The 53,994-nt window shown below is 61.5% G+C and carries 51 protein-coding genes and 3 tRNA genes; 22 read left to right on the top strand and 32 right to left on the bottom strand.

Annotation, left to right across the window (positions count from 1 at the left end):
* Positions 1 to 277: 277 nt before the first annotated feature.
* Positions 278 to 568 (bottom strand): peptidylprolyl isomerase, encoded by a 291-nt coding sequence (locus tag B3C1_RS16740; RefSeq protein ID WP_008486274.1) that lies wholly within the window; start codon positions 566 to 568, stop codon positions 278 to 280.
* Between the two features lie 243 nt (positions 569 to 811).
* Between B3C1_RS16740 and B3C1_RS16735 the strand changes: the two genes are divergently transcribed.
* Together B3C1_RS16735 and B3C1_RS20815 are read left to right on the top strand one after the other, a co-directional pair.
* Positions 812 to 2,731 (top strand): membrane-bound PQQ-dependent dehydrogenase, glucose/quinate/shikimate family, encoded by a 1,920-nt coding sequence (locus B3C1_RS16735; RefSeq protein ID WP_336391133.1) that lies wholly within the window; start codon positions 812 to 814, stop codon positions 2,729 to 2,731.
* The gene (locus B3C1_RS20815; RefSeq protein WP_336391132.1) at positions 2,728 to 3,144 is read left to right on the top strand and encodes a hypothetical protein; all 417 of its coding nucleotides are present in this window, start codon (positions 2,728 to 2,730) and stop codon (positions 3,142 to 3,144) included. Before B3C1_RS16735 ends, B3C1_RS20815 begins: the two co-directional genes overlap by 4 nt.
* Before the next feature lie 30 nt (positions 3,145 to 3,174).
* On the opposite strand, the gene B3C1_RS16730 is transcribed toward B3C1_RS20815, so the two are convergent.
* Positions 3,175 to 4,848, bottom strand: a complete 1,674-nt coding sequence (locus B3C1_RS16730) for an FMN-binding glutamate synthase family protein (RefSeq protein ID WP_008486273.1) — start codon at positions 4,846 to 4,848, stop codon at positions 3,175 to 3,177.
* A 280-nt stretch (positions 4,849 to 5,128) separates the two neighbouring features.
* On the opposite strand from B3C1_RS16730, the gene B3C1_RS20775 reads away from it, so the two are divergent.
* A complete protein-coding gene (locus tag B3C1_RS20775) occupies positions 5,129 to 5,254 on the top strand; it encodes a hypothetical protein (protein WP_272944689.1) in 126 nt (41 codons plus the stop codon).
* Between the two features lie 18 nt (positions 5,255 to 5,272).
* Here the strand turns inward: B3C1_RS20775 and B3C1_RS16725 are convergent, their stop codons facing one another.
* Genes B3C1_RS16725 through B3C1_RS16715 form a run of 3 tightly spaced genes read right to left on the bottom strand, consistent with a single transcriptional unit; the run spans position 5,273 to position 6,733 of the window.
* Positions 5,273 to 5,587 carry a DUF6122 family protein gene (locus B3C1_RS16725; protein ID WP_008486272.1) on the bottom strand — a complete coding sequence of 105 codons (315 nt, stop codon included), beginning with the start codon at positions 5,585 to 5,587 and terminating at the stop codon, positions 5,273 to 5,275.
* 2 nt (positions 5,588 to 5,589) lie between these two features.
* On the bottom strand, positions 5,590 to 6,069 hold the full coding sequence (locus B3C1_RS16720; RefSeq protein ID WP_008486271.1) for a DUF2919 family protein: 480 nt from the start codon (positions 6,067 to 6,069) through the stop codon (positions 5,590 to 5,592).
* Positions 6,062 to 6,733, bottom strand: a complete 672-nt coding sequence (locus tag B3C1_RS16715; protein WP_008486270.1) for a GntR family transcriptional regulator — start codon at positions 6,731 to 6,733, stop codon at positions 6,062 to 6,064. Before B3C1_RS16715 ends, B3C1_RS16720 begins: the two co-directional genes overlap by 8 nt.
* 178 nt (positions 6,734 to 6,911) lie before the next feature.
* Here B3C1_RS16715 and B3C1_RS16710 point away from each other — a divergent pair, with 178 nt between their 5' ends.
* Positions 6,912 to 7,976, top strand: a complete 1,065-nt coding sequence (locus tag B3C1_RS16710; RefSeq protein WP_008486268.1) for a M35 family metalloendopeptidase — start codon at positions 6,912 to 6,914, stop codon at positions 7,974 to 7,976.
* Positions 7,977 to 7,991: 15 nt separating this feature from the next.
* On the opposite strand, the gene B3C1_RS16705 is transcribed toward B3C1_RS16710, so the two are convergent.
* Genes B3C1_RS16705 through B3C1_RS16695 form a run of 3 tightly spaced genes read right to left on the bottom strand, consistent with a single transcriptional unit; the run spans position 7,992 to position 9,507 of the window.
* Positions 7,992 to 8,492, bottom strand: coding sequence for a hypothetical protein (locus tag B3C1_RS16705; RefSeq protein ID WP_008486266.1), 501 nt, complete (start codon positions 8,490 to 8,492; stop codon positions 7,992 to 7,994).
* Entirely contained in the window at positions 8,489 to 9,016 is a 528-nt protein-coding gene (locus tag B3C1_RS16700; RefSeq protein WP_008486265.1) for a hypothetical protein, read from the bottom strand. The genes B3C1_RS16705 and B3C1_RS16700 overlap by 4 nt, the downstream gene beginning before the upstream one ends.
* A complete protein-coding gene (locus B3C1_RS16695; protein ID WP_008486264.1) occupies positions 9,013 to 9,507 on the bottom strand; it encodes a cupin domain-containing protein in 495 nt (164 codons plus the stop codon). Before B3C1_RS16695 ends, B3C1_RS16700 begins: the two co-directional genes overlap by 4 nt.
* 151 nt (positions 9,508 to 9,658) lie before the next feature.
* On the opposite strand from B3C1_RS16695, the gene B3C1_RS16690 reads away from it, so the two are divergent.
* Positions 9,659 to 10,765, top strand: coding sequence for an aromatic amino acid transport family protein (locus B3C1_RS16690; protein WP_008486263.1), 1,107 nt, complete (start codon positions 9,659 to 9,661; stop codon positions 10,763 to 10,765).
* Between the two features lie 39 nt (positions 10,766 to 10,804).
* On the opposite strand, the gene B3C1_RS16685 is transcribed toward B3C1_RS16690, so the two are convergent.
* The 5 genes from B3C1_RS16685 to B3C1_RS16665 form a co-directional block, all read right to left on the bottom strand.
* Positions 10,805 to 11,344: a GNAT family N-acetyltransferase gene (locus B3C1_RS16685; protein ID WP_008486262.1), complete on the bottom strand. Its 540-nt coding sequence runs from the start codon at positions 11,342 to 11,344 to the stop codon at positions 10,805 to 10,807.
* A 150-nt stretch (positions 11,345 to 11,494) separates the two neighbouring features.
* Positions 11,495 to 11,911 (bottom strand): hypothetical protein, encoded by a 417-nt coding sequence (locus tag B3C1_RS16680; RefSeq protein ID WP_008486261.1) that lies wholly within the window; start codon positions 11,909 to 11,911, stop codon positions 11,495 to 11,497.
* Positions 11,901 to 14,246, bottom strand: a complete 2,346-nt coding sequence (gene ligA, locus B3C1_RS16675) for an NAD-dependent DNA ligase LigA (protein ID WP_008486259.1) — start codon at positions 14,244 to 14,246, stop codon at positions 11,901 to 11,903. The genes B3C1_RS16680 and ligA overlap by 11 nt, the downstream gene beginning before the upstream one ends.
* 46 nt (positions 14,247 to 14,292) lie before the next feature.
* Positions 14,293 to 15,132 carry a cell division protein ZipA gene (gene zipA, locus B3C1_RS16670; protein WP_008486258.1) on the bottom strand — a complete coding sequence of 280 codons (840 nt, stop codon included), beginning with the start codon at positions 15,130 to 15,132 and terminating at the stop codon, positions 14,293 to 14,295.
* Between the two features lie 22 nt (positions 15,133 to 15,154).
* Positions 15,155 to 18,577 (bottom strand): chromosome segregation protein SMC, encoded by a 3,423-nt coding sequence (locus B3C1_RS16665; RefSeq protein ID WP_008486257.1) that lies wholly within the window; start codon positions 18,575 to 18,577, stop codon positions 15,155 to 15,157.
* A 127-nt stretch (positions 18,578 to 18,704) separates the two neighbouring features.
* Here B3C1_RS16665 and cysZ point away from each other — a divergent pair, with 127 nt between their 5' ends.
* Positions 18,705 to 19,472 carry a sulfate transporter CysZ gene (gene cysZ, locus B3C1_RS16660; protein ID WP_051012945.1) on the top strand — a complete coding sequence of 256 codons (768 nt, stop codon included), beginning with the start codon at positions 18,705 to 18,707 and terminating at the stop codon, positions 19,470 to 19,472.
* Positions 19,473 to 19,561: 89 nt separating this feature from the next.
* On the opposite strand, the gene B3C1_RS16655 is transcribed toward cysZ, so the two are convergent.
* The 4 genes from B3C1_RS16655 to B3C1_RS20310 all read right to left on the bottom strand — a co-directional run bounded on the left by B3C1_RS16655 (position 19,562) and on the right by B3C1_RS20310 (position 26,296).
* Positions 19,562 to 22,714, bottom strand: a complete 3,153-nt coding sequence (locus tag B3C1_RS16655) for an efflux RND transporter permease subunit (protein ID WP_008486254.1) — start codon at positions 22,712 to 22,714, stop codon at positions 19,562 to 19,564.
* The gene (locus B3C1_RS16650; protein WP_008486253.1) at positions 22,711 to 23,898 is read right to left on the bottom strand and encodes an efflux RND transporter periplasmic adaptor subunit; all 1,188 of its coding nucleotides are present in this window, start codon (positions 23,896 to 23,898) and stop codon (positions 22,711 to 22,713) included. Before B3C1_RS16650 ends, B3C1_RS16655 begins: the two co-directional genes overlap by 4 nt.
* A gap of 206 nt (positions 23,899 to 24,104) precedes the next feature.
* A complete protein-coding gene (locus B3C1_RS16645; protein ID WP_008486252.1) occupies positions 24,105 to 25,217 on the bottom strand; it encodes a beta-ketoacyl-ACP synthase III in 1,113 nt (370 codons plus the stop codon).
* Positions 25,214 to 26,296 (bottom strand): RDD family protein, encoded by a 1,083-nt coding sequence (locus B3C1_RS20310; RefSeq protein WP_008486251.1) that lies wholly within the window; start codon positions 26,294 to 26,296, stop codon positions 25,214 to 25,216. The genes B3C1_RS16645 and B3C1_RS20310 overlap by 4 nt, the downstream gene beginning before the upstream one ends.
* 92 nt (positions 26,297 to 26,388) lie before the next feature.
* On the opposite strand from B3C1_RS20310, the gene cysK reads away from it, so the two are divergent.
* Positions 26,389 to 27,357: a cysteine synthase A gene (gene cysK / locus B3C1_RS16635; protein ID WP_008486250.1), complete on the top strand. Its 969-nt coding sequence runs from the start codon at positions 26,389 to 26,391 to the stop codon at positions 27,355 to 27,357.
* A gap of 80 nt (positions 27,358 to 27,437) precedes the next feature.
* Here the strand turns inward: cysK and B3C1_RS16630 are convergent, their stop codons facing one another.
* The 5 genes from B3C1_RS16630 to queE all read right to left on the bottom strand — a co-directional run bounded on the left by B3C1_RS16630 (position 27,438) and on the right by queE (position 30,807).
* A complete protein-coding gene (locus tag B3C1_RS16630; protein ID WP_008486249.1) occupies positions 27,438 to 27,758 on the bottom strand; it encodes a hypothetical protein in 321 nt (106 codons plus the stop codon).
* Between the two features lie 64 nt (positions 27,759 to 27,822).
* Positions 27,823 to 28,509 (bottom strand): helix-turn-helix transcriptional regulator, encoded by a 687-nt coding sequence (locus tag B3C1_RS16625; RefSeq protein ID WP_008486248.1) that lies wholly within the window; start codon positions 28,507 to 28,509, stop codon positions 27,823 to 27,825.
* A 62-nt stretch (positions 28,510 to 28,571) separates the two neighbouring features.
* Positions 28,572 to 29,111 carry a GNAT family N-acetyltransferase gene (locus B3C1_RS16620; protein WP_237751012.1) on the bottom strand — a complete coding sequence of 180 codons (540 nt, stop codon included), beginning with the start codon at positions 29,109 to 29,111 and terminating at the stop codon, positions 28,572 to 28,574.
* 55 nt (positions 29,112 to 29,166) lie between these two features.
* Positions 29,167 to 30,114 carry a magnesium/cobalt transporter CorA gene (gene corA, locus B3C1_RS16615; protein WP_008486245.1) on the bottom strand — a complete coding sequence of 316 codons (948 nt, stop codon included), beginning with the start codon at positions 30,112 to 30,114 and terminating at the stop codon, positions 29,167 to 29,169.
* A 30-nt stretch (positions 30,115 to 30,144) separates the two neighbouring features.
* Positions 30,145 to 30,807: a 7-carboxy-7-deazaguanine synthase QueE gene (queE, locus tag B3C1_RS16610; RefSeq protein ID WP_008486243.1), complete on the bottom strand. Its 663-nt coding sequence runs from the start codon at positions 30,805 to 30,807 to the stop codon at positions 30,145 to 30,147.
* 71 nt (positions 30,808 to 30,878) lie between these two features.
* Here queE and queC point away from each other — a divergent pair, with 71 nt between their 5' ends.
* Positions 30,879 to 31,547, top strand: a complete 669-nt coding sequence (gene queC / locus B3C1_RS16605; RefSeq protein ID WP_008486242.1) for a 7-cyano-7-deazaguanine synthase QueC — start codon at positions 30,879 to 30,881, stop codon at positions 31,545 to 31,547.
* Entirely contained in the window at positions 31,544 to 31,906 is a 363-nt protein-coding gene (queD, locus tag B3C1_RS16600; RefSeq protein WP_008486241.1) for a 6-carboxytetrahydropterin synthase QueD, read from the top strand. The genes queC and queD overlap by 4 nt, the downstream gene beginning before the upstream one ends.
* A gap of 36 nt (positions 31,907 to 31,942) precedes the next feature.
* On the opposite strand, the gene B3C1_RS16595 is transcribed toward queD, so the two are convergent.
* The 4 genes from B3C1_RS16595 to B3C1_RS16580 form a co-directional block, all read right to left on the bottom strand.
* On the bottom strand, positions 31,943 to 32,413 hold the full coding sequence (locus tag B3C1_RS16595; RefSeq protein ID WP_156804603.1) for a hypothetical protein: 471 nt from the start codon (positions 32,411 to 32,413) through the stop codon (positions 31,943 to 31,945).
* 38 nt (positions 32,414 to 32,451) lie between these two features.
* Positions 32,452 to 32,991, bottom strand: coding sequence for a hypothetical protein (locus B3C1_RS16590; protein ID WP_008486239.1), 540 nt, complete (start codon positions 32,989 to 32,991; stop codon positions 32,452 to 32,454).
* Between the two features lie 151 nt (positions 32,992 to 33,142).
* Positions 33,143 to 33,445, bottom strand: a complete 303-nt coding sequence (locus tag B3C1_RS16585) for a YciI-like protein (protein WP_008486238.1) — start codon at positions 33,443 to 33,445, stop codon at positions 33,143 to 33,145.
* A 9-nt stretch (positions 33,446 to 33,454) separates the two neighbouring features.
* On the bottom strand, positions 33,455 to 33,808 hold the full coding sequence (locus B3C1_RS16580) for a DUF3703 domain-containing protein (protein ID WP_008486237.1): 354 nt from the start codon (positions 33,806 to 33,808) through the stop codon (positions 33,455 to 33,457).
* A gap of 73 nt (positions 33,809 to 33,881) precedes the next feature.
* Between B3C1_RS16580 and B3C1_RS16575 the strand changes: the two genes are divergently transcribed.
* Entirely contained in the window at positions 33,882 to 34,577 is a 696-nt protein-coding gene (locus B3C1_RS16575) for an alpha/beta fold hydrolase (protein ID WP_008486235.1), read from the top strand.
* 4 nt (positions 34,578 to 34,581) lie between these two features.
* Here the strand turns inward: B3C1_RS16575 and B3C1_RS16570 are convergent, their stop codons facing one another.
* Both B3C1_RS16570 and B3C1_RS19500 read right to left on the bottom strand, forming a co-directional pair.
* Positions 34,582 to 35,523, bottom strand: a complete 942-nt coding sequence (locus B3C1_RS16570; RefSeq protein WP_008486234.1) for a HupE/UreJ family protein — start codon at positions 35,521 to 35,523, stop codon at positions 34,582 to 34,584.
* Positions 35,520 to 36,182, bottom strand: coding sequence for a hypothetical protein (locus B3C1_RS19500; protein WP_008486233.1), 663 nt, complete (start codon positions 36,180 to 36,182; stop codon positions 35,520 to 35,522). Before B3C1_RS19500 ends, B3C1_RS16570 begins: the two co-directional genes overlap by 4 nt.
* A 280-nt stretch (positions 36,183 to 36,462) precedes the next feature.
* Between B3C1_RS19500 and B3C1_RS16560 the strand changes: the two genes are divergently transcribed.
* The 6 genes from B3C1_RS16560 to B3C1_RS16535 all read left to right on the top strand — a co-directional run bounded on the left by B3C1_RS16560 (position 36,463) and on the right by B3C1_RS16535 (position 42,753).
* The gene (locus B3C1_RS16560; RefSeq protein WP_008486231.1) at positions 36,463 to 36,702 is read left to right on the top strand and encodes a FeoA family protein; all 240 of its coding nucleotides are present in this window, start codon (positions 36,463 to 36,465) and stop codon (positions 36,700 to 36,702) included.
* Positions 36,702 to 38,540 (top strand): ferrous iron transporter B, encoded by a 1,839-nt coding sequence (gene feoB / locus B3C1_RS16555; protein WP_008486230.1) that lies wholly within the window; start codon positions 36,702 to 36,704, stop codon positions 38,538 to 38,540. Before B3C1_RS16560 ends, feoB begins: the two co-directional genes overlap by 1 nt.
* Entirely contained in the window at positions 38,537 to 38,833 is a 297-nt protein-coding gene (locus tag B3C1_RS16550) for a DUF6587 family protein (RefSeq protein ID WP_008486229.1), read from the top strand. Before feoB ends, B3C1_RS16550 begins: the two co-directional genes overlap by 4 nt.
* A gap of 261 nt (positions 38,834 to 39,094) precedes the next feature.
* A complete protein-coding gene (locus B3C1_RS20665) occupies positions 39,095 to 40,243 on the top strand; it encodes a T6SS immunity protein Tli4 family protein (RefSeq protein ID WP_237751011.1) in 1,149 nt (382 codons plus the stop codon).
* Positions 40,244 to 40,432: 189 nt separating this feature from the next.
* On the top strand, positions 40,433 to 41,197 hold the full coding sequence (locus B3C1_RS16540) for a S1/P1 nuclease (protein WP_008486227.1): 765 nt from the start codon (positions 40,433 to 40,435) through the stop codon (positions 41,195 to 41,197).
* Positions 41,198 to 41,307: 110 nt separating this feature from the next.
* Positions 41,308 to 42,753 (top strand): hypothetical protein, encoded by a 1,446-nt coding sequence (locus B3C1_RS16535; protein WP_008486226.1) that lies wholly within the window; start codon positions 41,308 to 41,310, stop codon positions 42,751 to 42,753.
* A 24-nt stretch (positions 42,754 to 42,777) separates the two neighbouring features.
* Here B3C1_RS16535 and B3C1_RS16530 read toward each other — a convergent pair whose 3' ends face one another.
* Positions 42,778 to 44,169, bottom strand: coding sequence for an aspartate ammonia-lyase (locus tag B3C1_RS16530; protein ID WP_035482559.1), 1,392 nt, complete (start codon positions 44,167 to 44,169; stop codon positions 42,778 to 42,780).
* Between the two features lie 148 nt (positions 44,170 to 44,317).
* Here B3C1_RS16530 and B3C1_RS16525 point away from each other — a divergent pair, with 148 nt between their 5' ends.
* Positions 44,318 to 45,211 carry a LysR substrate-binding domain-containing protein gene (locus B3C1_RS16525; RefSeq protein ID WP_008486224.1) on the top strand — a complete coding sequence of 298 codons (894 nt, stop codon included), beginning with the start codon at positions 44,318 to 44,320 and terminating at the stop codon, positions 45,209 to 45,211.
* On the opposite strand, the gene B3C1_RS16520 is transcribed toward B3C1_RS16525, so the two are convergent.
* Positions 45,208 to 45,801 carry a hypothetical protein gene (locus B3C1_RS16520; protein WP_008486222.1) on the bottom strand — a complete coding sequence of 198 codons (594 nt, stop codon included), beginning with the start codon at positions 45,799 to 45,801 and terminating at the stop codon, positions 45,208 to 45,210. The genes B3C1_RS16525 and B3C1_RS16520 overlap by 4 nt on opposite strands.
* Before the next feature lie 219 nt (positions 45,802 to 46,020).
* Here B3C1_RS16520 and B3C1_RS16515 point away from each other — a divergent pair, with 219 nt between their 5' ends.
* The gene (locus B3C1_RS16515) at positions 46,021 to 47,304 is read left to right on the top strand and encodes a sensor histidine kinase (protein WP_008486221.1); all 1,284 of its coding nucleotides are present in this window, start codon (positions 46,021 to 46,023) and stop codon (positions 47,302 to 47,304) included.
* Positions 47,285 to 48,595, top strand: a complete 1,311-nt coding sequence (locus B3C1_RS16510; RefSeq protein ID WP_008486220.1) for a sigma-54-dependent transcriptional regulator — start codon at positions 47,285 to 47,287, stop codon at positions 48,593 to 48,595. Before B3C1_RS16515 ends, B3C1_RS16510 begins: the two co-directional genes overlap by 20 nt.
* Before the next feature lie 198 nt (positions 48,596 to 48,793).
* Here B3C1_RS16510 and uvrB read toward each other — a convergent pair whose 3' ends face one another.
* Together uvrB and B3C1_RS16500 are read right to left on the bottom strand one after the other, a co-directional pair.
* The gene (gene uvrB / locus B3C1_RS16505) at positions 48,794 to 50,806 is read right to left on the bottom strand and encodes an excinuclease ABC subunit UvrB (RefSeq protein WP_008486219.1); all 2,013 of its coding nucleotides are present in this window, start codon (positions 50,804 to 50,806) and stop codon (positions 48,794 to 48,796) included.
* Complete coding sequence (locus B3C1_RS16500; protein WP_008486217.1) at positions 50,803 to 52,128, bottom strand: MATE family efflux transporter; 1,326 nt, start codon at positions 52,126 to 52,128, stop codon at positions 50,803 to 50,805. Before B3C1_RS16500 ends, uvrB begins: the two co-directional genes overlap by 4 nt.
* Before the next feature lie 700 nt (positions 52,129 to 52,828).
* Between B3C1_RS16500 and B3C1_RS16495 the strand changes: the two genes are divergently transcribed.
* From B3C1_RS16495 to B3C1_RS16485, 3 genes are all read left to right on the top strand, one after another.
* Positions 52,829 to 52,904: transfer RNA gene (locus B3C1_RS16495), tRNA-Asn, on the top strand.
* A 160-nt stretch (positions 52,905 to 53,064) separates the two neighbouring features.
* Positions 53,065 to 53,140 (top strand) — tRNA-Asn (locus B3C1_RS16490).
* A 142-nt stretch (positions 53,141 to 53,282) separates the two neighbouring features.
* Positions 53,283 to 53,358, top strand: a tRNA-Asn gene (locus B3C1_RS16485).
* Positions 53,359 to 53,994 lie beyond the last annotated feature (636 nt).

Here is a 53,994-nt window from a genome sequence, read left to right as displayed (position 1 = left end):
ACCTTAGGGTGGCTTTTTCTTTATCTAGTTCTGGCTCTGGCTCTGGCTCTGGATGGCATGAGGTGCTGCACCTCCCGCCCATACCAGAACCGGGGATAACGGGTCCAACCCGCCATCACCCACCATATTGAAAAGCCACCTTAGGGTGGCTTTTTCTTTATCTAACTCTGGCTCTGGCCAGTGTTAGCCTCATCTGCCCTCTCCTACCCGCTCAGCACCGATACAGGCCGCTTTGTGGGCAGCGCGGGCAATAAAAAGGCCGCATCGGCGGCCTGGGTCACTTTAAATCGGTGGAACGGTACACCGTCTTGATAAGGTGCCAGCCAAACTTGGTTTTGACCGGGCCATGAACCTCGAACAGCGGCTTTTTAAAGACCACATCGTCAAAGGCTTTGACCATGTCCCCTTTTCGAAACTCTCCCAGATCGCCACCCCGGCGTTTGGAAGGGCAAAGGGAGTGCTGCTTGGCCAGCTTGTTGAAATCCGCCCCTTTTTTCAGCTGCGCCAGCAGCTTTTCGGCTTCGGCCTGGGTCTTGACGAGAATGTGGTAAGCGCTGGCGGTGGCCATGGGCAACTCCTTAAAAACGGCCCGCTATTGTCCTTCCCTAGGGCGGGCCAGGCAAGGGCCGGCGCGCGCCAAAGACTGCCCGTTGCTGTGACGATGCTTAAAACCAGATAAATTTCATAAAGATAAGCAGGGAAAATTACCCTTGTTAAGCCTTCGTGGCCTTTCATTATCGCCGCTACGTCCTACCCTAGATGAAGACCCCCAGTCCCTGCCCTGGGTCCCATAACCAAAAGGACTGACCCTATGATAGTGCTGACTTTGATCTTCCTGTTGCTGGGCCTGGCCCTGGTAGCCGGCGGTGCCTGGCTGCTGAGCCTGGGCGGCAGCCCCTATTACCTGCTGGCCGGCGCCGTGATGCTGGTGGTGGCCATACTGGTGCGAAAAAGGCGCACCCGCGCCCGCCAACTTTATGCGCTGTTCCTGACCGGTACCTTTATCTGGGCGCTGTGGGAGTCCGGATTCGACTGGTGGCCCCTGGCAACCCGTCTTGGCCTGTTCCTGATCCTGGCCATTCCCCTGTTGCTGGCCCAACGCCAGGCCAGAAGCGGAGTCGGCCTGTTGTTGTCGGTCTGGGGGCTGGTGGCCCTTGGCACCCTGGCCAGCATGCTGGTGGACAATCATCAGCAAAAAGGTAGCCTCAGTGCCCAGGTGAAAGTAGCCAACCCCAACCTGGGGGACGACATGGGTAACGATTGGCCCGCCTACGGCCGCACCAACCTGGGCCAACGTTACTCTCCTCTTGACCAGATCACCCCAGCCAACGTGGCCCGGTTAGAGCTGGCCTGGCAGTACCAAACCGGGGATCGTAAAGGGCCCGGCGACATAGGCGAAACCACCTATGAGGCTACTCCCATCAAGATTGGCGATAGCCTCTTTCTCTGCACCCCCCATAACTGGTTGGTGGCCCTGGGGGCAGATAAAGGTGAAAAGCGCTGGGTATTCAATGCCAAAGTGGGCCCCGAGCAGCAGCGCCAGCACCAGACCTGCCGGGGGGTGTCCTACCTGCCCCCTGCCTCTGGCGAACCGATCCAAGCCCTGGTGCAGCAAGCCCCCAGCGAGTCCCTGGCAGCGGTGGCCTGCGACGCCCAACTGTTCCTGCCCACCTCGGACGCCCGCCTTATCGCCCTTGACCCCGCCACCGGCGCCCGTTGCAGCAACTTTGCCAATGACGGCGAGCTGGATCTGACCCACAACATGCCCTTCAAACAGCCGGGCTATTACTACTCGACCTCGCCACCCCTGGTGGCCAAAGGCCTGGTGATAGTGGCTGGCTCGGTCAACGACAACTATGCCGTGGACTCCCCTTCCGGGGTCATCCGCGCCTATGACGCCCGCAGCGGCGCCCTGGTATGGAACTGGGACTCGGGCAACCCCGACAAGACGGTGCCTCTGGCCCCAGGGGAAACCTACACCACCAGCTCTCCCAACAGCTGGTCGGTGGCCAGCGCCGACGAGCGCCTGGGGCTGGCCTATTTCCCCATGGGCAACCGCACCCCGGACCAACTGGGCATGTACCGCACCCCGGCCGAGGAAAAGTACGCCACCTCGGTGGTGGCCTTGAACCTGGACGACGGCCAGGTCGCCTGGGTACGGCAGTTTATCCACCATGATCTTTGGGACATGGACACCCCGGCGCAGCCGGTGCTGGTGGATTTAAATACTACCAATGGCATGGTGCCGGCCCTGGTGGTGCCCACCAAACAAGGGGACGTCTATGTGCTTAACCGCCGCAACGGCGAGCCGCTGCACGCTATCACAGAGCAGCCGGCTCCCCAGGGCACCCAGATCCCCGGGGATTTTACCGCCCCCACCCAGCCCAGCTCGGCCTTGAACTTCAAACCCGCCAAGCTACGTGAAGCAGACATGTGGGGCGCCAGCCCCCTGGACCAACTGTGGTGCCGCATTCAATACCGCAGCCTCAACTACCAAGGCCAGTACACCGCGCCTTCCACCCAAGGCACCCTGGTCTACCCCGGTAACTTCGGAGTCTTCAACTGGGGCAGCGTGGCGGTGGACCCCAGGCGCCAGGTGATGTTCGGCATGCCGTTGTACCTGGCCTTTGTGTCCAAGCTGGTGCCCAAAGACGGTGCCAGCCTTGGCCCCACCAACCAGGGGGAACACGGCCTTAACGCCAATGCCGGCGCCCCTATGCAGTGGACATGAAGCCGTTTCTGTCTCCCCTTGGGGTGCCCTGCCAACAGCCCCCCTGGGGTTATGTGGCCGGGGCCGACTTGGTCAGCGGCAAGGTGGCCTGGAAGCACAAGAACGGCACCATCCATGACATGACCCCCTTTGGCTTGCCCATCAAGATGGGGGTACCCGGCATTGGCGGCCCCATCATCACCGCCGGTGGCGTGGTGTTTATGGCAGCGGCGGTGGACGACTACCTGCGGGCCTACGATCTCACCAGCGGCAAGGAGCTGTGGCAGGCCAGGCTCCCTGCCGGCGGCCAGGCCACCCCCATGACCTACCTCAACAGCGAAGGCCAGCAGATGGTGGTATTGGTGGCCGGAGGCCATGGCTCCATCGGCACCACCCTGGGGGATTATGTGGTGGCCTATAAGCTCAAGCGCTGACGAAAAGACCCGGCATCTGCCGGGCCTTTTTTAGCTGATAACCACAGCTTCCGGGACGCTGTCCCTGGCACTTCTGGCCAGGCTGTCCAGCTCGCCGTCGGCCGGTGCGAAGCTGTCGGCGCGGGCAATTTTCCAGACCCGGGCATAAAAGTCCCCTTCCAGGCGCTCTTTGAGCAGTTCGCCGGGCTTGAGGAAGACATGCTGCTGGGAAAAAAGCCGCACTTCGGTGCTGGAGGTGCGGCGCACCAGGTGCTTGGCTTCCAGCTGGCTGGGGTGCTCCAGGCCGGCGGCGGCCAGCATTTCTGCCAGGGTGTGGAGGGTATTGCGGTGGAAGTTATGAACCCGCTGGGCCTTGTCCGGCACCACCAGGGCCCGCTGGCGCAGTTTGTCTTGGGTGGCCACCCCGGTGGGGCACTTGTTGGTATGGCAGGACTGCGACTGGATACAGCCCACCGCGAACATAAAACCCCGGGCCGAGTTGGCCCAGTCGGCGCCTATGGCCAGCACGCTGGCAATGTCGAAAGCCGACACTATCTTGCCGCTGGCGCCAATCTTGATTTTGTCCCTGAGGTTCAGCCCCACCAGGATGTTGTGAACAAAGAGCAGGCCCTCGCGCAGGGGCACGCCGATATGGTTGGAGAACTCCAGCGGCGCCGCCCCTGTGCCCCCTTCCTTGCCGTCTACCACGATAAAGTCGGGCAGGATGCCGGTTTCCAGCATGGCCTTAGCAATGCCCATAAACTCCCAGGGGTGGCCAAGACACAGCTTGAATCCCACCGGCTTGCCGCCGGACAGCTCCCGAAGCCTTGCGATAAAGGCCATCAGCTCCAGGGGGGTAGAGAAGGCGCTGTGGCTGGACGGGGAGATGCAGTCCTCTCCCTGGGGCACGCCCCGGGTTTCGGCGATTTCGGCGCTCACCTTATGGCCCGGCAGTATGCCGCCGTGGCCGGGCTTGGCCCCCTGGCTGAGCTTGATTTCAATCATCTTGACCTGGGGTTCGGCGGCCCTGGCCTTGAACTTGTCGCCGTCAAAGCTGCCGTCGGCGGCGCGGCAGCCGAAATAGCCGGAGCCTATCTCCCAGATAAGGTCGCCGCCGTATTCCCTGTGGTAAGGGCTGATGCTGCCCTCACCGGTGTCGTGGGCGAAGTTGCCCAGTTTGGCACCTTTGTTCAGGGCCCGGATGGCGTTGGCGGACAGGGCCCCAAAACTCATGGCCGAGATATTGAAGATGGACGCCGAGTAGGGGTGGCGGCACTGAGGGCCACCGACAGTGACCCGGAACTGGTCAGGGTCCTGCAGGGGCTTGGGGCAGATGGAGTGGTTGATAAATTCAAAGCCAGGCTCGTAGACGTCAATCAGGGTGCCAAAGGGCTTGGAGGAGTTCTCGTTCTTGGCCCTGGCGTACACCAAGGAGCGCTGGGCCCGGGAAAAGGGCAACTTGTCGTCGTCCCCTTCCAACAGGTACTGGCGCAGCTCGGGGCGGATGAACTCCACCAGATAGCGGATATTGCCCAGTATGGGGTAGTTGCGGCGCACCGAATGGCGGTCTTGCAAAAGGTCATAAACCCCCAGCAGGGACAGCAGGCCGGTGACCGCCACCAAGGCCCAGAGCCAGGGATCGGCGTCGACAAAAGGCAGGCATAGCAAGGTGATAAGAAGGCAGCCGACAAAAAAGGCGTAGCGGCTTAACAGGGATAATTTCATGGGGCCATCCGTAGTTCAGGTGGGGAGCCTTGGCTCCTATTGCCCTACAGCATAAGAAATTTTCCCGCCAGGTGAACCCCAACCACTGTAACGGAGCGTCCAAGGCCCCGGCCCCGTTGCCACCCTGCCCCAGCTTTGTCAGTATAAAAACCAGACAAATGACAAGGATGTTCCATGAAATCAATGGTTTTACCGGCCGTTATGGTCCTTGGCGCCAGCGCCACCAGGCAGAACAGCTGAGCGATGCTCGGGGACGACGGCCAAGGCAGTGAGCCGGGACATGGCGCTGACCTGGCCGATAGTGGCGGTGGACGACGCCGTGCTGGCCGATGCCTACTTCCAGAAGCTGGGCATGCACGGGGTGCCCTATTCCTGCTACTGGGCCCCGACGGCCAGCCCGGGCTGATTGAGGAGCTCAGTGGCCTTATCCAATAAGCTTGAGGCAATCGAGGCCATCCAAGGCCATATGCACCAGCAGCCCAACCCCTACCCAGCGGCTCTTGGGAATAAGCGCCAGCACCAGGTACAGGCCAATGGCCCAGCCTTGGTGCAGGGGGTGAAAACCGATGGAGCAGCGCAGCGGATCAAAAACCGGGGTGGCCAGCAGGTGGTCCAGGTCCACCGCCATGGTGGCCCACATCACCAGGGTGGCCAGGCGCCAGCGGGCCCGCCAAAAGCCCAGGGCCAAAAGCAGCGGCACCAGAAAGTGCAGCACCATATGAAGCTGGCTCGACAGCATGGTTAATCCTTTTCGAAGCGGGGCCTGTCACGCCAGAGCAGCGGCAGGAATTTGGAACTGAACAGGTACACCAGGGCCCAGCTGCTGACGGTCAGCTGCACCGCCAGCCAGGGATCGTAGCGGCCATGGTGGCCGACGATGGACGCCACCACCAACCCCAGATCGGCGGCCACCGTCACCTTGAGCAGCCAGCCCTGCTGGCGCCAGCACCACCAGAGCCGGTCGCTGCTGTCCAGCTGACGGTGGCCGTTAAGCCACAGACACAGCACGGCCGGTATTGCCGGCAGCAGCCAGGGCCAGGCGGTGTCAAAACGGGGCATCAGGGCATTGAGAAAATCGGCGCCGCTGGCGCCCCCCATCAGGGATCCCACCCAGATCAGCGGATAACGCAGCAGCCACCACAACACCAGCCACAGGGGCTTGGGGAGCTTAAACAGGCCTTTGGCATCCAGTTGGCTGGGGCTCCACCCCAGCTCAGACATGGCGGCCAGCCAATATCATGTTGATAACGTCCTGCTTGGCGTCCCGGATATGGACCTTGAGCCGCTCCACCGCCTCGTCGATACGCTGGTCGCGGCAGCAGGCCAGCAGCGCTTCGTGTTCCCCTTCGGCCCTTTGTACGCCGCCGTCCAGCAGCAGGTGCAAGCGCACGTAGCGGTCGGCGTGGGTATTGAGGGTTTCCACCAGCTCAAGGGTGCGGGGCCGTTGGGCACCGGCATAGAGGCTCAGATGGAACTGGCGGTTAAGGCCGGCCCAGTCCTGAATGGAGCCCTGCTTGAGGGCGGCGTCCATCTGCAGCAAATAGCCCTGGGACTGGTGCAAGTCCAGGGCGGTGAGATGGGGGATGGAGCGGGCCAGCAGGTCCGGCTCCAGCAGCAGGCGAATATCAAACAGCTCCTCGGCCTGCTCCACCGACAAGGGGGTGACCCTGGCGCCTTTATGGGCCTCAAAATCGATAAGCCCTTCCGCCTCCAGCTGCATCATCGCCTCTCGCACCGGAATACGGCTGACATTGAGGCTCTCGGCCAATAGGTTCTGGCGTAGCGGCTCCCCGGCTTTGAGTTCACCGGACAGGATGCGGTCGCGCAGGCTGTCGAGCACATAGGAGGTGCGGGTCTTGTGGACCACAGGAGGCTTTTGGGTCATGGCAGAGCGGCTAGGGTTGCAGGTCGAGCCAGTATATCGGCTTAACGGGGTCGACACTACGGCCCAGAACCATTACACGAAGACGATATTTAGCCATTTGTTTGCATTTTGTTGATTTTGTGTTTTACATGGAAGGGCGCCCAAGAAAGGGGGCAATAACAATCCATTGGAGGACAACATGATAAGAAAGACCCTGCTGGCCGCCGCCCTGCTGGCCGCCAGCCAGGCCGCCCTGGCCGCTGATCTGGACATCTCTTTGAAAGTCGCCGACGACTACGTGGCCGCCAACAAAGATGTGGGCCTGAGCCTGACCCTCACCAACAACAGCAAACACAGCCTCAAGGTACTCAAGTGGTACACCGCCGCCGACGGCCTGGAAGACGACATCTTCACCGTTACCCGTGACGATGAGGAAGTGGAATACCTGGGCCGCCACTACAAGCGCCCCGCCCCCAGCGCCAAGGACTACCTGGTGCTCAAAAGCGGTGAAAGCCTGACCCAAACCCTGGACCTGTCCGCCTACTACGACATGAGCGAGGCCGGCAGCTATCAGGTCAGCTACAAGGTGGACGCCATGGACCTGCTCAAGTCCCCTGGCCTTGCCAAGACCCTGGTGGCCCGTGCCGACAGCCTGCGCTCTGAGGCCGTCAGCCTCTGGGTGGATGGGGTGGACTTCAAGGGCCTGAGCGCCAAGCGCCCTGTGGTAGGGGATATCGGTATCAGCAGCGTCAGCTACCAGGGCAGCTGCTCGAACAGCGAGAAATCCAGCATCAACAGCGCCGTCAGTGCCGCCCAGAGCATTGGCAGCGGCGCCCTGTCCTACCTGCAGGGGCAAAGCAGCCCCAGCAGCTCGACCCGCTACAAGACCTGGTTCGGTACCTACAACAGCAGCCGCTACAGCACGGTGACCAGCAACTTCTCGAAGATAGTCAATGCCTTGAACAGCAAACCCCTGGTGTTCGACTGTTCCTGCAACCAGTCCTACTTCGCCTACGTTTACCCCAACCAGCCCTACACCGTGTACCTGTGTAACGCCTTCTGGAGCGCGCCCACCAACGGCACCGACTCCAAGGCCGGCACCATAGTGCATGAGCTGAGCCACTTTAACGTGGTAGCAGGCACCGACGACATCGTCTATGGCCAGTCCGGGGCCAAGTCCCTGGCCCTGTCCAACCCCAGCCAGGCCATCCAAAACGCCGACTCCCACGAATACTTCGCGGAAAACACCCCGGCCCTGCCCTGATAAAAAAAGGCGCCCTCAGGGCGCCTTTTTCAGGCTTCGGCGAAAGTCCATTCGCTTTTTGGTGTCCACAAAGTAGTAGACCCCCATCACCAGGGCCAGCACCAATGGCGGCGTGGGTGACGGCAACACCAGGGTGCCAAAGCCGTGTTGGAACAGGCCGAACAGCAACATGAACAGGGTCACCATCACGAAAAAGCCCAGGGCGCACAACAGGCCGTTGTTAAGGGCCAGCTTGGCTCCCTGGGGGCGGCTGTCCGGGCCCGGCTCGGTGAGGTGGGTACCGTCCACCGCCACCCCAAGGCCGGCCTCACCGACGCTCACCTCAATCAGCCCCTGACGCAGCTCCGGCTTTGCCAGGGCGCACAGGCGGTGCTCCTTGAGGCTGCGAAACAGTACCGATCTGTCCCTTTCCTCGCCGTCCACCAACAGCCGCACCTCGGTCAGCATCAAACGGGGTAATACCTGCACTTCCAGCTGCTGTTGTTGCCAGCTGCCTTGCCATTGCTGCACTTTCATGGATTCTTCTTGGGGCTCCAGGGAGTAATAAGGCGGATCTTACTGCGTTTTTGCGGTATCGCCAGCCCCTGGGGCAAGGCCGGGAAGTAATCGTAGATCTGCTGGGGAAATTCCACCCCGGCACCGTCGATGAAATGCCAGTCGGCCGACGCCTTGGGGCGCACGGCGATGAGGTAGCCGTCTTCGCTGATGACCTGGCTGGCACTTTCATAGCGGCTGTGGGTCAGGGCAAAGGCCACCCAGTCGTCCCCGGCCGGGTAGAAGTCCTTGGGGGTTTCTATCTGGTATTGGCTGCGCTTGAGGCCGCTTTGGGCCAGCTCCAAGAAGGCCTGCTCGGCATGCTCCAAGGCCGCTTCCTGGCCCCCTTGGGCGGCAATGGCCTTGGGATGGGTCAGGGCCACCAGGGTCTGGTAGTCGCCGCTCAGAGTAGCGCTGCGCAGCCGCTCCAAGGTGGCGGGCAGTTCGTCGAATTGGGCCAGGGCCGGTGCGCTCAGCAAGACCAGGGTAAGCAGGTAGGCTCTCATTCTCCGTCCCAGTAGTTAAGCCCCTGGTGCTGGCGGCCAAAAATGGCAAAAGAGCGTTCCTTGCTGTCCCCTCCGGGAGCCGTACCGGCAATGACCCCATACTTGCCCGAGTCCGGGTAGAGCATCACGTCCGGCTCCTTCATGGTGGACACCGCCAGGTACACCAGCTCCTTACTGCCGGTGTTGACGATTTGATGGGCCAGCTCGGCCCCGGCCGGGCAGGCCACAAAGTCGCCGGCCTGCAAGGGGTGGCTCTGTTCACCCAGCAGCAGGGTGCCGCTACCTTCGAGGATAAAGAACATCTCTTCGTTGTTGAGGTGGGCGTGGCGCGGCCAGGCTTGTTTGCCCGGCATCACCCGCACCACCCGGTAACCCAGGTCCTTGCCGCCGATCAGCGGCGCCACCGGCGCCACCCTGGCAAAGTACTTTTCGCCGTGGCTGTGACTGCGGTAGGTCAGTTTCTGGATGTTGATAACGGGACTGTCGGCCATGCTTGACCCCGCTCTTTGGGTCTTTTAGTGTGAGGCCCATTCTAACAACGAAGCCTGGCCAATTAACAAGAAGATTACATGGCCGGGTTGGGACAAGCAGCAGAAGACAGCGGATGGGGCAGCCCGTCCCGGTCCTGCCATCGAGGATCGGATGAACAAGACCCTGGGCTCCGCCCTTATCGTGGCCGGCACCACCATTGGTGCCGGCATGTTGGCCTTGCCCCTGGCCACCGCCGCCCTGGGCTTCGGCCTGAGCTGCCTGTTGCTGCTGGTATTCGCCCTGTTGGCCATCAAGGCCGCCTGGGTGATGGTGGACCATTGCCTTGCTCTGGAAGGGCCTGCGTCCCTTGACGCCCTTGGCCGCCAGGCCCTGGGGCCCTTTGGCCGGGTACTGGTGGCCCTGAGCATGGGTTTTCTCTACTACGCCCTAATGGCGGCCTACGTGTCCGGCAGCGCCAACCTGTTGGCAGCCAGCCTGGGCCTGGACCCGCGCCTGGCGGCATTGGTGGCCAGCCTGGCGGTAGCGGCCCTTATCATGCTGTCCATGCAGGTGGTGGATATCAGCAACCGACTGCTGTTCACCATCAAGATGGTGGCCTTGGTGCTGGTGATAGGCGGTCTGTTGCCCGGGGTCGACCCCGGCCACTTGGCAGCCAGCCCCAGCCTGCCACTGGCGGCCCTGCCCATCATCTATACCGCTTTTGGCTACCACGGCTCCCTGCCCACCCTGGTCAACTACCTGGAAAAGGACAGACGCAAGCTGCGCCTGGCCATTGCCGGCGGTACCCTGCTGCCCCTGGCCCTGTACCTTGTTTGGCAACTGGTGGTGCTGGGCAGCCTGAACCAGCAGGCCCTTGGCCAAACCGGCGGCGCTCTTGAGAAGCTGGTGTTGGCCCTGACCCAGGGCCAGGGCGGCTGGCTCAGTACCTGTATCCACATTTTTGCTGACCTGGCCCTGGCCACCTCCTTTTTGGGGGTCGCGGTGGGCATGTTCGACTTCCTGGCCGCCCTGTTTAACCGCAAGGCAACCCTGGCCGGGCGCAGCCAGACGGCGCTGCTGACCTTCGTACCGCCGCTGCTGATCACCCTCTTTGTGCTGAACGCCTTCCTTGGCGCCCTGGGCTATGCCGCCCTGGCCCTGGCCATGGTGGCCCTGGTGCTGCCTGGCCTACTGAGCATCAAGGGGCAAAAACCCGGGGAAGGGGCACTGCTGCTGGCCCTGGGGGGCCTTATCTACCTGGCCCAGTTGCTGGGATAAAAAAGGCGGCCCTGGGGCCGCCTTTTTTATTTGCACCTGTTATCTGTGGCCTATGGCCTTATTGAGCAAGCGGTGCAAACGAATTTGTTTGAGTTCGGTGCCGTCCCGCTCGTCCACCCTGTGGCAGCCGTCGGCTTTAAAGCCGTGCTTGAGCCAGAACTTGATGCCCCCTTCGTTGTTTTCCAGCACCCACAGGTTCAGGGACACATAACCCTGGCCACGTAGGGCCAGCAGGGCCTTTTCCAGAAGCTGGGCACCCAGGCCACTGCCCACCATCTGCGGGTCCAGGTACAGGGCGCGCAACTCGGCCGTGGTGCGGCGGGAAACGTCCGGGTCGCGGGAGCGGCCGGTATTGACAAAGCCCAACAGGGTGCCGTCGTCTTCCACCAGCCAGGTCTGGCTCTGGGGCTGGCGCAGCAGGCTTTCCACCAGGCCGATGCGGCCGGGCACGTTGAGTTTTTCCAAGAAGCTGGCGGGCAGGAACTGGCGGTAACTCTGCTGCCATGCCCGCACCAGAAGATCCGCGATGGCGGGCGCATCTTCGAGCTGGGCTTGGCGAAACTGCGGCAGTACGGGCAAGGTGCTGGTCTCAAACTGTGATCTGCTACCGAAGTTAGCAAATCACAGCCCCTGCCGACAATCCCTGAACTGGTCGGTTTTGTCGATAATACCCATGGATTTCTTCTTTAGGGGCCCCTTGTGCAACCCGAGTCGCACAAGGACAGGGGATCAAGCCCGAAAAGCCCCCTTACGCCCCGCCCTTTTTATCCAGAACCAGGTCCAAAGGGGCAGTGCCAGCAGCTCTACCAGGGGTTCCCCCAGGTAACCCAGCACGCTGCCCTGGCTGGCCCAGTCCGGCCACAGCAACAGCACAGGCCTGGGTATGGCCACCAACAGGGCGATAAAGAGCGGCACTTCCTTTTCAAAACGCACCGCCAGCCAGCCAAACAGCAGCCCCAGGGGCTGCATGAAGACCAATACCATCAAGAAGCTAAAGGGCTGGCCCTGGTTGTCCCAGAGCCAGTCCAAGGGCACCAGCTTGGGCACCAGCTGCCCTACGCCGACCAGGGCCAACACCAGGCCCTGTTCGTAGAAAAACACCAGCAACACCAGGGTGAGCAGGCGCACCAACCACTTATGCAGCATCGATAACCCCTTGCTCACGCAAGAAAGCCATCAGCGCCTGGTCGTCCCAGGTGGCTACCCCAAGGCTCTCGGCCTTGGCCAGCTTGGAGCCGGCCTTTTCGCCGGCCACCAGCACATCGGTGTTCTTGGACACCGAGCCCGCCACCTTGGCCCCCAGGGCCTCCAGGTGCGCCTTGGCCTCATCACGGGACAACACCGACAAAGAGCCGGTGATAACAAAGGTTTGGCCGGACAGAGGCAAGTCTGCCGCCTCGGCCACCTGCCGCTCAGAGCTCCAATGCACCTGCAGGGCCAACAGCCGTTTTTCGATATCCAGGGCCCGCTCGGCATTAGCGCTGTCGGCAAAAAAGGCCGCCAGGCCCTTGGCCGCTGCCTTAGTGCCGCCAAGGGCGTTAAAGAGGTCCTGCTCGTCTTGCGCGCATTGGATAAGGGCCTCAAGGCTGTCAAAACGACTGGCGGCCTTCTCGGCGGCGCCAGGCCCTACCCCGACGATATCGAGCTTGTTGATAAAGTCGTTAAAGCCCAAGGGCGCCAGATTTACCTTGGCATCGGCGTCCCCCAGGTTAAGGCCCTGGCTACGCAACCCCTCTATCACCTGCCAGTTGTTGGCCTCGGTGAAAAATTCGCTGATGTGAAAGGCCACTTCCCGGCCCACATCGGGGATGGAGGTCAAGAGTTCAACGGGGGCCAGGCGAATGTTGTCCACATTGCCTAGGGTGGCAGCTACCAGCTTGGCGGTTTCCTCCCCCACTTCGGGTATGCCAAGGGCGTAGAGCACCCGGTTAAAGGGGGTGGCCTTGCTGCGCAGGATAGCGGCCCGCAGCTTGTCGGTGGACAGCTCGGCAAAGCCTTCCAGGCCCAGGATGTCTTCACGCTTGAGCTCGAAAATCCCAACCGGACTTGCCAGCAGCTGGGCGTCTACCAGTTTTTCCACCACCACGTCCCCCAGCCCTTCGATATCCAGGGCTTTGCGGGAGGCAAAGTGAATAAGGGCCTGCTTGAGCTGGGCCGAACAGGTGAGCCGGCCGCTGCAGCGGTAGGCGGTGCCTTCCCGTTCGATAACCCGGGATTTGAGGCGGGTGCGCAGGGTCTCACGCTCCACATGGGCGCCGCACACCGGGCAAGCAGTGGGAAAGTGAATGTCCCTGGCCTCTGCCGGGCGGCGCTCTTCCACCACCGACACCACCTGGGGGATCACATCGCCGGCACGGCGTACTATCACGGTGTCACCGATCTTCACCCCAAGGCGGGCTATCTCGTCGGCATTGTGCAAGGTGGCGTTGGACACAGTCACCCCGCCCACAAACACCGGCTGGAGCTTGGCCACCGGGGTGATGGCGCCGGTACGCCCCACCTGAAATTCCACGTCTTCCAATACGGTGAGTTCTTCCTGGGCCGGGTATTTCCAGGCGATGGCCCAGCGCGGTGCCCGGGACACAAAGCCCAGCTCGTCCTGGTCGACGACACTGTCCACTTTAATCACGGCGCCGTCGATATCGAAATCCAGGGCGTCGCGCTTTTGCAAGATGGCGTCGTGGTAGGCCTTGACCGCCTCAATGCTGTCCACCCGCAGCACTTCCTTGCTGACCGGCAAACCCAGGCCGCGCAGCCACATCAGCCGCGCATATTGGCTGGCAGGCAGCTCGCCCCCCTCCACCACACCAAGGCCGTAGGCGTAAAAGTTCAGGGGCCTTTTGGCGGTGATGCGCGAGTCCAGTTGGCGCAGAGAGCCGGCGGCGGCGTTGCGGGGGTTGGCAAAGAGCTTGTCGCCGCTCTCAAGAGCCTTTTTGTTCATCTCTTCAAAGCCGGCCCTTGGCATAAACACCTCGCCACGCACCTCGATGCGCTGGGGATACTGGCCCTGCAGTTTCAGCGGAATGGCGCGAATGGTTTTGACGTTCTGGGTGATGTCTTCACCTGTGGCGCCGTCGCCCCGAGTGGCGCCGCGCACCAGCACGCCGTTCTCGTACAAAAGGCTTACCGCCAGGCCGTCCAGCTTGGGTTCGCAGCACCAGGCCGGGCTGTGGCCCAGGCCTTTTTCGACCCGCTCGCCAAAGGCGATGAAGTCGCCCTCGTCCATGGCGTTACCCAAAGACAGCATAGGAACTTCGTGGGTCACTTCCCCAAAGGCGGCAGCAGCCTTGGCCCCTACCCGCTGGGTGGGGGACTCGGGGGTAATGAGTTCCGGGTGGGCCGCTTCTATGGCTTGAAGCTCGCGCATCAGCCGGTCGTATTCGGCGTCGGGAATGCTGGGGGCGTCTTCGACGTAATAGCGGATATTGTGCTGGTCTATTTCGCGGCGAAGCGTCTCGAGTTGGGTTTGGATATTGTTCATGGCGCTCTAAATAAAAAAAGCCCGGCGCTGCCGGGCTGATAAGGCTTTAATGGCCGCCCGCTGCAAGGAGCTGGCGCCGGGTGAATTCGCGAATTTGGCCCTGGTAGTGCTGCACCGTCTGCTGGGTAACCAGGTTGCGGTCGCCGTCCAAGACCTGGCAGCCGAACTCTTCGGCCATCTTCTGGGCGGCGTTGAGCATCATGGCAAAGGCCTTCATGGCGTCCCCTTCGTTGGGCAGGGTCATGAACAGGGCCAGGCCCTTGGTGCTGAACTGCTCCATCTTGTCCACGTCGAAGGTGCCGGGGTTGACCATGTTGGCCAGGCTGAACAGCACAGGGCCACGGCCGGAGGATTCCTTGTGGCGGTGGAAAATATCCATTTCGCCAAATCTAAGGCCAAGGGACAGCAGCAGCGGCAGCAGCTCGGCGCCGTCGATGGGGTCCTCTTCCTTGGCCATCACATGCAGCACCAGCACTTCCTGGGGCTCGGCGGCCTTGGGGGCCTCTTCTGGGGCGTCCTCTTCTTCTGCATGCAGGCTGGGCAGGGGCTGGTCTTCGGCCTCAGCCAGGGCCAGCTCGGCCTCCTGGGGCTCGGCGGCGGCTATTGCCTCGGCCTTGGGGGCAGCCTCCTGGGCGGCTCTGGCAGCGCCCAGATTCAGGTCCATCTGCTCCATCTTGGGTTCCTGGCGCTTTTTGGCCACCACCCGTACCTCACCGACGCCATCGTCGTCGAAGCCCTTCTCGTCCCGGGGCTGGGTAGGCATGGGTTTGACGGGCTTGGACTTGCTCTTAAGCTTGGCCTGCCCCTGGCGGCGAATGGTCTTGAGGCCGTGGGCAAAAATGCCGCCGATCACCAAGATCCCTAGAACCAGTAAAAAGATATCCATGTAGGCTTCCTGTCTCGTTTTTTTAGCCTGCTTCCGCCAGTGCGACGGCTTGTTCAATATCCACGGCGACGATACGCGACACACCGGGTTCGTGCATGGTGACCCCGGTCAGTTGATCGGCCATCTCCATGGCCACCTTATTGTGGCTGATGTAAATAAACTGGACGCTGTCTGACATTTCCCTGACCAAGCGGCAATAACGCTCCACGTTAGCATCGTCCAAGGGGGCATCCACCTCGTCTAGCATACAGAAGGGCGCCGGATTAAGCCGGAAAATGGCAAACACCAATGATAAAGCGGTCAGCGCCTTTTCACCACCGGAGAGAAGGTGAATGGTGGCGTTTCGTTTACCTGGCGGCCGGGCCATGATGGTGACACCTGTATCCAGCAGATCGTCTCCGGTCAGCTCCAGATAGGCGCTGCCGCCGCCGAACACCTTGGGGAAGAGGCGCTGCAAGTCGGCGTTAACCACGTCGAAGGTGTCCTTGAACTTGGCGCGGGTTTCCCGGTCGATTTTGCGAATGGCATTTTCCAGGGTCTCCAGGGCGGCGTTAAGGTCGGCGTCCTGTTCGTCCAGGTATTTTTTACGCTCCGCCTGCTGCTCGAATTCCTCGATGGCGGCCAGGTTGATGGCCCCCAGGCGGGCGATGGCGTTGACCAGACGGTCGATGTCTTTGGCCAGGGCCTCTTCGTTCTGGTCCTCGAGGCTGGCCAGTACGGCGTCGATATCCTGTTCCAGCTCGTCCAGCTGTTCCCGGGCGCCGTCGCTGCGCACTTTGTGGCCTTCGATTTCCACCCGGCGCCTGTCTATCTCACCCTGCATGCTCTGCACCTTGGCAAAGGCGGCGGCCTGGCCGTCTTCCAACAGCGCCATGCGCTCGTCGATGTCGGCCATCTGCTGGTTGAGCACGGTCAGGCGCTCTTCCACTTCCTTGTGCTCTTCCAGCCAGATCTCCAACTGGCTGCCCTGCTCCTGGCCGGGCTCGTCCAGCAGCTGCTGTTCTTCGAGAAGGGCTTCGAGCTGCTCGCTCACTTCCTCCACCTGCATGGCCGCCCGCTGGCAAGACTCGGCCAGGGACTGGCGGCGGGACTTGAGGGTTTCAAAACGGATCTGCAGCTGCTGGGCCTGGCCGCGCAACTGTTCTTCCAGGGCTCTGGCATCTTGCAGCTGGGGTTCGAGGTCGTCCACCGGCTGGTGTTCATCACCCTGCTCGGCTTCCTCCTCGAGCATCAGCCGCTCTTCCATCAGCTCGGCCTGTTCCAGCTCCTGGTCGGCAATGGCCTCTTGGAGCTGGGCCCTTTCCTGCTGGCGGGCCTTGGCCTGGGCATCCAGGTCGCCGGCCCTGGCCTGGAGTATGGCCAACTGCTGGCGTGACTCCTGCTGGCGCTGCTGGGCCTGCTGCTGCTGGCTAGCCAATTGCTGAAGCTGCTGTTCGGCCTGGGCCAGGGCGGCCTCGGCCTGGGCCAATTGGCCGCTGGCCTGGTCCAGCTCCTGTTGCAGGGCCGGCAGCTGCCCTTGCAGGGCCTCAAGGTCCGCCACCAGGCTAAGCCCCTGCCCTGCGGCCGGGGCCGTGGCCAGAAAATCGGCCCCCAGCCAAAAGCCGTCGGGACAGATGACCGACTCGCCGGGCCCCAGGCTGGCGCCAAGGGCCTTGGCCGCTTCCCGGTCAGGGGCTGTACGGACCCTGTCCAGCCAGGGCAGCGGCACCGGACTCTGTACCTGGGCGCCCAGGCTGGCGGGGCTGGGCTGGTGGGCGCCGGGGCGCACCAACAGCGCCGGCTGGGTGACATCCAGGAAGGGGCCATAGTCCCCAACCCTGGCCTGCAGCCAACTGCCCAGCACCTGTTCCACCGCCTGGTGCCAAGGGGCCTGAACCTGAAGCTGGGCCAGCAGGGCCGGCAGCTCGTCCAGCCCCGCCACGCTTTCCTTGGGAGCCGCCGCGTCGATAAGGGCACTTAACTGCTGAATGCGGCTTTGTTGGGTGTCCAGGGCCCTTTCCGCCTGGCGGTGGACTTCGGTTTGGGTTTTCAGCTGTTCCCGGGCGGCCTTGAGATCGCTCTGGCCCTGCTGGTGATCCATTTCCGCCAAGGCCAAGGCTTCCTGGTGCTCTTCGGCCAGGGCTTGCTGCTCGGCCAGCTGTTCCTTGACCGCCAGCAAGGCGTCGTCGTCCTGGCCGACAAAACCGGCCAGGCGCTGGTGGTCGCGCTGGATATTGGCACCCAGGTTGTCGATACGGGTGGCCAGGACCTGCAAACGGGTCTGCAGCTGCCCCTGGCGCTGCAAGCGGGCAGCAAGGGCCTGCTGCTGGGCGCGGTGCTGGTTTTCCAGCCCTTCGCGGTTGAGGCGGGCTTCGGCCAGCTGTTCTTGATATTCGTCCAGCTCCGGGGTCAGCATTTCCAGCTCTTCGTCCGCTTCCTGCTGGCGCTGCTGGTCTTCGCTCAGGGTCAGGCGGGCCTGCTCGGCACGCTGCTGGAGCCGGGCCAGCTGTTCGTCCAATTGCGCCTTGCGGCTCTTGGCGTTGGCCAGGTTTTGCTCGGCCCTGGCGATTTCCGAGCCCAGCCGGTAGTAGCGGCTCTGGGCCTGTTCTATCTGGCCCTTGGCGTCGTGCTGGGTTTCCTTGAGGGCCACCATGGCCTTCTCGTCGCCCCGGCTCTGGGCGATAAAACGCTCCAGCTCGGTTTCGAAATGGCGAATTTCACCGTTAAGGCTGGTGATGGCGTCCTGGTAGCGCCGGTAGCGCAGGGCCGCCAACTGGCCCTTGGCGGTGCGTTCCTGGTGCTTGTAGTCCCGGTAGCGGCGGGCGGCGTCGGCCTGGCGGCGCAGCTTGTCCAGCTGCTGGCCCAGCTCTTCACGCACGTCGGTAAGGCGCTCGAGGTTGTCGCGGGTGTGGCGGATGCGGTTCTCGGTTTCCTTGCGCCGCTCCTTGTACTTGGAAATACCGGCCGCTTCTTCGATAAAGACCCGCAGTTCCTGGGGGCGCGACTCGATCAGCCGGGAGATCATGCCCTGCTCGATGATGGCATAAGAGCGGGGACCAAGGCCGGTGCCAAGGAAGATATCGGTGATGTCGCGGCGCCGGCAACGGCTGCCGTTCATAAAATACTGGGACTGGCCGTCCCGGGTGACCAGGCGTTTGACGGCGATTTCGGCATATTGGGCCACCGGGCCGGTGGCAGTGCCGTCGCTGTTGTCGAACACCAGCTCGACGCTGGCCTGGGACACCGGCTTGCGGCCGGAGGAGCCGTTGAAGATGACGTCGGTCATGGCGTCGCCGCGCAGGTTCTTGGCACTGGATTCGCCCAGCACCCAACGCACGGCGTCGATGATATTGGATTTGCCACAACCATTGGGGCCGACCACGGCGGTCATAGCCCTGGGAAAGGGTACCGTCGTGGCGTCGACAAAGGATTTGAAACCTGCCAGCTTGATACTTTTCAGGCGCATTCGGTCCCGGCGCTCTCGTTATAGGGTTGTGGCCATATCAACTCGGCAATCTAACACAGTTTCTGTAACAAATCCGGGCTAGGCGCCGCCGTCCCCTCTTTTTATACTGCCGCCCTGAAAGAATGCAATGCATAGGCAATGGAGGTGTTCCTTGGCTCATCCGGTATCCGGTGCCCACTATCTGATGCGCGGCTTTTCCCTTATCCAGGAAAAAGGTCTGCGCCGTTTCGTACTTTTCCCGCTGCTGGTGAACCTGTTGCTGTTCGCCGGCGCTTTCACCTGGTTGATGTTTCGCCTGGGTGACCTGGTGGACTACGTGCTGAGCTACCTGCCCGGCTGGCTCGAATGGCTTGAATACCTGATCTGGCCCCTGGGGGTAGTGGCGGTATTGGTGGTGTTCTCCTTTATTTTCAGCGCCCTGGCCAACTGGATAGCGGCGCCTTTTAACGGCCTGCTGGCCGAACGGGTCGAGCTGATGCTCACCGGCGAACCCCTGCCGGACGCCAGCCTGGCAGAAGTGGTCAAGGACATGCCCCGGGTCTTTGGCCGGGAATGGGCCAAGCTTAAATACTGCCTGCCCCGGGCCATCGGCTTTTTGCTGCTGTTTTTGGTGCCGGTGATAGGCCAGACTCTGGGGGCCGTGCTGTGGTTCCTGTTCGGTGCCTGGATGATGGCCATCCAATACTTGGACTACCCTTTCGACAACCACAAGATCCCCTTTGAAGACATGAAGATGGCCCTCAAGTACCAGCGTAGCGCCAGCTTCAGCTTCGGCATGCTGGCCACGGTGCTGGCCATGGTGCCCATCGTCAATCTTATTGTGATGCCGGTGGCGGTCTGTGGCGCCACCGCCATGTGGGTGGAGCGTTTCAGGCCCCACTTGCTGCGCCGCTAAGATCAATGAAAAAGGGGCTAACAGCCCCTTTTTCATGGCCTTTCCCCGTAAAAAAGCCCGCCTATTGGCGGGCTTTTTTTTTGCCAGGGCTATTGGCCCCTTTCCACTCCCGGGACCTTGGTCTCGTCGCGGTACCACAGCCAGGCCCAATAGCGGCGCAGGGCCTTTTTTATATCCTCAAGGATAAGGTAGAGGGCCGGCACCAGCACCAGGGTGATGATGGTGGCAAAGAGAATACCGAAGGCCAGGGACACCGCCATGGGGATGATGATCTGGGCCTGCAGGCTGGTCTCGAAGACGATGGGCACCAACCCCAGGAAGGTGGTCAGGGAGGTGAGCATGATGGCGCGAAAACGCTTGATGCCAGAGTCCACCACCGCCTGGCGCATGGGCACCCCAGCCGCTCTCGCCTGGTTGACAAAGTCCACCATTACCAAAGAGTCGTTCACCACCACCCCGGACAGGGCGATGATGCCGAACAGGGACAGCACCGACACCGACAGTCCCAACAGCCAGTGGCCGACGATGGCGCCGATGATGCCAAAGGGGATCACCGACATGATGATAAAGGGCTGGCTGTAGGAATTGAGGGGAATGGCCAACAGCGCATAGATAACAAAGAGGGCCGCCAGGGCGCCCAGCAGCAGCTGGGAGTTGTTGTCGGCCTCGTCCTTGGCTTCGCCAGCCATGCGGAAGGTGACGCCGGGATACTTGGCCTTGAGTTTGGGCAACACGTTACTCATCAGCTCACCCACCACCTTGGAGGGCTCGACCTTGGCCTTGTCGGCGTCAGCGCTGATGGTCACGGCCCGAATGCCGTCCACCCTGGTGATCCGCGAGTAACCTTCGCCCAGCTCCACGTCAGCCACATAGGAGAACGGCACTTCCTGACCGCTGGCGGTGCGGATGCGCATATTTTCCAGATGCGACAGGGACTGGCGTTCGGCCAGGGGGTAGCGGACCATGACTTTGACTTCTTCGTCGTCCCGCTGGATACGCTGCACCTCGGCGCCGTAGAAGCCCTGGCGTACTTGGCGGGCCAGGTCCGACAGGCTGATGCCAAGGGCCTCGGCGGCCGGTTTGACCTTGAGGCGCACTTCCAGATTGCCGGAGGACAGGCTGTCTTCGATGTCGAAGACCCCGTCATAGTCGGCCATGGCGGCTTTAAGCTCGCTGGTGGCGGCGTTGAGTTCGTCCAGATCCTTACCCCGCACCGTAAAGGCGATGGCCCCGCCGCCGCCGCCGTTGATGGAGGCGTTGAGCTTGAGGGTCTTGACCCCGGGCAGCTGGCCCACCTCGTTGCGCCACATATCGGCCACCTTGAAGGTGCCGATACTGCGGTTCTCGGAGCTGGTCAGCTCCACTACGAAGCGGCCGGCTGTGGTGGACTGGTTCCAGACGTAGACGTGTTTGACGGCCCTGCTGCCGGTCTCCCGGTAGATTTTGTCGTCAACCCGCCATAGGGCGTCCTGCAATTTTCCCAGGGTTTCGTTGGTTTGGCTGGCGGCGGTGCCGCTGACCATCTCCAGGTTGCCCTGCACGAAGTCGGACGGAATATTGGGGAAGAACACGAAGCGCACCAGGCCACCGCCCACCAGGCCCGCCACCAGCAGCATCATGCCCACAAAGCCGGCCACTGTGATGTAGCGAAGATCCAGGCACTTGTTGAGCAGGGGCCGGTAGATACGCAGGATAAGATTGTCAAAGCCCCGGTTGAAGGCGGCCTTGGCCCGCACCAGGGGGTTGTTGGACGGCTTGTGTTCGATGCGCACATGCTTGAGGTGAGCCGGCAGAATCAGCTTGGACTCGATCAGGGAGAAGATGAGGCTGAGGATCACCACCACCCCTATGGCCTGGAAGATGGCGCCCATGAAACCGGACACCATCAGCATCGGCAGGAAGGCCGCTATGGTGGTCAGCACCCCGAAGGTGGCGGGCAAGGCCACTTTCTGGGCGCCGCGAATAACGCTGTCGACCCCGGCGCCCCGCTCTTCTATCTCCGAGTGCACGCTCTCGCCGATAACGATGGCGTCATCCACCACTATCCCCAACACCAAGATAAAGCCAAAGAGGCTCATCATGTTGATGGTGACCCCGATAAAGGGCATGTGCATAAACAGCAGGGTGCCAAGGAAGCAGACCGGTATCCCCACCATCACCCAGAACGCCAGGCGCACCTGCAGGAACAGGCTCAGCACCAAAAACACCAGGATGGCGCCCATAAACATGTTGCTGAACATCATGTCCAGGCGGTCGTTGAGGAACTTGGAGCTGTCGCCCCAGTAGTCCAGTTGGATGCCGGCCGGCAGGGACTTCTTCTTCTCGTCCACATAGGCCTTGACCGCCTTGGCCATCTCCAGGGCGTCCTGTTCCCCCACGGCGATAACGCCGATGGACAGGCCGGGCTTGCCGTTGAAGCGGGCAAAGTTGTCCTCTTCCACGAAGCCGTCCACCACCTTGGCCACGTCGCTCACCAGCACCCGGGTGCCGTCAGGGCGGTTGACCAGGGTTATCTTGTCGAACTGGTAGCCCCGGTAGGCCTTGCCCTTGGCCCGCAGCAGTATGTCGCCGGTAGAGGACTTGATGGCGCCACCGGGCAGGTCGATAGAGCTGTTGCGCACGGCGCCGGCCACTTCGTCCAGGGTCAGGCCGTATTTGCGCAGCCTGTCTTCCGACACCTCGATGCCCACCTCATAGTCGCGGGCGCCGTTGACATCGGCCCGGGTAATGGGGGCCAGGGCCTTGAGCTCATCGGCGATGTTCTTGGCGTATTCCTTAAAGCCACGTTCGGTAAGATCCCCGTAGACCTGCACCCAGATCACCTCCCGCTCGGGGCGGATCTCGTAGATCACCGGTTTCTCGGCTTCGGCCGGCATGGAGGGAATGGCGTCGACCCGGATCTTTATCTCGTTGAGGACCTCTGTGGTGTCGTAGGACTCGTCCACTTCCACCTGTACCGAGGCAATACCCTCGTTGGCGTTGGAGGTGATCTCCTTGATGCCCTCGATGTTCTCTATGGCCTCCTCGACCTTGAGGATAATGCCCTCCTCCACTTCCTGGGGAGCCGCCCCCGGATAGGGCACCTGGATGGAGATATAGGGCAGGTCCAGTTGCGGGAAGACTTCCTTACGGATCCCGAAACCTGCAATAAGACCACCGACAATGATGATGATCATCAAGAGGTTGGCGGCCACCGTATTGTGGGTGAACCAGGCAATGACGCCTTTTTGCTGCTCGCTCATTTTTCACTCGCCGCCAGTTGGCTACCGGTTTCGGTCTTGGGCTGGTCGGGGGCTATGGCCACCAGGGTACCGTCTACCACGTTGGTCAGGGAGGTCAGGGATACCCGGTCACCGTCGCTCAGGCCCTCGGCAATGTAGGCAAAGTCGGCGTCACTGCGCTCCACCTTCACCTTGAGGCGGCGGATATGGTTGTTCTCGTCCACCAGCACCACTTCGTCGCCCCTCACCGCCTCTTTGGGCAGCACGATGAGGGGGCGCTTTTCACCGGAGCGCAGCATCGCCTCCACAAAGGTACCGAACTTGAGCCACTGGCCCTTGGCCTGCTGGCGCAGGTAAGGGTCGCGCACCTCGGCGATGATAAAGCTCATCCGCGACTGGTCATCCAGTACCCCGGAGCTCTGCACCAGCTCGGCCTGCCACTGCTGGGGCTTGCCGTTGACCTTGTGATTTAGGGTGATCTGCACCCCTTGCTGGTCGTTGTTGTTCAGGCCCAGCCAGCCCAGTTCCTCGTCGGATACCGGCAGCCGCACTTCTGCCACGGCGGTGTCGTCTATCACCCCAAGCTGGGTACCCAGGCCCACGTACTGGCCCAGATCCACGGCGCGGTCACGAACCAGGCCGTCATAGGGGGCGCGGATCTCGGTACGTAGCAGATTGCGCTTGGCTTCTTCCAGGCGGGCCTTCTGGGACTCCACCTGGGCCTTGGCGCTGGCCAACTGGGGTTTGCGCAGGGCGATATCGGTGACCTTGTCGGGAGACACGCTGCGCCACTCGCGGGCAGCCACTTCCCCTTGGGCCTTTTCCTGCTCGAAAGTGGCCACGGCCTGGGCCAGTTCGGCCTCGGCGCTGCGCAGGGCGGTCTGGTAGTCGGCCGGGTCTATCTGGGCCAGCAGTTCGCCTTTTTGCACCATGGAGCCGGAACGGAACTTGTCAGAGACCGACACGATGCGGCCCCCTACTTCGGCGACCAGGGACGTTTGGGTTTTGGGGCGGACCGTTCCCTGGGACTGGATCTGGTAGTTGACCCCTTCCTGATGGGCTTCCACCACCGACACCAGCAGGGGTGGCTTGGCCTCTTCGGCCTTTTGCGGCGGGGTTTTCATGGAGATCAGGCCGAGCATGGCAGCCACACTTATGACCAACACCACCAACGGCAACAGACAGCCTACGGCTACTCTTTTCATTCAGACGTTCCCTGACATTCGCTTTGAGACGATATTGCGGCTTTTTATAGCCTATGGCGCCGTACGCTGATACAGGCCAAGTATTTTAATGTTTTGCAAAATGTGTATGGCTTGTTGCCGCGCCCCTGCTGGCCCCGGCGCCAGGCATCATGGTGCCTTGGGTGCAAAAAAGGGTCCCGTAGGACCCTTGTTTTACATCCATATTTTTAACGTTTCTGAACCGTAATACAACCGGCGGAATAACCGGCGCCGAAGGAACAGATAATGCCAACGTCGCCGCTGTTGAGATCGCTGCGGTGCTTGTGGAAGGCGATCACCGAACCGGCGCTGGAGGTATTGGCGTATTCGTCCAGGATCACCGGGGCTTCGGCGTCGCTGGCGTCACGGCCCAGCACCTTGCGGGCGATAAACAGGTTCATGTTGATGTTGGCCTGGTGCAGCCAGAGGCGGTTGGGGGTCAGGCCCTGGCGGGCCAGCTCGCTGCTGATAAGCTCGCTGACCATGGGTACCACTTCCTTGAACACCTTGCGCCCTTCCTGCACGAACAGCTTGTCCCGGTCGAACTGGTGCTCGGGGGCAGTGCGGTTCAAAAAGCCGAAGTTGTTGCGGATGTTGTTGGAGAACTGGGTAATGAGCTTCTCACCCTTGACCAACCACTGCTCGGCGCTGCTGGCGTCCTCGGCCCGCTCCAGTACGGTGGCGGTGCAGGCGTCGCCGAAGATGAAGTGGCTGTCACGGTCACGGAAGTTGAGGTGGCCGGAGCAGATCTCGGGGTTGACCACCAGGGCCAGCTTGGCGCTGCCGGCCTTGAGCATGGCGGCGGCATTGGCAATACCGAAGGTGGCGGAGGAGCATGCCACGTTCATGTCGAAGGCCAGGCCCTTGGCACCGATAAAGTGCTGCAGTTCCACAGCCATGGCGGGGTAAGGGCGCTGCATGTTGGAGGCGGCGCAGATGATGAGGTCTACGTCTTCGGGGCTGCGGCCAGCGGCTTTGAGAGCCTGGTCGGCGGCGTGCATGGCCATCTCGATCATCACCGAGGGCTTGTCGTTATCGCGCTCGGGGATCAGGGGCATCATCACCTCAGGGTCGAGGATGCCGTCCTTGCCGACCACATAGCGGCTCTTGATGCCGGAGGCCTTGAGGATAAACTCGCTGCTCGAATGGGCCAGCGGCTGGATCTGCCCGGCCTCGATGGCGCCCTGGTTGTCTTCGTTGAAGTTGTCGACGTACTGGTTGAAGGCTTTCACCAGCTCGTCATTGCTGATGGCATTAGGGGGCGTATAGAGCCCGGTGCCGCTGATAACAATCTCGCTCACGCCTGTTCCTCTTGCTGCTCGCTGGCGTTATCCGTTAGCGGCCCAGTATAGCGGATCCCTTTAATTTCCTGAATCACTACGGTTTCCCCTATCTTGTCCTGGATGCACTGGCGGTTGTTGTCCCAGAGTACCTGCATAAAACCCAGCATGCCGGTGGCAAGGCCGGCGCCGTAACCGCCGTAGCGGCCAAAGGAGGCCCACAGGGTCAGGGGCTCGCCGTTAAGGCGCACCACCCTCAAGCCCAGCAACCTCTTCCCTGGGGTCTGGCCGCGCCACAGGGCGGTAAAGAGGGTGAAGTACAAAGCCGCCCAACTGAGCCCCAGGCCCAGATCGGCGATAAGGCCCTTGGCCCAGTTAAGCAGCGAATAACCGTAATGCTTGGGTTTTTCTTCTTCGATGCCCTGCCCGGCCTCTTTTTCCGCAGCCTTTTGGTCCCTCTTGAAGGCCCGGTAGCGGGCCTCGGCACCGGCCATCACCTGCTCGCGGTAGGCGGCCTTTTCGTCGTCGTTCAGGAAGCTCATGTCGTCGAAGATGGCATCGGCCAGTTCCCGGCGGGTTTTCAGATCCCCGGCAAAGCGTTCGTCCAACAGCTTAATGAGGCCGGGCAGGCTGTCGTCAACACAGACCTTGTCGTCGCACAGGGCCATGGCGATGCCAACGGCGCCAAGGGCTCCCACTTCCAAGGCCGAATGGGGGGGCTTGTCCGGGTCGGGCTTGTCATCCAAGCTGCGGCTGAGGGTGCTGGTCAGGGATACCACCAGCACGAAGACCACCAACACCACCAGCACCCTCAGCCAGCGCCGGGCCCAGGGGTGTATCACCTGGTCGTGGCGCTTGGACAGTATCCAGATGGCGATGGCGGCCACCAGGCCTATGGCCACGTCCGGCACATAGGTCAGCATGGCGATAAGCCACAAATCCAGCCCCATGGCCAGGCCCCGGCGCCAGGGTTTGCCCAGGGGATGGCCCAGCAACCTCTGGTCCACCTTGAAGGCAAAGGGGGTAATAATGGCCCGGGTTTCTTTGCCTTCACGCCAGGCTTCCAGCGCCGACTGGTGTTCAGGATCGTGTTTTGTCATCTATTTATATCCTTATAACCAGAAAATCCTTAACACCCAGCAGCCTGGTCGCTACCTTGTGTCCCATACCCTCAATGAGGCGAATACCTGTTATGAGCCAGCTATTTAAAGACAACTCCCTGACCATCGGCAATACCCCCCTGGTCAAACTCAACCGCGTCACCGGTGGCGAAGTCTACGCCAAGGTCGAAGCACGCAACCCCAGCTTCTCCGTAAAATGCCGTATTGGCGCCTCCATGATCTGGGACGCCGAGGAAAAAGGCCTGCTGGGCCCGGGCAAAGAAATCATCGAGCCCACCTCCGGCAACACCGGTATCGCCCTAGCCTTCGTGGCCGCCGCCCGTGGCATTCCCATCACCCTGACTATGCCCGAGTCCATGAGCCTGGAGCGCCGCAAGCTGCTCAAGGCTCTGGGTGCCAACCTGGTGCTGACCGAAGCGGCCAAGGGCATGAAGGGCGCCATCGACAAGGCCAGCGAAATTCGCGACGCCGAGCCCAATAAATACGTGCTGCTCCAGCAGTTCGAAAACCCGGCCAACCCCGCCATCCACGAGACAACCACAGGTCCCGAGATCTGGGAAGCCACCGATGGCGACATCGACGTGTTCGTGGCTGGCGTCGGCACCGGCGGCACCATTACCGGTGTGTCCCGCTACCTGAAAAAGACCCGGGGTAAAGACGTCATTTCCGTGGCGGTGGAACCGGCCGACTCTCCGGTTATCAGCCAAAAGCTGGCCGGTGAAGATCTCAAACCCGGCCCCCACAAAATCCAGGGCATCGGGGCCGGCTTTATTCCCGGCAACCTGGACTTGAGCCTGGTTGACCGGGTAGAGCAGGTGTCCAACGACGACGCCATGGCCATGGCCCATCGCCTGATGAAAGAAGAAGGGATCCTCGCCGGCATTTCCTCCGGCGCCGCCGTGGTGGCCGCCAAGCGCCTGGCCGAGAACCCTGACTTTGCCGGCAAGAAGATCGTGGTGATCCTGCCCTCTTCCGCCGAGCGTTACCTGAGCTCCCCCTTGTTCGCCGACGTGTTCACCGAGCAGGAACTGTCCCAGTAACAACGCAAAGAGGGGCCGTCGTCAAGGCGGCCCCTCCTGCTTTGCCGGATCATGGCTCGGCGATGGCTGTTTGGGCTTAGTTAGTTAACTTTCGCCCAAAAGGTCATGTTTACCGAGTCGGGCTCGATAAGATCGAGATACGCCAAGGCAAGGGGGTCGGTTAACCACTGCTGGCAGTATTCTTCTGCCTTCTGTTGGGTTGTGGCAATTGCAACGTCAGCGTAGATACCGTCTTTACCTCGCAGTAAAAAGTGGCTTATCAGCTCCTCTTGTTCTCGGAGGAACCCCTTCTCCACTTCCTTAGACATCTCTATCAGCTGTTCTTCCGAAACGCCCTGCTTAAGCCTAAAGACAGCGAACTCCATACCGCCAAAGCGCTCAAGATTTCCATTTAATATCATCACTACAGCCTCTTGTTGGTTCTGTGAGTGGGGATGATATTGATGGGCCACTGACAGCATTGTGTCAGTTAGCTTGCTCTTGCAGGGCAATATAGTTTTGCAGCGAGACATCAACAGGTAATGCCCCGCCACTGCTCGACGTTACCAGTTTTACGATGCGATCTACCCTGAAGTCCCGATAGTTACCACGTAACCCGCACCAACAGCCTACTGTCCATTTGGCTCCCCAATAGAACAGCCCCAGCGGAAAGACGGTTCGCTGGGTGACCTCTCCCTGTTCTGATACGTAACCTAGGTCCAGCCAGTGTTTCGACTCTATTGCCGAGTGCAATCTGTCCCAAACTTCATATACGCCTGTACCGCGACTTGAGGCCGGTATCCTTATTGCCCTGTGGTCAGGATTGGACGTGGCAATGCTGCGGGGTAGTGCCGCTTCTATTTTGGAAAGCAAAGCATGGGCAGAGTCCGATAAGCGCTGCCCGGTTAATGCAGCGATAAAGTTGACCCCGGCAACCAAGGCTTCCAGTTCGCCGGGTGACAATTGCAGCGGTGGTAACTCATAGCCTTCCGACAGGCGGTACCCCACTCCCGGCTCTCCATAAATGGGGATCCCAGCCACAGATAAGTCATCGACGTAGCGATAAATGGTTCGCTCAGAAACCGACATCTTTTCAGCCAATGTCTTGGCCGATATGGGCTGATGTGCCCGAAGAATATTGGTCAGTTGAAACAGCCTATCCGATTTTCTCATGCATTGGACCTTGGCTGATGGTGAGCCTGAGATTGCAGCTAAACAAGAAAAGGGCTTGGGATTTATTGGCCGAGCAGCAAGCCGTAGTGCCAATCATCGTGCCAGCGGCCATTGAGCAAAAAGTGCTCCTTCAGTACCCCTTCCCGCTCAAAGCCGCACTTTTCCAAAAGCCCTGCCGAGGGCGTATTGCCGGAGGTTACCACCGCCGCCAGCTTGTGAAAGCCAAGGTCCCTGGCCAGGGCGATAATGGCCAGGGTCGCCTCCTTGGCGTAGCCCTGGCCCTGGAAGGCCGGGGCAAACAAAAAGCCCAGCTCGGCCTGGCGGTGAGCCCAGTTGCAGCGAAAGCCGTGCAGGCCTATGGGGCTGTTGCTGGCCTTTTCCCGCACCACCAGGCTCAGCCATTGGGGAGCGGTCTTATCCCAGGGCAGGCAGGCCTGCTGGAATTTGTCTTCGATCATCGCCTCTGTCCTGTTGTTGGCTACAAAGGCCATGACGCTGGGGTCCGATTGCAGGGCAAAGAAAAAATCCCGGTCCAAAGGGCCGGTGGGACTGAGGGTCAGGCGTGGGGTTTCAAGCAGCATGGGTCTGAGAGCAAAGTCCATTTTGCCCACCATGCCGGAAAATCAAAAACCCGGCAATAGCCGGGTTTTGCTTGCTTTAAAGCCAGCCTTTTCGCTTGAAGAAAAGGTAGGTTCCGGCGGCAGAGGCAAACATCAGCCCTATGGCCAGGGGGTAGCCAAAGCGCCAGTGCAGCTCGGGCATGATGTCAAAGTTCATGCCGTAGGCCGAGGCGATCACCGTGGGCGGCAGGAACACCACCGCCGCTACCGAGAAGATCTTGATGATCTTGTTCTGTTTGAGGCTGGTAAAGCCCATGGCCGCGTCCAGCAGGAAGTTGATCTTGTCGAACAAAAACTGGGTATGGGGCAGCAAGGACTCGATATCCGCCAGCATATCTTTGACTTCCTTGCGGTTGTCTTCAGACAGTCGGCCCCGCTGGTTGCGGGTCATAAAGCGCAGGGAACGCTGGGTATCCAGCAGGCTCAGGCGGATCTTGCCGTTGATGTCTTCCTGCAGGGTGATGTTCTTTAAGATCTCGTCCAGTTCTTCCGCTTCGAAGACCTCTTGGCCCGTCGATTCCAGCACGGTGTAGACGTCTTCGAGGAGGTCAGAAAGGTATTCCACCTTGAGGATCAGCATCTCCACCAGCAAGGTGGCCGGATCCCGGGCTTCCATCTTGTCCTGGCGCAAGTAGGCCCGAAACAGCCGCATCAACCCCAGGTCTTCTTCACGCAGGGTAATGAGCAGGTTGTCACGCAGGGTAAAAGAGACGTTGACGCCGCGCAGCTCCTTGCCCACCCGGTGCGGGAACAGGGAGGTGATATGCAGGCCGTCCTTGTCGGAGTAGAAACGGGCCGAGGCCTCGATTTCGTTGATGTCGTCCTCTTCCGGCACTTCTTCCTGGAAGTAGGTGGACATCCACTGGCGCTCTTCGTCAGTGGGCTTGAAGACGTCCAGCCACAGGGTGTTGGCGGGCAGGCGGTCCTCAGTGGAGAGTTCTTTGACGTCCAGTAACTGGCCGTTGCGCACGTAGGCATTGATCATAGGCGCTTCCTGGCGAGGTAAATTGCTCGCTTATTCTATGCCAAGGTACTTATGTAACTGAACCGACAAGCGCCAATTCCTTTCAATACAGGTCTTTATGCAAAGCTCTGTGGCCCTTTTCCCCTGGCTGACCGGTTGCAGATACACCGGCTTTTCGCCGCAGCGGGCCAGCAGGGCGTCCAGCTCTTCGATATCCCGTTCCCGGGCCACAGGGTGCTTGATGTCGTCGGCCCGCTCAAGGGCGGAGTCGAGGATGGCGTAGCCTCCTTTCATACCTACCTTGGGCGACAGGGTGATGACAGTCTCTTTAGGTACTTTTATCTCGAAGGTGCCGGAGGTCTCGATTTGGGTGCTATAACCGGCGCCGTGCAGGGCCTCACAGAGGGGCACCAGGTCGAACATGCAGGGCTCGCCGCCGGTAATGACCACCAGTTTGGCGTTAAAGCCGCGCTCGGCAAAGGTGGCCAGCATGGCCTCGGGCGTCGCCCAGGCCCAGCAGCTGGAGGCGGCGGTTTTCACCAGTATGTCCCCCAGGGGGCGCTCGTCCTGGGGTTGTTGTTCCCAGGTATGTTTGGTGTCGCACCAGCTGCAGCCCACCGGGCAACCTTGCAGGCGAACAAAGATGGCCGGCAAGCCGGTAAAACGGCCTTCACCCTGCAAGGTTTCGAAAATTTCGTTGACCGGATAGCGCATCTTTGGTGCCTCAAGGTTGAGAGGGGGCGGATGCTACCATAAAATGCTGACCCCAACCGAGGCGAGGCGTCATGAGCAAAGTTGTAGTCATCTATTCCGGCGGCATGGATTCATTCACCTTGCTGCACAAGGCCATCAAAGACGGGCATGAAGTTCATGCACTGTCGTTCAATTATGGCCAGCGCCATGTCAAAGAGCTGCAGGTGGCCGCCAAGGTGACTGCGGAACTGGGCATCGCCCACGAGGTGGTGGACATCAGCGCTATCCAGAGCCTGATCGCCAATTCCGCCCTGACCTCGGACATCGCCATGCCCGAAGGCCATTACCAGGAAAACAACATGAAGCAGACGGTGGTGCCCAACCGCAACATGATCCTGTTGTCCCTGGCCATCGGCAAGGCGGTGAGCATAGGCGCCGACAAGGTCTACTACGGTGCCCATGGCGGTGACCACGCCATCTACCCCGATTGCCGCCCCGAGTTCGTCAAGGCCATGAACGCCGTATCGCAAGTGGCCAACTACGAACCGGTGAGCATCGAAAGCCCCTACCTGATGGCCACCAAGGGTGAGATCCTCACCGACGGCCTGAAGATGGGGCTGAGCTACGAGCAAACCTGGACCTGCTACCAGGGCGGCGAGGCGGCCTGCGGCCGCTGTGGCGCCTGCCAGGAAAGGCTGGAAGCCTTCCGTGAGAACCAACTGGAAGATCCCCTGCCTTACCTGACCCGTGAGATTTTATGAAACAGACGCTCTACAAAGACTTTTCCTTCGACTCCGCCCACCGCCTGCCCCATGTGCCGGCCGGCCACAAGTGCGGCAACCTCCACGGCCACACCTTCGGGGTGCGGGTGGAAGTGACCGGCGAGGTGGACCCCTACACCGGCTGGGTGATGGACTTTGCCGACATGAAAGCGGTGGTCAAACCGCTGATTGACCAGCTGGATCATTGCTATCTGAATGACATTGCAGGCCTGGAAAACCCCACCTCGGAAGTGCTGGCCAAATGGATCTGGGACCAACTGGCCCCCAAGTTGCCGCTGCTGTCGGCGGTGTGGGTGCGGGAAACCTGCACCTCAGGTTGCCTTTACCAAGGCGATTAAAAAAGGCCGCAGCAGCGGCCTTTTTCATTACTGGGCTCAGCCCTGGCTCAGAGCCAGCAACTGTACCGCCAAGTAGCACGACAACAGGGTGCCAAAAAGCCCCAGGGGCAGCACCAGGTACCATTTGTCCCCCTGGCCGCTGCTGGGGGCGGCGCCGTCATCCAACAGGTCGCGGCGCAGGGTAAAGGGCACCAGGCCAAGGCCGATGAGCCCCAAGATCATCACCAGGGCCCATTGCACCGGCGCCTGTACCGCAAAACCAAAGCGCAGGGCCATCAGCACCAGCACCAGATAGGACTGGCAGGCAAGGGCGGTAAAGCGCCCGCCAAGGGCCCGGCTGAAACTGCGCACCACCAGGGCCAGCAGCACCCCGGACAGGGGGATCATGATGCCGGCCAGGGCAGGTTTAAAATAATAAAGCACGCCCCACAGCAGGCAGATGGGCCCACTCCACAACGACACCCCCAACACAGCCTTTAATCCCTGCTGGCGGACCAATGCCGGCATAGGTTTATTCTTGTACTGCACCCAATCCATAGCTCCCCCTAATTGACATTGAAACAGTCCAGGCTGGCCAGCAGGATCACGCCGCCAAAGCTGGACAAGCCGCCCCCGATAAGGCCCAGGGGTAACACCAGAAACCAGCGGTTTTGCAGGGCCCGCCCCAGGGGGGAACGATCCAGTACCAGCAAGGACAGCAGCGCCTTGCTACCGTCATGGCGCATCCGCGCCCGAAACAGGGCCCAGGCCCCCACCAGGCCGGTCACCACCAGGGTGGCCACCACCAGCAGGTGGCCGGGGGTCTTGATGGCAAAACCAAACATCAGGGAAGTGAGCAGCAAGACGCCGTAGGACAACAGGCTCAGCAGCACAAAGACACTGCTGGCACCCCGGCCGTGATAACGCACCACCAGGGCGATCAGCACCCCAGACAGGGGCAGCATGATGCCGGCCAGGGTGGGGGCCAGATGGTAGATGAGCCCCCAGCAGAAGATGATGGGGCAACTCCATAACGACACCCCCAATACCGCCAGCAGGCCGCATTGGCGGCCCAGGACGCAGGGGACTGAGCTTGGCTGGGTCATGCCTTGGTCCTCGATCAACAGGCGAACTGCTGCCCGATAACTCCAACAAACGACAAGGCCCCTGCCGGACTTGAGCAAAGACACACAATTTCTGAAGGCTTTTGCCTAGAGCGGGGACGGCTCACAAAAAAGCCCGCCGAAGCGGGCTTTCTCAGCTGGGCAACACCGGATTGGCGGCTCCCTCCCCCACCACAGTGTGCCAGGGCATAACCCGCCAATGGGCCACCAGACCATGGCGCACATAGGGGTCGAGGCGGGCGAAGTTGGCAGGTACTTCGGGGCTGTCGCAAGCAAACAGCAGCATGGCCCGCTCTACCGGCTCACCCATGGCGCCCCCCAGCAGCAGTTCGCCGGTTTCGGCCCACTGCCAGGCCAGGGCCAGGTGCTCGGCCCGGTATTGACCGCGCTTTTCCAGATAGTCGGCGGTGGTTTCGTAGATCAGCACATAATGCATGGGAGCTCCTCAGCCTTTGGCTTTGTCGATAAGGGCCTGGTGCTCGGGGCTCAAGGGCATGGCTTTAAAAGGGCTGACATTGGCACCCCCGGTATTGCCCTTGGGCACCCAGCCCAAGGCGGTCTTGGTAGCCGCCCCCAGCACCCGCAGCAACTGGCCGGCCAGCTCGGCGCCGTCTTTCTGGCGCCAGGCCCAGACCAACATCAGTAAATGGACCCTCATGTGCCACCAGGTAGACCCCTGCCCCAGCACATGGGCATTTTCCAGGTGCTTAAAAGCCACCTCGGCCGAATGGGCCTGTTGCGCCAGGGCCAATTCGGCCTTGACGGCCGGGGCTATGTTGCGGGCAAAACGACTGAACATAAGCTCTCCTTTCGGCGACGGTCCGCTTTCCCTATCATAGGGCCAACTGCACACGGATAAAGCAAAACAGCCTATGGCCATCAGTACCCCTGTTCTTTTCCTGCCCGGCACCCAATGTGACGAGCGGCTCTGGCTGCCCCTGTGGCGGCTGCTGGACTTAGAAGACCGCCGCTACGTGCCCCTGCAATGGGCCGAGACCTTGGAACAGATGCTGTCCTTGGCCGACTACGGCGCCGAAGGGGACAGGGTGCACCTGGTGGGCTTTTCCATGGGGGGCTTTATTGCCAGCCGCTTTGCCTTGGATAACCCCCAGCAGGTGGCATCCCTGACCCTTATCGGTTTCGATGGCGCCGGCCTCAGCCAGCAAGAACAGGCCCTTCGCCAACAACTGGTCACCCAACTGGACAAGGGCCGCTTCAAGCCCATGACCGAGGCCCGCCTGGACCAGATGGTGGGCCAGGGCCCCAACGGCCAAGGGGCGCGGGAGACGGTCAGGGAAATGGAACAGGATCTGGGGGGCAGCGTGCTCAAATACCACCTGCTGGCCGCCTCGGCCAGGCCCGATCTGCGCCCGGCCCTGGCCAAGGCGTCGTTCCCGGTCAATATCATTGCCGCCAAGGACGACCAACTGGCGCCCCTGGCCAAGCTCGAGGCCATGCACCAGGCCCTGGCCAAGAGCCGGTTGCTGGTCCTTGAGAACAGTGGCCATATGCTGCCCCTGGAGCAGCCAGAGGCGCTAGCCGAGCTGCTGACCCAAGTTTGGGCCTAAAGTCTCAGGCCCAAAAGCCCCACACCCGCTCTATCACCCAAAAGGCGGCCAGGCCGCCTATGCCATAAGCCGGTAGCGCCCTGGCCCAGGGCGGCATAACTACCGGCCTTAACAACCAGCCAAGGCCCCACAGCAGCGCCACAAAACCCAGTTGGCCCAGTTCCACCCCCAGGTTGAAGGTCAGCAGCGCCGTAACCAGGGCTTCGGCCGGCAAGCCAATCTCCCCCAGAGCCGCCGCAAAACCCAGGCCATGGAGCAGGCCAAAGGCAAAGGCCACCAGCCAGGGCATCTGGGCGGTGAGGCTGGGTTGCCCCTGCTGGCTACGCCTGACCTCCAGGGCCACAAAGAGGATACTCAGGGCAATGCAGGCCTCCATGGGCGGCAGCCAAACTTGCACCCAACCCAAGGCCGCCAGGGCCAGGGTCAGGCTGTGGGCCAGGGTAAAGGCGCTGATGGTCAGCACCAGGCGCCGCCCGCCCTTGACCAGCAGTACCAAGGCCAGCACGAACAGCAGGTGGTCCGCCCCCATCAGGATATGCTCCACCCCCAGCCCAAGATAAGTGAGGGCCGTTTGCAGCTGGGAAGGGGCCCCGGCCAGGGTCAGGCTGGTTTCATGGGGCCCTAGGCGGTAACTGCGCTCGGCGCCGCCAAGGTCCTTGACCCTGACCAGCAACTGGCCGCCTTGCTGGCGCCTGGTCAGCACCAAAGGCCCCTGGACTTCGAGCTGCCAGCGCTGTACCAAGGCGCCGCCACCAGCCTGCCCCGGCAAGGGCATAAGCCTGGCCTGGTCACCAAAATCCGGCAGCAAGGTCCCCTGCCCGGCCTGGCTTTTCAGGGCCACCCGGTATTGCCCGGGCTCGATGGCCTCAAGATCCAGGTAACTCAGGCGCAGGCCGTCGGCCCACAGGGGCGGCGTAAACAGCAGTAGCAACCAAAGCCACTTCATTGCTGCTGCTCCCGGTATTGAGCCAGCAGCAGGGCTTGCCGGGCCTGGCGCTGCTCGCCCTGCCAGTCAGCCAGCAACTGACTGCGAAGCTCGCCAAGGGCCGGCAAGTAGCCGTCTTGGCGGGCCAGCAGCTGCACCCGCCCCCCATCCGGCAATGGCTGCCACTGGCCGGGGGCCAGGGTGTTGAGTTGTTCCAGCCAAGCTTGGCCAAAGCGCCCGGCCACCAAGGTGGCCGACCACTCCTCGGGCTGGCCTTGGCCGGCTCCCTTGGGCCAATAACTGAGTCGGTAGCGGGCCGGTTGCTGGTAACGGCCCTGGTTGCGGTCCAAGAAGTCCGCCAGCTCTTGGTCGCTGGGCAGGGCATCGTCTAGGAACTGCATTTTTTGCCAAAGCCTGGCCCGGATCACCGGGTCGTCCCTATCCAGGCCAAGGGCCTGGGCCCGGCGCACCGCGATTTCCTCCAGCAGGTATTGGTCCACCAGATCCTGCAATTCGGCGCTGCTGGGAGGCCTGGCCCAAAGCCGCTGGAATTGGGCGCTAAGGGCGGCCCTGTCCACCGCTATGCTGGCCTGGCCTTGCACCAGCCAGCCGTAGAGGGTGAACAGGCCGGCGCCGATCAGTAGGAAGTGCAGCAGGGGGGATTTGAGCACGTTGGCCATGGCGACAGTCCTTGTCTTGGGAACGCAGCTAAGTCTAGCTGGGCGCTGAGCCCAAGGGGCATTTCGTGATAGCATGCGGCCGGGTTTGCGCCCCTGACCCGACGGCCCCTTGGGGCAACACTGTTAGCACCTTGACCGCCTTATTGCCTGGCCGTTATCGGCCGGTAACCAGGGCGCCGGCTGCGACCGAAAGGCCAGTTCGGCAGTCGAGATGTCTTCCTGTCGGGGGGTGGTTGGCGTTATAGTGAGAACCATTAGCGTTTAGGCCAAAATTAACCTTATGACACTCGCAGATGTAAAAAAAGGCGTACCGGCCCTGGTCCGGGACGTAGTGGACGCCTACTCCGATGACCCCATTGCCAAGCGCCTGCGGGAGCTGGGTTTTGTACCAGGTGAGCCGGTGCGGGTGGTAGCCCGGGGCCTGCTGGGTGGCAACCCCCTGGTGGTCCAGGTGGGCGGCACCCGCTTTGCACTGCGCCGTAAGGAAGCCGAACGTGTCACTCTGGAGCTGGAGGCCTGATGTCTAGCCTGCGCATGGCCCTGGTGGGCAACCCCAACTGCGGTAAAACCGCCCTGTTCAACCTGCTGACCGGCAACACCCAGAAGGTGGCCAACTACGCCGGGGTTACCGTTGAACGTAAGGAAGGCAGTTACCAGTCTCCCTGCGGCACCCAGTTCCGCATCCTCGACCTGCCCGGCGCCTACAGCCTGGACGCCACCAGCCCCGACGAAGAAGTCACCCGGGACGTGATCCAGGGCAACTACAAGGGCGAGGCCGAACCGGACCTGCTGGTGTGCGTGGCCGACGCCACCAACCTGCGCCTGCACCTGCGTTTCGTACTGGAGATCATGGCTCTTGGCCGGCCCATGGTGCTGGCCCTGAACATGATGGACACCGCCCGCAAACGCGGCATCATCATCGACACCCAGGCCCTGGCCCAAGAGCTGGGCATTCCGGTGGTGGAAACCGTGGCCATCAGCAAGCAGGGCGCCAAGGCCCTGGCCGACAAGCTGGCCGAGAAGGCCTGGACAGTGCCCGCCGCCAGCGCCGAGCAAAACCTCCAGGACCGTCACCTGCGGGTGCGCCAACTGATGGAAAAGGCCGTTACCCTGCCCCAGTACAACAGCACCCTGGATGACCGCATCGACGCCCTGGTGCTGCACCCTGTGCTGGGCATGGCCATCCTGGCCGCCCTGATGTTCTTTATCTTCCAGGCCGTGTTCTCCTGGGCCACGCCACTGATGGACTTTATCGACGGCGGCATGGGTGATCTGGGGGCCTGGGTTACCTCCCCCCTGCCCGAAGACAGTGCCCTCTACAGCCTGATCAACGACGGTATTTTCGCCGGCCTCGGCGGCGTGCTGGTGTTCCTGCCGCAGATCCTGATCCTGTTCCTGTTCATCCTGGTATTGGAAGAATCCGGCTACCTGCCCCGGGCCGCCTACCTGCTGGACCGGCTGATGTTCCGTGCCGGCCTTACCGGCCGCGCCTTTATCCCGCTGTTGTCGAGCTTTGCCTGCGCCATTCCCGGCATCATGGCCACCCGCAGCATCCAGGATCCCCGTGACCGCCTCACCACCATACTGGTGGCGCCGCTGATGACCTGTTCGGCCAGGCTCCCCGTCTACACCCTGCTGATCGCCGCCTTTATCCCCCAACAGACCGTGGCCGGGCTCTTCAACCTGCAAGGCATAGTGCTGTTCTGCCTGTACTTTGCCGGTATCCTCAGCGCCCTGCTGGTGGCCTACGTGATGAAATGGCTGCGCCGCGACAAGAGCGAGCATGCCCTGTTGATGGAGCTGCCGGCCTACCGGGTGCCCCACGCCCGTGACATCGCCCTTGGCCTTTGGCAGCGGGCCAAGATCTTCTTGAAGCGGGTCGGTGGCATCATCTTCGCCCTGACCGTGTTGATCTGGTTCCTGTGCACCTTCCCCGGCGCCCCCGAAGGGGCCACGGCGCCTGCCATCGACTACAGCTTTGCCGGCCAGCTGGGCCACCTGCTGCACTATGTGTTTGCCCCCATCGGCTTTAACTGGCAGATCTGTATCGCCCTGGTGCCCGGCATGGGTGCCCGCGAGGTGGCAGTGTCGGCCCTGGGCACCGTCTATGCCATGTCCGGCACCGAAGACATGGTGGCCAGCCAGTTGGGCACCGTCATTGCCAACACCTGGTCCCTGTCCACGGCCCTGGCATTGCTGGCTTGGTTCGTGTTCGCGCCCCAGTGCATTTCAACCCTGGCGGTGATCCGCCGGGAAACCAACTCCTGGAAGGTGATGGGCCTGGCCACGGCTTACCTCTTCGCCCTGGCCTACCTGGCTGCCTTCGCCACTTACCGTATTGCGGAGGCCCTGGCGTGATCTTCGACCTGGTGCAAGGCCTTATCATCGGTAGCCTGGTGCTGCTGAGCAGCCTGATGGTGCTGCGCCGCATGGCCCCTGCTACCAGCCTCAAGATCCAGGGGCGCCTGGCCGCCAACCTGCTCAAACCGGGGCGCAGCGCCCCGGCCCACTGGCTTGGCAAGCGCCTGTCGGCGCGCCTTGACCAGGCCGGCGGCTGCGGCAGCGACAATGGCTGCGGCGGTTGCAATGGCTGTGGCACCAGCGCCGCTCCCAGCCGGCAGGGCCAGGAGATCTTTCGCACCCGGCTTTAAGGGCATTATCTGGCTTAGCGCGACCTAAACAATGTGGTGCATGGCGCTGCTCGATGGGAACGTTTCTGGCGTTCCAATACGCTGGCTACCGTCAACAACTTCTCCCCTGTTGCTGTGCAAGGCCATATCTGCGCCTTGCCCGCCAACTGGACACCTGGTAAGAACTAAGTTCCGGTATCAAAGCCCAGGTAATTGAAAACCTGAGCATCGTCGCGCACTGGCCCAGACCGACCACGAGCACGAAACAGAGACCCAAAGTGCATGAGAACCCTTTTTCATTATCTGAGTCTTGGTCTGATGATTGCCGCAGGCACCGCGTTTGCCGACGCACCGCGACAAGAGTGTCTCGGACGCATCATTTTTGATGTACCCGAAGAAATGCAATGGGCGACCTATGATGGCCAACGCACTGACCGGATCAGTGATGGACGGGGTGGGCATATATTCACCCCCAGAGTAACGGCTAAAGGGGATGTGGGTAGTTATGACTATGACGGTCTGACTATCCGAGTGAGTGATATCGTTGAACGTGACATCTTCGATGGCGCCGCAAGGTATATCAAAGGTACGGCGCGCCTTTACCAGAAAGAACTACAGAAGAATCTAGAGACGGATAAGAAACTGCTTAGTGAGCTGAGGGTGTTGGATGAAAAAGAAAATACCAACGCGACTAAGGGGGCCGTGGAAAGTTTCGAAAGATCCATAAAGGAACTCGAGCGTCAGCTACCCCTGGCAACAATCCACGAATATGACCTTGGCATTCCCGATGCCTATTTTCTGGGTGGGCATCTCGCCCCTAGCAAGGCTTTGCTCTGGCGCAACAATCGCGTTTACTCCTTCGCCTTTTCCAAGGCCGGCCCCGGCTCTGCCGAGCGTATCAAGGCGCTGATGGCACGCTTTCAGCCGCGTGAGTTGTATGAGGTGCCCAAGGGCCCAGGTTTCTGCTTCCCCTACGGTTTTATCGCCGACGATGGCAACACGGCCTACAGCATCAAGAACAGCCTGCGTTTCACCCAAACGCCCAACGTGATCTTCACCCTGATCAACGCTTCGGCCAACGATCCCTGGCAAACCAAACCCACCCTGGGCACCTACGACACCGACTATCGCCCAGGCTATGACGCCGAGAAATGGCAGAAAACTTCGTTTATCGAGCGCATCCAGCTTGGTAAGCGCCTGGCTGGCCTGGAAGGCTGGCGCCTGGACCCCAAGCAAGACTCCGGTGAACAGGAGCGCGCCTGGTTCGCCTTGGCGCACCGGGGCGGCACCCTCTCTCCCTTGTTGGCCGTGCAGATGACAACCTTTCAGAAAGGCACGGACGACCTAGCCCAGCATACGCCGCCTCCGGAAACGGTGATCCCTCGCTTCAACAAACTCAGTGAAAGCATTCGCGAAGACTTGGCTCGGTAAACAATCCCTGTGTAATGCCGCCTCTAAGGCCTTCTTTTCCACCAGCCCCCTGCCTTCAGCTGCGGCCACAGCAACTCGCCCTCGCCGGCTGGGTAGCGCGGCGATGCGGCTCCTGTTAGACGCGTCCATCACACCTTCGCCACAAAAGGCGAGTACAATGCGCGGGCTTTACAACAGGAGATAACAATAATGCGTCACCTTCTTTGGCTTCTCGCCGCCCTGGTGGTCAGCCCCACCTGGGCCTTCGGATTCAACGGCCACAAGGCCTTCTGCCAGGCCGCTTACGAACTCACCAGCCCCAAAACCCAGCAAGCCCTCGATAAGGTGGTGGCCAGCCAGGGTAAATACGGCTCCTTTGCCGAAAGCTGTACCTGGGCCGACGACATCAAAGGCGATCACCACTGGGATTGGTCCAAACCCCTGCACTACGTCAATATCCCCCGGGGTGCCAGCAAACTTACCGACGCCAACTGCCCGGCCACCGGCTGCGTGCTGTCCGGCATCCGCCACTACCAGGCGCTGCTGACCCAAAACCCCAATGACTGGCAGGCGCTGTTCTTCCTGTCTCACTTCATCGGCGATCTGCACCAGCCGCTGCACGTGTCCTACGCCGACGACCTGGGGGGCAACCGCGCCCTGGGCCAGTTCTTCGGTGAAGAGAAGAACCTGCACGGCATCTGGGACTACGGCATGCTCGGCCATATGGGCGGCGACGACTGGAAAGGCTTCGGCCACAAACTGGCGGGCCTGGCCAACGCCAAGGACGCCGGCGGTACTCCCCTGGCCTGGGGCAACCAGTCCATGGCCATCACCCAGCAGGTTTACCGTTACTACCAGGGCCACAAGACCATGGGCCAAGAGTACGTGGACCACTTCGGCCCTGTGCTGGAGCAGCGCATGGAAGCGGGCGCCGAGCGCCTAGCCAAGGTACTGGACAGCATCTACGACAAATAAGGCAACAAAAAGGAAAGGGTTGGCTCAAGCTTTGTGCCGGCCCGAACGCCTTGTATACAAGAGGGGGCCTCGAGCCCCCTTTTTGTTTTCAAGACCTTAAGAACCTTGCCATGCACAAAAAAAACCTAATGGCCCTGCCCCTTGCGCTGCTGCTTGGCGCCTGCGGCGGCTCCGGCTCAGGCACCGCCGACAGCCCGGCTCGCACCACCTATGCCCTGCAACTGGTGACCTTGCAGGAAGACAGCCTGGCCAACACCCAGGCCGAGCAATGCCAGGTCTACTACCAGACCGGCAACGACACCTATTACTACGCCAGCCGGGTCAATGACCCCAGCGTTGCCCTCTACAATGCCGACGGCACCCAGGCCAAGACCCTCAGCGTTTCCGACACTGGCCTGGTGGTGGTCTACGCCGACGAGATACCCGAGGGAGGCAACCTGGCCATCACCTCCACCGCCCAGAGCCAGGCCTTTACCGAATACAATGTGCTGGCCCTGGACGCCAGCCTGCTGGGCACCTTGACCCTGAGCGTGGCCAGCAGCCAAAAAGACGGTGCCTGCCTGACCGGCAGCTACCAGCAAGAGGGTATCAGCAGCGGCTATGCCACCCTGACCCTGGACGACAGCTTCACCAGCGCCCCGGCCATCTACCGTTTCGACAACGGCCACGACAGCTTCACCAGCGCCAAGAGCGTGGACGTGCCTCTGACCACCTACGGCGACCAGCCGGTACTGGTGACCGCCTACGGCCAATACGATGCCGACAGCGGCCAGGCATCGAACATGGTGGGCTATGCCTTTGTGGCTGCCGACGCCCTCTGTGAGCGCACCGGCTGCGCCGCCAGCCAGGTGCTGGCCCCCTTGAGCCAGCGCCCGGCCATCGCCTTTTATAACCAGGGTGCCACCGACAGCGCCGAGCTGCGCCTGAACGACACCCAGGGCGACTACCACTGGCAGACCCTGACCCCGGCCGACAGCGACTTTTCCTACACCGATGCCCTGGCCGAGGCCAACTGGTATGCCAAGGCCCAGGGCCAATACCAGGGCTGGGCCCTGAGCCGCCAGCAGCACTTGAGCAACCCCGAAGCCGGGGTGGACGTGGATCTGTTGGGGAGTTTGAACCTGACGGACGCCGACCCCAGCCTCAGCGGCGACTGTGGCCAGAACCAGTACGGCTGCGTATTGCTGGAGGGCGCCGACGCCAGTGCTTTTGGCTACCAGCGCACTCTGGTGTCGGCCTACAGCAGCAGCGGCAAGAGCTACCTGTCGCTACAGGTGCTGGGCCAGGCCAAGGACAGCACCCCCCTGCCCCAGGTTCAGTCCGCCGCCGGTGCAGTACTGCTAAGCCGCGACGATCTGCTGGCCGGCAGCGTCACCGTCAGCCTGGTGGCCGCCGACAGCGCCCTGGCCAAGAGCGCCTTCTTGCAGCACCAGCTCGGCAGCAACCTGGCCAGCCAACCCTTCTACTACGGCACAGTGCTAAGCCCCCTGGCCAGCCAGGAAGCCCAGGCCAGTGTCTTGGCCAGCGGCTCCAGCCTGGTAGTCAGCCGCCAATAAAAAAGGCCCCTTACGGGGCCTTTTTTACATCCGGGGCCGGACCATATTGGCCGGCTTTAATATCTCGGCCAGCAGCGCCTCGTCCAAAAGCCCTTCTTCGCGCACCAGCTCCAGCACCCCCTTGCCGGTTACCAGGGCTTCCTTGGCGATGCGGGTAGCGTTGTCGTAGCCGATATGGGGGTTAAGGGCGGTGATAAGGCCGATGGACTGGTTCACCAGCGCCTCGCAGCGCTCCACGTTGGCGCTGATACCAACCACGCAGCGCTCGCGCAGCATGTCCATGGCCCGGCGCAACAGCCGCATGGATTCCAAAATCTTGTAGGCAATCAGCGGCTCCATCACGTTGAGCTGCAGCTGCCCGGCTTCGGCGGCCAGGGTAATGGCCAAATCGTTGCCAATCACCTGGTAGGCCACCTGGTTCACCGCCTCGGGAATGACAGGGTTGACCTTGCCGGGCATGATGCTGGAGCCCGGCTGCTGGGCCGGCAAGTTGATTTCCCCAAAGCCGGTACGGGGGCCGGAAGAGAGCAGGCGAAGATCGTTACAAATCTTGGAGAGTTTGACCGCCAGGCGCTTGGTCATGCCGCTAAACAGCACGAAGGCGCCCATGTCGGAGGTGGCTTCAATCAGGTCCTTGGCCAAACGCATGGGGTGGCCGCAAATGTCTGACAGATGGGCCGTGGCCAGCTTGCCGTAGCGGGGGTCGGCGTTAATGCCGGTACCGATGGCGGTGCCGCCGAGGTTCACTTCCCGCAGCAGATCGTAAAGCCCCTCGATACGCTCTATGTCTTCCCCCAGGGTGGTGGCGAAGGCGCCAAACTCCTGACCCAGGGTCATGGGCACTGCGTCCTGCAATTGGGTGCGGCCCATTTTGATGATGTCCTTGAACTCGCCGGCCTTGGCGCCAAAGGCGTCGCGCAGGGCCGCCAGGCTGTCCACCAGCTCGGCATGGCTCAGTTGCAGGCCCACCCGGATGGCGGTGGGATAGGCATCGTTGGTGGATTGGGACAGGTTGACATCGTTGTTGGGGTGCAGCTGGCCGTATGCGCCTTTGGCATGACCCAAGTGCTCGAGGGCGATATTGGCTATCACCTCGTTGGCGTTCATGTTGGTGGAGGTACCGGCGCCGCCTTGGATCATGTCCACCACGAAATGGTCGTGGAATTCACCGGCGATGATGCGGTCGCAAGCCAGCACTATGGCGTCTTTTTTTGCCGCCGGCAGATGGCCCAGCTCGGCGTTGGCCAGGGCCGCCGCCTTCTTCACCATGGCCAGGCCCAGAATCAGCTTGGGAAAGTGATACAGGGGTACGCCGGTCAGCTGGAAGTTGTCCAAGGCCCGCTGGGTTTGCACCCCGTAATAGGCACCGGCGGGGACATCGAGATAACCGAGAAGATCTTTTTCCTGGCGAAACAGGGGGGCGTCACTGGCGGGGTGGGGAAAGGCGGTCACGGTACGGCTCTGTGGGTGAAAAGTGGCGCTATGGTGAGGCCTTGGCCAGGGCTTTTGCCAATGCTATTGTTTCAATGCTCATGCCGTTTCGGCATAACTCACGGATGTTCCCATGGATATCGACAGCAAGTGGCTCGAAGATCTGCTGGCCTTAGCCAGCTGCCGCAGTTTTTCCCAGGCTGCCGCCCGCCGGCATGTTACCCAGCCCGCCTTCAGCCGCCGTATCCGCGCCCTGGAAGACGCGGTGGGGGCCGCCCTGGTGGACAGGTCAAAAAGCCCGGTGGATCTCACCAGCGAGGGCCAGCTGTTCCTGCTCACCGCCCGCTCTGTGGTAGACCAACTGGCGGACGCCGTGGGGCGGGTAAGGGGCCTGCAACCGGCCAAGGCCCAGGTGCTGGACATTGCCGCCGCCCACTCCCTGGCCAACAGCTTCTTCCCGGACTGGCTGGGTCAGATCAGCACCGACGAGCAGCTGTCCATCCGCCTGACGGCCCTGAACGTGGAAGAGGCGGTGCACCAGCTACGGGAAGGCCATTGCGACCTGATGCTGGTCTATTACGACCCCCTTTCTGCCCTGCAGCTGGACGCCGCCACCTTCCCGTCCCTGCACCTGGCCAGCACCGCCCTGGTGCCGGTCTGCACCCCGGGCGCCGACGGCCAGCCGCGCTGGAACCTGGAAACCGACGAGGCCGTGCCGCTGCTGGCTTACACCCAGGGAGCCTTTTTGGGGCGCACCCTGCGGCTGATGCTGGCTAACGACGGTCTGCGCCTGCGCCTTCGCACCCACTTTGAGACCGCCATGGCCGACGGCCTCAAAGGCATGGCCCTGAGCGGCCTAGGGGTGGCCTGGCTGCCAAGGCTGTGCATCGAACAGGAACTCAAGGACGGCCGCCTGGTAGAGCTGGGGCCGGCGCGTTACCAGGCCCCCTTGGATATTCGCCTCTACCGCTGCAACCTGGTCCATAAGCCGGCCATCAAGGCGCTCTGGCAGCAGCTGGCCGGTTAACCGCCCTTGCCGTTAAGGGCCTGGGTGATAGCGGCCTTGTCGGCGGGGCTGAGGTCCGCCTCGCCAATCAAATCGAGGATCACCTCGAGATCGTCGATATCTTGCGGGGCCAGGGCCTCTGGGGGCAGGGGCGGCTCAAGATCACTCAAGACATCCCCCTGCTTGTCCAAAGCCAATTGCACCCGCTTTAGCTCGATACGGGCCTGGCGCATGGCCTCTTTGGCTATCTTCTGGGCCTCGGCCCTGCTGATCCTGGCCTGCTCCATGGCCTCGGTGCGGTACTTTTCCGCCCATTGGCGCTGCCGTTCGGCCTCCTTGAACTGCTGAGCCAGTTCGGCTTCCAGCTGGCGGGCCTCTTCTTCGCTGCCCAGCTCCTTGATCAGGGCCTGGTGCAGCTCGGCTTCGGTAGCGCCAGAGGCCGTGATGGTCTTGCCGCCGCGCTGGGTGACGATATGAATGCCCTTTTCCTGGACCTTGGGGGCCGGGGTTTCGTTGACCGGGGTTTCGGCCAGGGCCGCTTGGGCCTGGCTGGTGCAGGCGCCTTGCAACAGAACGGGCAGCAACAGGGCGGCGAGGGGTAGAGTGCGCATGGGTCTTCTCCTTATGGTTGGGACCCAAGCAATGAGAAAGCCGTGCCAGGCCATCATTTCATTTAATTTCAATTACTTAATAAAATCCACCTCTGCACAAATGTCCCCATATGGGGACATTGCCCGCAATTGGGGACCCGGCAACTGCCCTTTGCCCAAGGCGCCGGTCCCTAGGCGCTGCCCTGCCCCTCTGTTAGCCTTTTGGAAAATGGAGGTTACATGCGCGTCAAACACAGCCTGTTCGCCCTTTTCGGCGCCCTCTTCCTGCTGCTGGCCGGCACCCAGACCTGGCTGCTAAGAAGCTTGAAGGACGACATCAACGTGGAAGTGGCCAGTATCAGCCACCAGATGGTGGAAGATGCCCTGGAAGGCATAGAGATCCCCGAGCCCCCTACCCCCGACATAGAGGTGCCCGAAGAGCTGGTACGCCTGGCCCCGGACGAAGCGGCCGAGTTGCAGCGCCAAGCCCAGGAGATGCGCCGCCAGGAAATAGAGCGCAGCCGCCAAAAGGTGGCGGCCCAGATAGCCGATGCCAGGCGCGCCGCCAACGAGACCCTGCGCCAGGTTCGCCTCAGCCACCCAAGCCTGCTGGCGCCCTCGGTGGAAGTGGTGCACAGCGCCAACAAGAAGCTCTGGTTGGGCCTGGCCCTTACCTCACTGCTGGCGCTGCTGGGGATCTACCTGCTGGCCAAGGCCTTCTCCCGCCCCCTTGAAACCCTGGCCCAGGGCCTTTCAAGGGTGGCCAAGGGGGAAGCGGGGGTGCAGCTCAAACCCCAGGGCATGCGCGAGCTGCGCACCGCCATGGACGGCTTTAACCGCATGAGCCTGGAGCTGGCCCGCCTGAAAAAGGAAGAGGCGCAAATGCAGGACCAGGCCCACCTGGCCGAACTGGGCGACATAGCCCGTGGCCTGGCCCACAGCCTGCGTAACCCCATCCACACCATAGGTCTGGCCCTGGAAGGGGAACTGGACCAGGCCAGGAAGGCGGCCATCGCCCAAAAACTCAAGCAGATGGACGCCAACATCAAGGCACTGTTGACCCTGTCGGCCCAGGGGGTAAACCGCCAGCAGCCCCTGGTGCTGGCCGAACTGCTGGCCGATGTCAGGCTCAGCCTCGGCGGCCAGTGGCGGCTGACCTTGCCCCAGCATTGCACCCTCAAAGGGGACGAGTCGGAGCTGCGCGCCGTCTTTCACGCCCTGATGAGCAACGCCCTGGAAGCGGCCCCCGGCAAGGAAGCCAGCCTTGATGCACAACTGGTGCCCGGCGCCCTGGTCATCCACATTCGCGACCAGGGCCCGGGCCTTAGCGACCAGGTCAAGGCCAAGCTCTTTACCCCCCACGCCACCCAAAAGGCCGACGGCGCCGGCATGGGCCTGTACATTGCCGAACGCCTGGTGCGGCTGCGTTACGGCGGCACCCTGACCCTGGACAACCACCCTCAAGGGGGCGCCGTTGCCACCCTGACCTTGCCGGAGAACAGCGATGCGCCTGCTGCTGGTTGAAGACGACAAAGACCAGCGCCAGCTGCTGGCCGAACTGCTGACCGACTATGACCTGGTATTGGCCGCCTCGGTGGCCGAGGCCCAGCCCCACCTTGGCAAGGTGGACATGGTGCTTAGCGACTGGAAACTGGGGGACGGGGACGGCCTGATGCTGCTGCGGGCCGCCCAGCGCCTGAGCCAGGGGCCGGCCTTTGTGATGATGACCGCCTACGGCACCATCAGCCACGCCGTGGAGGCCATGCGCCAGGGGGCGGACGACTATCTGTCCAAGCCCTTTAGCCGCCAGGAGCTGGCCCTGACCCTGGAAAAGGTGGGCCGCGCCCAGAAACTGCGCCAGGACAACCAGCGCCTGAGCCAGGCACTGACCGACCAGAACAAGCTCACCGAGATCATCGGCCAGGCCCCGGCCATGCAGCAGCTGCAAAGCCGCCTAGCCCGCATCAGCGACACCGACGCCACAGTGCTTATCGAAGGGGAGTCCGGTACCGGCAAGGAACTGGCGGCCCGGGCCCTGCACCAGTTGTCGCGCCGGGCCCAAAAGCCCTTCGTGGCCATTAACTGCGGCGCCATTCCCGAGGCCCTGGCCGAAAGCGAGCTCTTTGGCAGCGACAAGGGCGCCTTTACCGGTGCCACCCAGGCCAAGGCCGGCAAGTTCGAGGCAGCCAGCAGCGGTACCCTGTTTCTGGATGAAATAGGCGAGCTTCCCCTGGTGCTGCAAAGCAAGCTGCTGCGGGTGCTGCAAGAGGGCAAGGTCACCCGCCTGGGGGAGCACCAGGAGCGCAGCATCGATGTGCGCATCATCGCCGCCACCAACCGCGATCTTAAAGCCGAGGTGCAGGCCGGGCGTTTTCGCGAAGATCTCTACTATCGCCTGAACGTGGTGCCCCTGGTCCTGCCGCCTCTTCGCGAGCGCAAGGACGACATCCCCGCCCTTTGCCGCCATTTTCTGGCCCTCTACGCCCGCCGCCACGGCCTGAGCCAGCCGGAGCTGAGCCCGGCCCTTGTAGGCCGGCTACTGAGCCACCACTGGCCCGGCAATGTGCGGGAGCTGGCCAACCGCATGGAACGGCTGGTGCTGCTGGGGGAAGACATGCCCATTGCCGCCGTAACCCCAGGCAACGGCGATTTTACGGTCAGCCTGCCACCGGGGGGCCTGGACTGGGAGGCCTTTGAACGCCACTGCCTGGACAAGGCCCTGGCCCTTAACGGCGGCAACAAGCGCCAGACCGCCCGGTACCTGAACCTGGGCTACAAGGCCCTGCTCTATCGCCTGGAAAAACATGGGCTTTAAGGAAAATCTCCCCAAGGTCGCTGCAAGGGATTACCTTAAAAGAAAAGCGGACATCACCATGAAGAAAAAAGCCTGGCAGGCAGCAGCCCTGGTACTGATCACCCTGGCCATGCTGGCCCTCTATTACTACGCCAGCACCCTGGGGTTCTAAGGACGATTTACCCATGAAAAAGGCGGCCAAGGCCGCCTTTTTGCTGCCTAGAGGCTTTTTAGCTGCTCGTTCATCTGCGCCACTCGGTCGCGCAGCTGGGCCGCTTCCTCGAACTCCAGGTTCTGGGCATGGACATACATCTGCTTTTCCAGCCTTTCCATCTCGGCCGCCAGAGTCTTGGCGTCCAGGTGGCCAGGAGCAGCGTCTTTGCCTTTGCGGGATTTGCCCTTGGCTTTGCCGTCGCTGTCGCTCTTGTCCCCCAATTGCAGGATATCGGCGATTTTCTTGTTGAGGGCCTTGGGCACTATGCCGTGCTCGGCATTGAAGGCTTCCTGTTTTTCCCGCCGGCGCGCCGTTTCGTCCATGGCCCGCTGCATGGATCCGGTGATTTTATCGGCGTAGAGGATGGCGCGGCCGTTAAGGTTACGGGCGGCCCGGCCTATGGTCTGAATAAGGGAGCGGTCGGAGCGCAGGAAGCCTTCTTTGTCGGCATCGAAAATGGCCACCAGGGACACTTCCGGCATATCCAGGCCTTCGCGCAGCAAGTTAATGCCCACCAGCACGTCAAACTCACCCAGGCGCAGGTCGCGGATGATCTCCACCCGCTCTACCGTGTCCACATCCGAGTGCAGGTAACGGACCCGCACCCCGTGTTCGTTAAGGTACTCGGTGAGGTCCTCGGCCATTTTCTTGGTGAGGGTAGTAATAAGTACCCGTTCGTTGACCGCCACCCGCTTGCCAATTTCCGACAACACGTCGTCCACCTGGGTGCCCACCGGGCGCACTTCTACCACCGGGTCCAAAAGACCGGTGGGCCGCACCACCTGTTCGGCCACCTCGCCACCGGAGCGTTCCAGCTCGTATTTGCCGGGGGTGGCGGACACGTACACTGTCTGGGGGGCGATATCTTCGAATTCGTCGAACTTAAGGGGCCTGTTGTCCAGGGCCGAGGGTAGGCGAAAACCGTACTCCACCAGGGTTTCTTTACGGGAGCGGTCCCCTTTGTACATGGCGCCAATTTGCGACACCGTCACGTGGGACTCGTCGATGATCATCAGGCCGTCCGGCGGCAGGTAGTCCAGCAGGGTCGGCGGCGGCTCGCCGGGGTTGCGGCCGGACAGATAGCGCGAGTAGTTCTCGATGCCCGAGCAATAGCCCAGCTCCACCATCATCTCGATATCGAACTGGGTGCGCTGGGCCAGGCGCTGCTCTTCCACCAGCTTGCTGCTGCTGCGAAGGTCCTCAAGGCGGCCTTTAAGCTCCACCTTGATGCTCTCCACCGCTTCGAGCACCTTTTCCCGAGGCGTCACGTAGTGGGTCTTGGGGTAGATGGTGATGCGGCCAAGGCCGCTTCTGAGTACCTGGCCGGTTAAGGGGTCGAAGGTGCTGATCCGTTCCACTTCGTTGTCAAAGAGCTCGATGCGTACCGCCTCTTCGTCGCTCTCGGCCGGGTGAATGTCAATCACCTCGCCGCGCACCCGGTAGGTGCCACGGCTAAAGGCCACTTCGTTGCGGGTGTATTGAAGCTCGGCCAGCCGGCGCAGCATGGCGCGCTGGTCGATGATGTCGCCTTGGCGGATATGCAGCATCATCGACAGATAGCTTTGGGGGTCCCCAAGGCCGTAGATGGCCGACACCGAGGCCACTATCACCACGTCGCGCCGCTCCATCAATGCCTTGGTGGCGGACAGGCGCATCTGCTCGATATGGTCATTGATGGAGGCGTCCTTCTCGATAAAGGTGTCGGACGCCGGCACATAGGCCTCGGGCTGGTAGTAGTCGTAGTAGGAGACGAAGTACTCCACGGCGTTTTCCGGGAAGAACTCCTTCATCTCGCCATAGAGCTGGGCAGCCAGGGTCTTGTTGGGGGCCATGACGATGGTGGGCCGGCCCAGGGTGGCGATGACGTTGGCCATGGTAAAGGTCTTACCGGAGCCCGTTACCCCCAAAAGCGTTTGGTGAGCCAGGCCCGCTTCCAGGCCGTCTACCAGTTGGGCGATGGCAGTAGGCTGGTCACCGGCCGGTTGGTAGGCCGAATGCAGGATAAAGTCTTTGCTCATGCCGTCTCCTTGGTAAACCAGCGGTAGGCGATGCTGGCGGTCAGCAGGTTGGCCAGTACCACGCCGCCGAAAAAGCCCGGCAGCCCGAACAGCTGGCCACCCAGCCAAGCCAGGGGCACCGCCGCCACGAAAAAGCGCAGGGTCGACAGCATCAACGCCTTGGCCGGCCTGTGGATGGCATTAAAAGACGAATTGGTGAGGATCACCACCCCTTGCAGGCCATAGCCCAGGGGCACGATAAAGATAAAGAGGCGGATAAGCTCGGCCACCTTGGGGTCCTTGCCGAACACCCAGCTTATGGGAAAGGCCAGGGCCAGCAGAACCAGGTACAACAATCCCTGCCAGCCCAGTACAAAGCGCACCACGCCGCTGTAGGCGGCCTGCACCCGTTGCAGCTGCCCTGCCCCCATGTTCTGGCTGACAAAGGGCGGCAAGGTCATGGACAGGGCCAGCACCACCAGGGTGGCCATGGATTCCAACCGGGTGCCCACCCCAAAAGCCGCCACCGCCGCCGGGCCGTAACTGGCCACCATGGCGGTCAGGGCCGCCATGGCCAGGGGGGTCATCATATTGGCACCGGCCGCCGGCAACCCTATCACCAGCAAGGAGCGCCAATGGCGCACCATCTCCCGCCCCGGCAGGCAGAACCGGGCCAGGTCCCGCTTGTAGAGCAGTATCAGCACCCCAACCGAGCCCCCCAGCCAGGCCAGCACCGTGGCCAGGGCCGCCCCCATCAGTTCCAGGCGCGGGAAAGGGCCCCAACCGAAGATCAGCAGCGGATCCATCACCGCATTGATAAGGCCACCCAGCATCATAAAGCGGCTGGGGGTAACGGTGTCGCCGTTGGCCCGCATCACCGCATTGGCGATCATGGGGATGGCCAGCAGCGGGCTGCCCAGGAACCAGATATCCATGTATTGGGCGATCAAGACCTGCTGCTCGTCATTGGCCCCCAAGGCGCGAAAGATGGGGTCATGGAAGGCCCAGCCCAATAGCGCCAGCAGCGCCACCGACAATACCGCCAACCAGACGGCGGCATTGCCCTGTTCCTTGGCTTCCCCCTGGTGCTTGCGGCCAAGGGCGTGGCCTATTACCGCCGAGGTGCCGATGCCCAGGCCTATGGTGAGGCTGATCAAGGTAAAGCTGACCGGGAAGGTGAAGCTGATGGCGGCCAAGGGGTGGGTACCCAGGCGGCTGACAAAAAGGGTATCGACCAGGTTGAAGGTCATCATGGTCGCCATGCCCCAGAGCAGGGAGATGGTCATCTGCCGCAGGGTGACCTTGATGTCGCCATCCAGCAAATTATGGGGAGCGCGGGCCATGGATCAGAACTCGTCAGGAAAGCTGAAAGCGGCAAGTTTACGCCCCTTGACCACAAACGACCATGATTTAGCTGTTTTTCAAAAATTCCCCTTGCCAGCCAGGGGCCGAGTCGTTAAATTACGCGGCCCTCACCGGCTTAACTGCCGTCCCTGATCACCGTCTCCCAGACGGTAATTCACAACAGTTCCCTGACTTTACAGTTCTGTCACAAATATGATAATCCGCTGATGTAGGAAAATTTCTTACGCCACAACTCTTTGTTTTTATTATATTTTAACCCTAGTGGTTAACTGTGCTCCTTTTTCACGAATTCCAAGGAAAGCCACGCCAAACGGGCCTCTTGTGACTTTCCCCACAGACTTATCCACAGAAAAAGTGGATAACTGCGACCAGCCCTTGTCTGGCCGGAGATCCGGCCTTGTGGATGGACAGGAACTGTCATAGTGGCGAAAGAAAAGCCCAACCTGCCGTTTTGTGCTGCCCTCGGTGCCTTTTCATCTTCGCCTCTTTTCCGGTTCCCCCTTGGGCTTCTGACACTTAGCAAAAGGCATTGGTGAAAAAGCCGGCAGGGCGGGGGCTAAAACCGGGGTTATTGGCCAAGGACCAACCAGAATGTCCAAAAGGCAAGCAGTCAGTGCTTGCAGGTGGTTTTGGGTGTTGACAGTCCCGGGGGGCGTGGATAAGATTCGCCACCGTTGCTCCCCCGTAGTTCAGTCGGTAGAGCGGCGGACTGTTAATCCGTATGTCACTGGTTCAAGTCCAGTCGGGGGAGCCAGAATTTACTGTCTTAGCAGCCAAGGCTGGTAAGATGGGCCAAAAGCTTGCAAGCAAGCTTGTCACTGGCCTAGGCGGCCCCGTTAAGTTCAATCGGGGCGCCAAAATTCAGTGCTTAGTGGCCAAGGCCGGTAAGCTGCCCTCAGGGCAACACAATTTATTCCCCCGTAGTTCAGTCGGTAGAACGGCGGACTGTTAATCCGTATGTCACTGGTTCAAGTCCAGTCGGGGGAGCCAAACAAGATGAGCTATCAACCTTTGGTTGACTCCCAGTAAAGCCAGCTTTCAGCTGATGTCACTGACCTGGGCGGCCCCGTACAAATCCAGTCGGGGGAGCCAAATCACCGCTCAGGCGGTTCGCGTAAGCGAGACAATTTATTCCCCCGTAGTTCAGTCGGTAGAACGGCGGACTGTTAATCCGTATGTCACTGGTTCAAGTCCAGTCGGGGGAGCCAATACCAAAAGGCCAGCATCAGCTGGCCTTTTTCTTTTTCTGACTTTGATAAGTGAAGTACCAGGCACTGGGCCTGCCTCGCAGGCCATGTCACTGACCTGGGCGGCCCCGTGCAAGTCCAGTGGGGGGAGCCACTACCGAAAGGGATCCGCAAGGGTCCCTTTTCTTTTTTCGTCGTCTAAAAATCTCCGTTGCCATGGTACTGAGTCTGCTTCGCAGACTATGTCACTGGCCTGGGCGGCCCCGTGCAAGTCCAGTGGGGGGAGCCACTACCGAAAGGGATCCGCAAGGGTCCCTTTTCTTTTTTCGTCGTCTAAAAATCTCCGTTGCCATGGTACTGAGTCTGCTTCGCAGACTATGTCACTGGCCTGGGCGGCCCCGTGCAAGTCCAGTGGGGGGAGCCACTACCGAAAGGGATCCGCAAGGGTCCCTTTTCTTTTTTCGTCGTCTAAAAATCTCCGTTGCCATGGTACTGAGTCTGCTTCGCAGACTATGTCACTGGCCTGGGCGGCCCCGTGCAAGTCCAGTGGGGGGAGCCACTACCGAAAGGGATCCGCAAGGGTCCCTTTTCTTTTTTCGTCGTCTAAAAATCTCCGTTGCCATGGTACTGAGTCTGCTTCGCAGACTATGTCACTGG

The sequence above is a fragment of the Gallaecimonas xiamenensis 3-C-1 genome, from assembly GCF_000299915.1.
GTDB classification, from domain to species: domain Bacteria; phylum Pseudomonadota; class Gammaproteobacteria; order Enterobacterales; family Gallaecimonadaceae; genus Gallaecimonas; species Gallaecimonas xiamenensis.
The sequence above is the reverse complement of the archived record's forward strand: the minus strand, read 5'-3'. Positions and strand labels throughout refer to the sequence as shown.

Excerpts from the sequence above, each read along its gene's own strand:
- B3C1_RS16585 (WP_008486238.1), bottom strand. The coding sequence starts at position 33,445 with ATGCATTATGTGCTGATCTACGAAACCACCGCCGACTATCTGGAAAAG.
- B3C1_RS16580 (WP_008486237.1), bottom strand. The coding sequence starts at position 33,808 with ATGTTCAGTCGTTTTGCCCGCAACATAGCCCCGGCCGTCAAGGCCGAA.
- B3C1_RS19500 (WP_008486233.1), bottom strand. The coding sequence starts at position 36,182 with ATGGCCAACGTGCTCAAATCCCCCCTGCTGCACTTCCTACTGATCGGC.
- B3C1_RS20310 (WP_008486251.1), bottom strand. The coding sequence starts at position 26,296 with ATGACAAAACACGATCCTGAACACCAGTCGGCGCTGGAAGCCTGGCGT.
- B3C1_RS16575 (WP_008486235.1), top strand. The coding sequence starts at position 33,882 with ATGGCCATCAGTACCCCTGTTCTTTTCCTGCCCGGCACCCAATGTGAC.
- B3C1_RS16740 (WP_008486274.1), bottom strand. The coding sequence starts at position 568 with ATGGCCACCGCCAGCGCTTACCACATTCTCGTCAAGACCCAGGCCGAA.
- B3C1_RS16500 (WP_008486217.1), bottom strand. The coding sequence starts at position 52,128 with ATGGCCCGCGCTCCCCATAATTTGCTGGATGGCGACATCAAGGTCACC.
- B3C1_RS16725 (WP_008486272.1), bottom strand. The coding sequence starts at position 5,587 with ATGCTGTCGAGCCAGCTTCATATGGTGCTGCACTTTCTGGTGCCGCTG.
- B3C1_RS16695 (WP_008486264.1), bottom strand. The coding sequence starts at position 9,507 with ATGGCCGACAGTCCCGTTATCAACATCCAGAAACTGACCTACCGCAGT.
- B3C1_RS16540 (WP_008486227.1), top strand. The coding sequence starts at position 40,433 with ATGCGTCACCTTCTTTGGCTTCTCGCCGCCCTGGTGGTCAGCCCCACC.
- B3C1_RS16515 (WP_008486221.1), top strand. The coding sequence starts at position 46,021 with ATGCGCGTCAAACACAGCCTGTTCGCCCTTTTCGGCGCCCTCTTCCTG.
- B3C1_RS16680 (WP_008486261.1), bottom strand. The coding sequence starts at position 11,911 with ATGCTGCATAAGTGGTTGGTGCGCCTGCTCACCCTGGTGTTGCTGGTG.
- ligA (WP_008486259.1), bottom strand. The coding sequence starts at position 14,246 with ATGAACAATATCCAAACCCAACTCGAGACGCTTCGCCGCGAAATAGAC.
- B3C1_RS16590 (WP_008486239.1), bottom strand. The coding sequence starts at position 32,991 with ATGACCCAGCCAAGCTCAGTCCCCTGCGTCCTGGGCCGCCAATGCGGC.
- B3C1_RS16700 (WP_008486265.1), bottom strand. The coding sequence starts at position 9,016 with ATGAGAGCCTACCTGCTTACCCTGGTCTTGCTGAGCGCACCGGCCCTG.
- B3C1_RS16735 (WP_336391133.1), top strand. The coding sequence starts at position 812 with ATGATAGTGCTGACTTTGATCTTCCTGTTGCTGGGCCTGGCCCTGGTA.
- zipA (WP_008486258.1), bottom strand. The coding sequence starts at position 15,132 with ATGGATATCTTTTTACTGGTTCTAGGGATCTTGGTGATCGGCGGCATT.
- B3C1_RS20775 (WP_272944689.1), top strand. The coding sequence starts at position 5,129 with ATGGCGCTGACCTGGCCGATAGTGGCGGTGGACGACGCCGTGCTGGCC.
- cysZ (WP_051012945.1), top strand. The coding sequence starts at position 18,705 with ATGCATAGGCAATGGAGGTGTTCCTTGGCTCATCCGGTATCCGGTGCC.
- corA (WP_008486245.1), bottom strand. The coding sequence starts at position 30,114 with ATGATCAATGCCTACGTGCGCAACGGCCAGTTACTGGACGTCAAAGAA.
- uvrB (WP_008486219.1), bottom strand. The coding sequence starts at position 50,806 with ATGAGCAAAGACTTTATCCTGCATTCGGCCTACCAACCGGCCGGTGAC.
- B3C1_RS16570 (WP_008486234.1), bottom strand. The coding sequence starts at position 35,523 with ATGAAGTGGCTTTGGTTGCTACTGCTGTTTACGCCGCCCCTGTGGGCC.
- queE (WP_008486243.1), bottom strand. The coding sequence starts at position 30,807 with ATGCGCTATCCGGTCAACGAAATTTTCGAAACCTTGCAGGGTGAAGGC.
- B3C1_RS16720 (WP_008486271.1), bottom strand. The coding sequence starts at position 6,069 with ATGTCTGAGCTGGGGTGGAGCCCCAGCCAACTGGATGCCAAAGGCCTG.
- cysK (WP_008486250.1), top strand. The coding sequence starts at position 26,389 with ATGAGCCAGCTATTTAAAGACAACTCCCTGACCATCGGCAATACCCCC.
- B3C1_RS16620 (WP_237751012.1), bottom strand. The coding sequence starts at position 29,111 with ATGGACTTTGCTCTCAGACCCATGCTGCTTGAAACCCCACGCCTGACC.
- B3C1_RS16650 (WP_008486253.1), bottom strand. The coding sequence starts at position 23,898 with ATGAAAAGAGTAGCCGTAGGCTGTCTGTTGCCGTTGGTGGTGTTGGTC.
- B3C1_RS16525 (WP_008486224.1), top strand. The coding sequence starts at position 44,318 with ATGGATATCGACAGCAAGTGGCTCGAAGATCTGCTGGCCTTAGCCAGC.
- B3C1_RS16560 (WP_008486231.1), top strand. The coding sequence starts at position 36,463 with ATGACACTCGCAGATGTAAAAAAAGGCGTACCGGCCCTGGTCCGGGAC.
- B3C1_RS16710 (WP_008486268.1), top strand. The coding sequence starts at position 6,912 with ATGATAAGAAAGACCCTGCTGGCCGCCGCCCTGCTGGCCGCCAGCCAG.
- B3C1_RS16510 (WP_008486220.1), top strand. The coding sequence starts at position 47,285 with ATGCGCCTGCTGCTGGTTGAAGACGACAAAGACCAGCGCCAGCTGCTG.
- queC (WP_008486242.1), top strand. The coding sequence starts at position 30,879 with ATGAGCAAAGTTGTAGTCATCTATTCCGGCGGCATGGATTCATTCACC.
- B3C1_RS16665 (WP_008486257.1), bottom strand. The coding sequence starts at position 18,577 with ATGCGCCTGAAAAGTATCAAGCTGGCAGGTTTCAAATCCTTTGTCGAC.
- B3C1_RS16730 (WP_008486273.1), bottom strand. The coding sequence starts at position 4,848 with ATGAAATTATCCCTGTTAAGCCGCTACGCCTTTTTTGTCGGCTGCCTT.
- B3C1_RS16520 (WP_008486222.1), bottom strand. The coding sequence starts at position 45,801 with ATGCGCACTCTACCCCTCGCCGCCCTGTTGCTGCCCGTTCTGTTGCAA.
- B3C1_RS16705 (WP_008486266.1), bottom strand. The coding sequence starts at position 8,492 with ATGAAAGTGCAGCAATGGCAAGGCAGCTGGCAACAACAGCAGCTGGAA.
- B3C1_RS20815 (WP_336391132.1), top strand. The coding sequence starts at position 2,728 with ATGAAGCCGTTTCTGTCTCCCCTTGGGGTGCCCTGCCAACAGCCCCCC.
- B3C1_RS16625 (WP_008486248.1), bottom strand. The coding sequence starts at position 28,509 with ATGAGAAAATCGGATAGGCTGTTTCAACTGACCAATATTCTTCGGGCA.
- B3C1_RS16630 (WP_008486249.1), bottom strand. The coding sequence starts at position 27,758 with ATGATATTAAATGGAAATCTTGAGCGCTTTGGCGGTATGGAGTTCGCT.
- B3C1_RS20665 (WP_237751011.1), top strand. The coding sequence starts at position 39,095 with ATGAGAACCCTTTTTCATTATCTGAGTCTTGGTCTGATGATTGCCGCA.
- B3C1_RS16690 (WP_008486263.1), top strand. The coding sequence starts at position 9,659 with ATGAACAAGACCCTGGGCTCCGCCCTTATCGTGGCCGGCACCACCATT.
- queD (WP_008486241.1), top strand. The coding sequence starts at position 31,544 with ATGAAACAGACGCTCTACAAAGACTTTTCCTTCGACTCCGCCCACCGC.
- B3C1_RS16535 (WP_008486226.1), top strand. The coding sequence starts at position 41,308 with ATGCACAAAAAAAACCTAATGGCCCTGCCCCTTGCGCTGCTGCTTGGC.
- B3C1_RS16595 (WP_156804603.1), bottom strand. The coding sequence starts at position 32,413 with ATGCCGGCATTGGTCCGCCAGCAGGGATTAAAGGCTGTGTTGGGGGTG.
- B3C1_RS16655 (WP_008486254.1), bottom strand. The coding sequence starts at position 22,714 with ATGAGCGAGCAGCAAAAAGGCGTCATTGCCTGGTTCACCCACAATACG.
- B3C1_RS16715 (WP_008486270.1), bottom strand. The coding sequence starts at position 6,733 with ATGACCCAAAAGCCTCCTGTGGTCCACAAGACCCGCACCTCCTATGTG.
- feoB (WP_008486230.1), top strand. The coding sequence starts at position 36,702 with ATGTCTAGCCTGCGCATGGCCCTGGTGGGCAACCCCAACTGCGGTAAA.